This is a genomic window from Staphylococcus sp. MB377 (assembly GCF_001922505.1).
Lineage (GTDB): Bacteria > Bacillota > Bacilli > Staphylococcales > Staphylococcaceae > Staphylococcus > Staphylococcus haemolyticus.
Genome location: NZ_MAON01000022.1, coordinates 1 through 57,671 on the forward strand (window position 1 = coordinate 1; position 57,671 = coordinate 57,671).

51 protein-coding genes, 4 pseudogenes and 1 riboswitch are annotated in these 57,671 nt (G+C 34.1%); of the genes and pseudogenes, 38 read left to right on the forward strand and 17 right to left on the reverse strand.

Annotation, left to right across the window (positions count from 1 at the left end; all coding sequences use genetic code 11):
- A partial coding sequence (locus tag BB045_RS05185) for a transposase (RefSeq protein WP_142236929.1) occupies window positions 1–353 on the forward strand: 353 nt, incomplete at its 5' end.
- A 256-nt stretch (window positions 354–609) separates the two neighbouring features.
- A complete protein-coding gene (gene ptsG, locus BB045_RS05190; protein ID WP_053025316.1) occupies window positions 610–2,637 on the forward strand; it encodes a glucose-specific PTS transporter subunit IIBC in 2,028 nt (675 codons plus the stop codon).
- Window positions 2,638–2,811: 174 nt separating this feature from the next.
- Here ptsG and BB045_RS05195 read toward each other — a convergent pair.
- Window positions 2,812–3,862 (reverse strand): annotated as a pseudogene (locus BB045_RS05195) (zinc-dependent alcohol dehydrogenase family protein).
- Window positions 3,863–4,066: 204 nt separating this feature from the next.
- Here BB045_RS05195 and BB045_RS05200 point away from each other — a divergent pair.
- Together BB045_RS05200 and BB045_RS05205 are read left to right on the forward strand one after the other, a co-directional pair.
- Window positions 4,067–4,471 (forward strand): acyl-CoA thioesterase, encoded by a 405-nt coding sequence (locus BB045_RS05200; RefSeq protein WP_070581871.1) that lies wholly within the window; start codon window positions 4,067–4,069, stop codon window positions 4,469–4,471.
- Window positions 4,472–4,491: 20 nt separating this feature from the next.
- Window positions 4,492–4,824: a thioredoxin family protein gene (locus tag BB045_RS05205; protein WP_070581873.1), complete on the forward strand. Its 333-nt coding sequence runs from the start codon at window positions 4,492–4,494 to the stop codon at window positions 4,822–4,824.
- A 170-nt stretch (window positions 4,825–4,994) separates the two neighbouring features.
- Here the strand turns inward: BB045_RS05205 and BB045_RS05210 are convergent, their stop codons facing one another.
- Window positions 4,995–5,951 carry an L-lactate dehydrogenase gene (locus BB045_RS05210; RefSeq protein WP_070581875.1) on the reverse strand — a complete coding sequence of 319 codons (957 nt, stop codon included), beginning with the start codon at window positions 5,949–5,951 and terminating at the stop codon, window positions 4,995–4,997.
- A 163-nt stretch (window positions 5,952–6,114) separates the two neighbouring features.
- On the opposite strand from BB045_RS05210, the gene BB045_RS05215 reads away from it, so the two are divergent.
- Window positions 6,115–7,086, forward strand: a complete 972-nt coding sequence (locus BB045_RS05215; protein WP_075140570.1) for an alpha/beta hydrolase fold domain-containing protein — start codon at window positions 6,115–6,117, stop codon at window positions 7,084–7,086.
- Window positions 7,087–7,196: 110 nt separating this feature from the next.
- Here BB045_RS05215 and BB045_RS05220 read toward each other — a convergent pair whose 3' ends face one another.
- Window positions 7,197–8,111, reverse strand: coding sequence for a DMT family transporter (locus BB045_RS05220; protein ID WP_370863318.1), 915 nt, complete (start codon window positions 8,109–8,111; stop codon window positions 7,197–7,199).
- Window positions 8,112–8,225: 114 nt separating this feature from the next.
- Here BB045_RS05220 and BB045_RS05225 point away from each other — a divergent pair, with 114 nt between their 5' ends.
- Entirely contained in the window at window positions 8,226–9,110 is an 885-nt protein-coding gene (locus tag BB045_RS05225) for an AraC family transcriptional regulator (RefSeq protein ID WP_075140571.1), read from the forward strand.
- Between the two features lie 18 nt (window positions 9,111–9,128).
- On the opposite strand, the gene BB045_RS05230 is transcribed toward BB045_RS05225, so the two are convergent.
- Complete coding sequence (locus BB045_RS05230) at window positions 9,129–9,449, reverse strand: hypothetical protein (RefSeq protein ID WP_053025321.1); 321 nt, start codon at window positions 9,447–9,449, stop codon at window positions 9,129–9,131.
- A 427-nt stretch (window positions 9,450–9,876) separates the two neighbouring features.
- Here BB045_RS05230 and pgsB point away from each other — a divergent pair, with 427 nt between their 5' ends.
- The 10 genes and pseudogenes from pgsB to BB045_RS12400 form a co-directional block, all read left to right on the forward strand.
- On the forward strand, window positions 9,877–11,034 hold the full coding sequence (pgsB, locus tag BB045_RS05235; RefSeq protein ID WP_075140572.1) for a poly-gamma-glutamate synthase PgsB: 1,158 nt from the start codon (window positions 9,877–9,879) through the stop codon (window positions 11,032–11,034).
- Window position 11,035: 1 nt separating this feature from the next.
- The gene (gene pgsC / locus BB045_RS05240) at window positions 11,036–11,488 is read left to right on the forward strand and encodes a poly-gamma-glutamate biosynthesis protein PgsC (protein ID WP_016930802.1); all 453 of its coding nucleotides are present in this window, start codon (window positions 11,036–11,038) and stop codon (window positions 11,486–11,488) included.
- Window positions 11,489–11,511: 23 nt separating this feature from the next.
- Complete coding sequence (locus tag BB045_RS05245) at window positions 11,512–12,585, forward strand: CapA family protein (RefSeq protein WP_048667803.1); 1,074 nt, start codon at window positions 11,512–11,514, stop codon at window positions 12,583–12,585.
- The gene (locus BB045_RS12155; RefSeq protein WP_011274859.1) at window positions 12,560–12,736 is read left to right on the forward strand and encodes a hypothetical protein; all 177 of its coding nucleotides are present in this window, start codon (window positions 12,560–12,562) and stop codon (window positions 12,734–12,736) included. The genes BB045_RS05245 and BB045_RS12155 overlap by 26 nt, the downstream gene beginning before the upstream one ends.
- 1 nt (window position 12,737) lies before the next feature.
- Window positions 12,738–14,333: a gamma-glutamyltransferase gene (locus tag BB045_RS05250; protein WP_075140573.1), complete on the forward strand. Its 1,596-nt coding sequence runs from the start codon at window positions 12,738–12,740 to the stop codon at window positions 14,331–14,333.
- A gap of 386 nt (window positions 14,334–14,719) precedes the next feature.
- On the forward strand, window positions 14,720–16,207 hold the full coding sequence (gene xylB / locus BB045_RS05260; RefSeq protein ID WP_075140575.1) for a xylulokinase: 1,488 nt from the start codon (window positions 14,720–14,722) through the stop codon (window positions 16,205–16,207).
- Between the two features lie 411 nt (window positions 16,208–16,618).
- Window positions 16,619–17,665: a PTS sugar transporter subunit IIC gene (locus BB045_RS05265; protein ID WP_016930797.1), complete on the forward strand. Its 1,047-nt coding sequence runs from the start codon at window positions 16,619–16,621 to the stop codon at window positions 17,663–17,665.
- A gap of 2 nt (window positions 17,666–17,667) precedes the next feature.
- A complete protein-coding gene (locus BB045_RS05270) occupies window positions 17,668–18,354 on the forward strand; it encodes a serine dehydratase beta chain (protein ID WP_011274863.1) in 687 nt (228 codons plus the stop codon).
- Window positions 18,355–18,367: 13 nt separating this feature from the next.
- On the forward strand, window positions 18,368–19,264 hold the full coding sequence (gene sdaAA, locus BB045_RS05275; RefSeq protein WP_011274864.1) for an L-serine ammonia-lyase, iron-sulfur-dependent, subunit alpha: 897 nt from the start codon (window positions 18,368–18,370) through the stop codon (window positions 19,262–19,264).
- 502 nt (window positions 19,265–19,766) lie between these two features.
- Window positions 19,767–19,934: pseudogene (locus tag BB045_RS12400) on the forward strand (hypothetical protein); the annotation flags it as partial.
- Between the two features lie 113 nt (window positions 19,935–20,047).
- Here the strand turns inward: BB045_RS12400 and BB045_RS05290 are convergent.
- Window positions 20,048–20,542 (reverse strand): GNAT family N-acetyltransferase, encoded by a 495-nt coding sequence (locus BB045_RS05290; protein ID WP_070632524.1) that lies wholly within the window; start codon window positions 20,540–20,542, stop codon window positions 20,048–20,050.
- 158 nt (window positions 20,543–20,700) lie between these two features.
- On the opposite strand from BB045_RS05290, the gene srtA reads away from it, so the two are divergent.
- Window positions 20,701–21,303, forward strand: a complete 603-nt coding sequence (gene srtA, locus BB045_RS05295; RefSeq protein ID WP_053025326.1) for a class A sortase SrtA — start codon at window positions 20,701–20,703, stop codon at window positions 21,301–21,303.
- 240 nt (window positions 21,304–21,543) lie between these two features.
- Window positions 21,544–22,341: a Cof-type HAD-IIB family hydrolase gene (locus BB045_RS05300; protein ID WP_070632521.1), complete on the forward strand. Its 798-nt coding sequence runs from the start codon at window positions 21,544–21,546 to the stop codon at window positions 22,339–22,341.
- Between the two features lie 60 nt (window positions 22,342–22,401).
- Here BB045_RS05300 and BB045_RS05305 read toward each other — a convergent pair whose 3' ends face one another.
- Window positions 22,402–23,394, reverse strand: coding sequence for a D-lactate dehydrogenase (locus tag BB045_RS05305; protein WP_053025328.1), 993 nt, complete (start codon window positions 23,392–23,394; stop codon window positions 22,402–22,404).
- A 316-nt stretch (window positions 23,395–23,710) separates the two neighbouring features.
- On the opposite strand from BB045_RS05305, the gene BB045_RS05310 reads away from it, so the two are divergent.
- From BB045_RS05310 to BB045_RS05320, 3 genes are all read left to right on the forward strand, one after another.
- The gene (locus BB045_RS05310; protein ID WP_070632519.1) at window positions 23,711–24,367 is read left to right on the forward strand and encodes an NAD(P)H-dependent oxidoreductase; all 657 of its coding nucleotides are present in this window, start codon (window positions 23,711–23,713) and stop codon (window positions 24,365–24,367) included.
- Between the two features lie 240 nt (window positions 24,368–24,607).
- Window positions 24,608–26,101: an aldehyde dehydrogenase family protein gene (locus BB045_RS05315; RefSeq protein WP_037550324.1), complete on the forward strand. Its 1,494-nt coding sequence runs from the start codon at window positions 24,608–24,610 to the stop codon at window positions 26,099–26,101.
- Between the two features lie 240 nt (window positions 26,102–26,341).
- Complete coding sequence (locus tag BB045_RS05320) at window positions 26,342–27,250, forward strand: phosphate/phosphite/phosphonate ABC transporter substrate-binding protein (RefSeq protein ID WP_070632516.1); 909 nt, start codon at window positions 26,342–26,344, stop codon at window positions 27,248–27,250.
- 227 nt (window positions 27,251–27,477) lie between these two features.
- Here BB045_RS05320 and BB045_RS05325 read toward each other — a convergent pair whose 3' ends face one another.
- Both BB045_RS05325 and BB045_RS05330 read right to left on the reverse strand, forming a co-directional pair.
- The gene (locus tag BB045_RS05325; RefSeq protein ID WP_070632513.1) at window positions 27,478–28,284 is read right to left on the reverse strand and encodes a VOC family protein; all 807 of its coding nucleotides are present in this window, start codon (window positions 28,282–28,284) and stop codon (window positions 27,478–27,480) included.
- Between the two features lie 238 nt (window positions 28,285–28,522).
- Complete coding sequence (locus BB045_RS05330; RefSeq protein ID WP_037550318.1) at window positions 28,523–28,804, reverse strand: GNAT family N-acetyltransferase; 282 nt, start codon at window positions 28,802–28,804, stop codon at window positions 28,523–28,525.
- A gap of 173 nt (window positions 28,805–28,977) precedes the next feature.
- Here BB045_RS05330 and BB045_RS05335 point away from each other — a divergent pair, with 173 nt between their 5' ends.
- On the forward strand, window positions 28,978–29,940 hold the full coding sequence (locus BB045_RS05335) for a metal ABC transporter solute-binding protein, Zn/Mn family (RefSeq protein WP_070632506.1): 963 nt from the start codon (window positions 28,978–28,980) through the stop codon (window positions 29,938–29,940).
- A 49-nt stretch (window positions 29,941–29,989) separates the two neighbouring features.
- On the opposite strand, the gene aldA is transcribed toward BB045_RS05335, so the two are convergent.
- Window positions 29,990–31,417 (reverse strand): aldehyde dehydrogenase, encoded by a 1,428-nt coding sequence (gene aldA, locus BB045_RS05340; RefSeq protein ID WP_070632503.1) that lies wholly within the window; start codon window positions 31,415–31,417, stop codon window positions 29,990–29,992.
- 177 nt (window positions 31,418–31,594) lie between these two features.
- On the opposite strand from aldA, the gene mhqR reads away from it, so the two are divergent.
- From mhqR to mhqD, 4 genes and pseudogenes are all read left to right on the forward strand, one after another.
- The gene (gene mhqR / locus BB045_RS05345; protein ID WP_037550309.1) at window positions 31,595–32,029 is read left to right on the forward strand and encodes a MarR family transcriptional regulator MhqR; all 435 of its coding nucleotides are present in this window, start codon (window positions 31,595–31,597) and stop codon (window positions 32,027–32,029) included.
- Window positions 32,030–32,091: 62 nt separating this feature from the next.
- Window positions 32,092–33,060 carry a ring-cleaving dioxygenase MhqE gene (gene mhqE, locus BB045_RS05350; protein ID WP_075140576.1) on the forward strand — a complete coding sequence of 323 codons (969 nt, stop codon included), beginning with the start codon at window positions 32,092–32,094 and terminating at the stop codon, window positions 33,058–33,060.
- A gap of 14 nt (window positions 33,061–33,074) precedes the next feature.
- Window positions 33,075–33,979: pseudogene (locus BB045_RS05355) on the forward strand (VOC family protein).
- Between the two features lie 15 nt (window positions 33,980–33,994).
- Window positions 33,995–34,588, forward strand: coding sequence for a methylhydroquinone degradation carboxylesterase MhqD (mhqD, locus tag BB045_RS05360; protein WP_075140577.1), 594 nt, complete (start codon window positions 33,995–33,997; stop codon window positions 34,586–34,588).
- A 61-nt stretch (window positions 34,589–34,649) separates the two neighbouring features.
- On the opposite strand, the gene BB045_RS05365 is transcribed toward mhqD, so the two are convergent.
- Window positions 34,650–35,687: a YkvI family membrane protein gene (locus tag BB045_RS05365; RefSeq protein WP_371090241.1), complete on the reverse strand. Its 1,038-nt coding sequence runs from the start codon at window positions 35,685–35,687 to the stop codon at window positions 34,650–34,652.
- Window positions 35,688–35,940: 253 nt separating this feature from the next.
- Between BB045_RS05365 and BB045_RS05370 the strand changes: the two genes are divergently transcribed.
- Window positions 35,941–37,722, forward strand: a complete 1,782-nt coding sequence (locus BB045_RS05370; RefSeq protein ID WP_070632493.1) for a cation:proton antiporter — start codon at window positions 35,941–35,943, stop codon at window positions 37,720–37,722.
- Window positions 37,723–37,995: 273 nt separating this feature from the next.
- Here the strand turns inward: BB045_RS05370 and BB045_RS05375 are convergent, their stop codons facing one another.
- From BB045_RS05375 to BB045_RS05410, 7 genes and pseudogenes are all read right to left on the reverse strand, one after another.
- Window positions 37,996–39,960 carry a fructose-bisphosphatase class III gene (locus tag BB045_RS05375; protein ID WP_053025339.1) on the reverse strand — a complete coding sequence of 655 codons (1,965 nt, stop codon included), beginning with the start codon at window positions 39,958–39,960 and terminating at the stop codon, window positions 37,996–37,998.
- Window positions 39,961–40,279: 319 nt separating this feature from the next.
- Window positions 40,280–40,893, reverse strand: a pseudogene (gene uptA / locus BB045_RS05385) (undecaprenyl phosphate transporter UptA).
- Between the two features lie 113 nt (window positions 40,894–41,006).
- Window positions 41,007–42,005 (reverse strand): ThiF family adenylyltransferase, encoded by a 999-nt coding sequence (locus BB045_RS05390; protein WP_053025341.1) that lies wholly within the window; start codon window positions 42,003–42,005, stop codon window positions 41,007–41,009.
- Window positions 42,005–42,772, reverse strand: coding sequence for a thiazole synthase (locus tag BB045_RS05395; RefSeq protein ID WP_053025342.1), 768 nt, complete (start codon window positions 42,770–42,772; stop codon window positions 42,005–42,007). Before BB045_RS05395 ends, BB045_RS05390 begins: the two co-directional genes overlap by 1 nt.
- Before the next feature lies 1 nt (window position 42,773).
- A complete protein-coding gene (thiS, locus tag BB045_RS05400) occupies window positions 42,774–42,974 on the reverse strand; it encodes a sulfur carrier protein ThiS (protein WP_037550281.1) in 201 nt (66 codons plus the stop codon).
- Window positions 42,958–44,073, reverse strand: coding sequence for a glycine oxidase ThiO (gene thiO / locus BB045_RS05405; RefSeq protein ID WP_053025343.1), 1,116 nt, complete (start codon window positions 44,071–44,073; stop codon window positions 42,958–42,960). Before thiO ends, thiS begins: the two co-directional genes overlap by 17 nt.
- Entirely contained in the window at window positions 44,066–44,656 is a 591-nt protein-coding gene (locus BB045_RS05410; protein WP_070441687.1) for a thiamine phosphate synthase, read from the reverse strand. The genes thiO and BB045_RS05410 overlap by 8 nt, the downstream gene beginning before the upstream one ends.
- 63 nt (window positions 44,657–44,719) lie before the next feature.
- Window positions 44,720–44,829: riboswitch (TPP riboswitch) on the reverse strand.
- Window positions 44,830–45,168: 339 nt separating this feature from the next.
- Between BB045_RS05410 and BB045_RS05415 the strand changes: the two genes are divergently transcribed.
- From BB045_RS05415 to galU, 11 genes are all read left to right on the forward strand, one after another.
- The gene (locus BB045_RS05415; RefSeq protein WP_070441639.1) at window positions 45,169–46,449 is read left to right on the forward strand and encodes a pyruvate MFS transporter; all 1,281 of its coding nucleotides are present in this window, start codon (window positions 45,169–45,171) and stop codon (window positions 46,447–46,449) included.
- 241 nt (window positions 46,450–46,690) lie between these two features.
- On the forward strand, window positions 46,691–46,975 hold the full coding sequence (locus BB045_RS05420) for a putative quinol monooxygenase (protein ID WP_075140578.1): 285 nt from the start codon (window positions 46,691–46,693) through the stop codon (window positions 46,973–46,975).
- A 168-nt stretch (window positions 46,976–47,143) separates the two neighbouring features.
- The gene (locus BB045_RS05425) at window positions 47,144–49,081 is read left to right on the forward strand and encodes an FUSC family protein (RefSeq protein WP_070441642.1); all 1,938 of its coding nucleotides are present in this window, start codon (window positions 47,144–47,146) and stop codon (window positions 49,079–49,081) included.
- Window positions 49,082–49,152: 71 nt separating this feature from the next.
- Complete coding sequence (locus tag BB045_RS05430; protein ID WP_053025346.1) at window positions 49,153–49,572, forward strand: DUF2188 domain-containing protein; 420 nt, start codon at window positions 49,153–49,155, stop codon at window positions 49,570–49,572.
- A 164-nt stretch (window positions 49,573–49,736) separates the two neighbouring features.
- Window positions 49,737–50,435: a GTP pyrophosphokinase gene (locus BB045_RS05435; RefSeq protein WP_037538902.1), complete on the forward strand. Its 699-nt coding sequence runs from the start codon at window positions 49,737–49,739 to the stop codon at window positions 50,433–50,435.
- A 141-nt stretch (window positions 50,436–50,576) separates the two neighbouring features.
- A complete protein-coding gene (locus BB045_RS05440; protein WP_070441648.1) occupies window positions 50,577–51,452 on the forward strand; it encodes an alpha/beta fold hydrolase in 876 nt (291 codons plus the stop codon).
- Between the two features lie 92 nt (window positions 51,453–51,544).
- Complete coding sequence (locus BB045_RS05445; RefSeq protein ID WP_070441651.1) at window positions 51,545–52,267, forward strand: MerR family transcriptional regulator; 723 nt, start codon at window positions 51,545–51,547, stop codon at window positions 52,265–52,267.
- A 137-nt stretch (window positions 52,268–52,404) separates the two neighbouring features.
- Window positions 52,405–53,085: a GntR family transcriptional regulator gene (locus tag BB045_RS05450; RefSeq protein WP_070441654.1), complete on the forward strand. Its 681-nt coding sequence runs from the start codon at window positions 52,405–52,407 to the stop codon at window positions 53,083–53,085.
- A gap of 21 nt (window positions 53,086–53,106) precedes the next feature.
- Window positions 53,107–54,645, forward strand: coding sequence for a gluconokinase (gntK, locus tag BB045_RS05455; protein ID WP_070441657.1), 1,539 nt, complete (start codon window positions 53,107–53,109; stop codon window positions 54,643–54,645).
- Between the two features lie 40 nt (window positions 54,646–54,685).
- Window positions 54,686–56,044, forward strand: a complete 1,359-nt coding sequence (locus BB045_RS05460) for a gluconate:H+ symporter (protein ID WP_070581906.1) — start codon at window positions 54,686–54,688, stop codon at window positions 56,042–56,044.
- A gap of 253 nt (window positions 56,045–56,297) precedes the next feature.
- Window positions 56,298–57,164: a UTP--glucose-1-phosphate uridylyltransferase GalU gene (galU, locus tag BB045_RS05465; RefSeq protein WP_070581908.1), complete on the forward strand. Its 867-nt coding sequence runs from the start codon at window positions 56,298–56,300 to the stop codon at window positions 57,162–57,164.
- Window positions 57,165–57,671: the final 507 nt, after the last annotated feature.

A 57,671-nucleotide genomic window follows, 5' to 3' on the forward strand; every position in this document is an offset into this window, starting at 1 on the left:
TAGAATTATTTAATACATATCACTACGTTCATGAGCTAAGAAGATTATTAAAAGAAAATCAAATAGAGAAATTTAATCATAAACTCTTTTCTATTCATCTTTCAGATGTGTGTCCTAAATTACGCCCAGTCATTAGAACTTTAAGACGATTAGCAGCTTTCATTGAAAATACTATGACATATTCTAACCTGACCAACGGTCCGTTAGAAGGAATTAATAATAAAATCAAACTCATTAAAAGGTTATCTTTTGGTTATAGAAATTATGATAATTTGCGTAATCGAATTATTATAACTTCGCGACTATTTGCCTCAACAACAAAAAAAGAGATTAAACAACCTAAGGTTGCTTAATCTCAATATTTGGACTCATCAGTCCGATTTGACCTAGAGCCGAATATTTAAATTATAAAAAATGTAAGATATTAGCAAAAAAATATTGAAAACGCTTTATATTATAGGTATAATTAAATTGTTAAAAAAGAACTGCGTGTTACTATTCGATTAGGCATGAGCAGATAAGCTATCATTATTTTTGTCATAAATGATGAGCTTATTTGGTCATGCTTTTTTAATGCGTAAAAAGATACATTGAAAGGATTGAATCAAAATGTTTAAAAAGCTATTTGGACAATTGCAACGAATTGGTAAAGCATTAATGTTACCTGTGGCAATCTTGCCTGCAGCTGGATTATTACTAGCAATTGGAACAGCTTTTCAAGGTGAAGCATTACAGCAATATCTTCCATTTATTAAAAATGGAGTAATTCAAAATATTGCTAGCATGATGACAGGTGCTGGTGGTATTATTTTTGATAACTTACCTATCATTTTTGCACTCGGTGTAGCAATAGGACTAGCAGGTGGAGATGGTGTAGCAGCCATTGCAGCTTTTGTCGGATTTATTATTATGAATAAAACAATGGGAGCATTCTTAAATGTTACGCCAGCACAATTGGAAGACCCATCTAAAGGATTCGCAAATGTTTTAGGCATACCTACACTTCAAACTGGAGTGTTTGGTGGGATTATTATAGGGGCTCTAGCAGCTTGGTGTTATAACAAGTTTTATAATATTTCCTTACCATCGTATTTAGGATTCTTTGCGGGTAAACGTTTTGTGCCGATTATGATGGCAACGACATCGTTTATTTTAGCTTTCCCAATGGCTTGGATTTGGCCATTCATTCAAAATGGATTAAATGCATTTAGTACAGGTTTATTAGATTCTAATACTGGATTGGCAGTATTCTTATTTGGATTTATTAAACGATTACTTATTCCATTTGGTTTACATCATATTTTCCATGCGCCATTTTGGTTTGAATTTGGTTCTTGGAAAAATGCAGCTGGAGAAATTATTCGAGGAGATCAACGTATTTTTATTGAGCAAATACGTGAAGGTGTTCATTTAACTTCAGGTAAATTCATGCAAGGTGAATTTCCTGTTATGATGTTTGGATTACCAGCAGCAGCATTAGCAATTTATCAAACAGCTAAACCTGAGAATAAAAAGGTAGTTGGAGGCTTGATGTTATCAGCAGCTTTAACATCATTCTTAACTGGTATTACTGAACCATTAGAATTTTCATTCTTATTCGTAGCACCATTATTATTCTTTATTCATGCAGTACTTGATGGATTATCATTTTTAACGCTTTATCTACTAAATTTACATCTTGGATATACATTCTCTGGAGGATTCATAGATTTTGTTTTATTAGGTATTCTTCCAAATAAAACACCATGGTGGTTAGTGATTCCGGTAGGATTAGTTTACGCTGTCATTTATTATGTAGTATTTAGATTCTTAATTGTTAAATTCAACTTCAAAACGCCAGGTCGTGAAGATAAACAAGCCTCTGTAGCTAATACATCTGCAAGTAAATTACCATTTGATGTGTTAGATGCAATGGGCGGTAAAGAAAATATCAAGCATTTAGATGCTTGTATTACGCGTTTACGTGTTGAAGTCAATGATAAATCTAAAGTAGACGTTGAAGGACTAAAAGCGCTTGGTGCTTCAGGGGTGCTTGAAGTAGGAAATAATATGCAAGCGATTTTTGGACCTAAATCAGATCAAATTAAACATGATATGGCACGTATTATGAATGGAGACATCACAAAACCTAGTGAAACCACTGTGACTGAAGATACATCAGATGAGCCAGTACAGTTGGAAGAGGTAAAAGAAACTGATATCTATGCACCAGGTACGGGTCATATTATTCCATTATCTGAAGTGCCAGATAAAGTATTCTCAGAAAAAATGATGGGTGACGGTATTGGGTTTGTTCCTGAAAAAGGCGAAATTGTAGCACCATTTGATGGTACAGTTAAAACGATTTTCCCAACGAAACATGCCATCGGTTTAGAATCTGATACAGGAATTGAAGTATTAATTCATATTGGTATCGATACAGTGAAATTGAATGGTGAAGGCTTCGAAAGTTTAGTCGATGTCAATGAACCTGTCACACAAGGTCAACCATTAATGAAAATTAATTTAGCATACTTAAAAGAACATGCGCCAAGTGTTGTCACACCAGTGATTATTACAAATCAGGGTGATAAAACATTAACATTCGATGATGTTGATTCAGTAGATCCTGGTAAACGCATTATGACAATTAAATAATAAAACAAGCCTGGGACATCATATGTGTCTCAGGCTTGTTTTATGTGTTGGCAGTCGATGACTGAATTGAAAAGGTGTTGTCTCAAGGTTTTCAATTCTAATCCTCTTTGCCATGGCGGGGCGACGAATTCAGAAAGAATGCTGTCCCCCTTATTTTTTATTTAATAAACAACATTATTCAGTTATATCATTCTCAATTAATAATTTGATAGCTTTATGATCTGTAGCATTTCTGAATAAATCATAAGCATGTTCAATATCACTTAATTTACTATAATGTGTCATGAGTTGTTCAGGTTGAATGATTTTAGATTTGAGAGCTTCCAACAATTCTTCAGTAGTATTCGCCGAAACTAAACCTGTTGTCACATTGATATTCTTAATCCATAATTTATCGATATCAAATTGTACTGGTAATCCATGAACACCAAAATTAGCGATTGTCCGTCAACACCAATTAACTTTTGACATAAATCAAAGGTTTGTGGAGTACCAACATCTTCAATGGCTACGTCCGCACCACGATGGTTCAATGTTTTTACTTGAGCAACAGCATCTTCAACATTCGTTGAATTAATTGTATGTGTAGCACCTAATTCCTTGGCAGTTGCTAAACGATTATCATCCAAATCGAGCATAATAATTTTAGAAGATGAATAAAATTGTACTGTTGATAATGCAGCTAATCCAACTGGACCTGCACCTACTATCGCAACCGTACTACCTGGTTTAACTTTACCTTTTAAAACACCAATTTCATAACCCGTTGCTAAAATGTCAGAGAGCATAACGAGTGCTTCGTCTGGTAAAGATTCTGGTGCATGGTATAAAGAGTTGTCTGCGAAAGGTACTTTAAAATATTCTGCTTGTGTACCATCTATGAGGTGACCTAATATCCAACCGCCATCTTTTTCACAATGTGCATAAATACCTTTTTTACAGTAGTAACATTTACCACACGACGAGATACAAGAAACAATGACTTTATCTCCAACTTTGAAATTGTTTACACTTTAACCAACTGATTCAACGAAACCAATACCTTCATGGCCAAGTGTTGTGTTTGATGGTACTTCCGATGTATCGACTTTAATAATATGTAGATCAGTACCACAAATCGTGTTTTGACCATTCTAATAATTGCATCTGTACTTTCCGTAATGATTAGCTTCTCTTTATCAATCAGTTTTGCAAAGCCTGGCTTTTCATAAACATAAGCTTTCATATGAATTATTCTCATAAAATATGCGAATATTTTCACAAACACTATACTATGTAAATTTGGTTATGTATTTAATGAAAATAATATATAATAAAATAGACATGTATATAGTACGCTCATTAAATGTTGTATAGTTAAAGTAGATGAAAAATGCATGTAAACGTCGTAGAATATAATTGAATGATGACTTAAAGGAGATTATATTTTATGGAACATGAAGGCTTGTTAGTCGCCGAAAGAGAAATAGAAGTTAACAATTACGATATCGATGCAATGGGGATTGTAAGTAATATCGTCTATATACGCTGGTTTGAAGATTTACGTACAATATTTATTAATGAATATATGACATTTTCAGAAATGATGAAGCAACATATATCGCCAATATTAATGAAGACAGAAATAGAGTATAAAGTTCCAATTACGATACACGATAAACCTGTGGGGCGTTGCTGGTTTGTTAAAGATGGAAGAATGAAATGGGTATTTAAATTCGAAATTACCTCTGGAGATAAAGTGCATTGTATTGGACAGCAAACAGGTGGTTTCTTAGATTTAGAACGTCAAAGAGTAACTAAGATGCCAGAGGTATTTCAAAACTTATTAAAATAAGTGAAAGTATAGGTGAGGATATGGCAAAGCATTTGAGTAATATGGAAGCCTTCCATCAAATTATTAATAATAATCAGTTAGTAGTAGTTCACGTAATGCGGGATCATTGTTCAGTGTGCCATGCAGTATTACCACAAATTGAAGATATTGTAGCATCTTACCCTAATGCAGAACTCGCCGTCATAAATCAATCAGATGTCGAAACCATTGCAGGTGAATTATCTATATTTACTGTACCCGTTGATTTAATCTTTATGAATGGTAAAGAAATGCATCGCCAAGCTCGATTTATAGATATGCAACGATTCGAACATCAGTTGAAATTAATGTATGATAGTTGCTCTGAAACATAAAGTGAGAGCGGGGCCCCAGCAAAGAGAATTTCATAAAGAAATTCTACAAATAAAGCAAGGTGGGGTTTGGGGCCCCAGCAAAGAGAATTTCATAAAGAAATTCTACAAATAAAGCAAGCTGGGGTTACGAATTAATTTCTGTCCCGCTCCTTACGCACTTACTTTTAATATCAGCACATTTGATCAATGATAGCATCGGCTTGTCGCTGATAGTCTAAGATGATATCAGCAGAATGATGTAGCTGTGATAATTCTTCTTTTGAGAGAGCTAATTCAATAATTCGGTCAGCACCATTTCCGTTAATAACGGTAGGTACACCGATATATACATCACTCAATCCATATTCACCGCCAACGTAACTTGAAACATTCATAATGATATTTTTATTAAATAAGATGGCTTCTACGATTCTAACTAGACTTAGTGATATTCCGAAATTGGTTGTGCCTTTTCGAACATAAATATCGTAACCAATTTGAGTTGTACGGTTGGAAATGGAAGTCTTAAATGCTTCTATATTCGTATTAGAAGGTAATAAATCTAACACCGGCTCACCTGCAATTTGTGCGTGTGACCATACTGCGACTTGTGAATCACCATGTTCACCAATAATAGGTGCATAGACTTGATTCGGTGCTACATCGAATTCTCGACTTAAAAAGAATTGGAAACGCGCAGTATCTAAAGAAGTGCCTGAACCAATGATTTTATTTTTAGGAAAATTCGACACTCGTTTAACGACGTAACTCATAATGTCGACGGGATTGGAAGGTAATACAAAGTAGCCATCGAAACCACTATCTACAATACGTTGAATCATTGGTACAAAAATGTCTACATTATCTTCTAGTAGCTTAAGACGTGTTTCACCTTTAGCAAGTTTAGCACTTGCACAAATCACTATAATATCAGCGTCTTTACAGTCTTCATACTGTCCGACATGCACATTTACGAAGTTATCGCCAAATGGAGTCGCATGATTTAAATCCCACACATCTGCTTTAGCCTTATCCTCATCAATATCTATAATTGTCATCTCATCCACTAAACCTTTAGCTACGATTGCATGTGCAAACGCAGATCCTACATAGCCACTTCCAATAAGTACAATTTTATGACGTGCCATAAATCGTTGCCTCCTTTTATAATTTGAAAATTCGGATAATTTATATAAGGATAGCATGTTTTCCTTAAAATGAAAATATTGTTTAACGATAACAGTGTTAATTACTAAATGAATTGTCGTTTAAGGTTTATAATATAGACATGTATAGGAGGTCGTTTAAGCTATGAAAAAAAGTATGATAACCGTAGCAACATCTGCGATAATAGGAACGTTAGCATTTATTAAAGTTAAAGAGAAACGCAGTTACAAAAGTTTTATAACTGAAAAATATATACGAATGTCTGGCATGAAAAAAACGTTTGAAAATGAAGCGGACGCGAAAAAAGCATTGGAAGAAACGAAAGAAATTACAGCTGGAAAATATGGTGGCACTAGTTATGAATTTAAACATGACGTTCGAACAAAAAGTTGGAATGGGTGCGTCACATATATTGTGAATGACCAACGTAACCATCAACAAAAAGTTGTTTTATATATTCATGGTGGTGCATGGTTCCAAGATCCACTAGATAATCATTTTAATTTTATAGATGAACTCGCAGGACAACTTGATGCGAAGGTCATTATGCCGATATATCCTAAAGTACCTCATCGTGATTATCGTACTACATTCGAATTATTAAAACTTATTTATGATAAACAAGCTGCCAAAGTTGAAAGCAGTGAACAGCTTATTGTGATGGGAGATTCTGCAGGCGGACAAATTGCATTGTCATTTGCCGAATATTTAAAAGCAGAAACTACACTTCCACAACCTGGACATATTGTAATGCTATCTCCAGTGTTAGATGGTACGTTAAGCAATCCAGATGCTAAAACGTATGAACGCATTGATCCAATGTTAGGTATAGAAGGTAGTAAATACTTTATAAAATTATGGGCTGGCCAATTACCTATTGAGGACTATAGAATATCGCCAATTAACGGTGACTTAGAAGGATTAGGTCGATTATCCATTTTTATTGGTACAAAGGAAACGTTATACCCTGACGCTTTAAAATTATCCCAAATGCTTAATGATAAAGGTATTGAACATGATTTTATGCCAGGATATAATTTATTCCACATTTATCCTATCTTCCCATTACCAGAAAGACAGAAATTCTTTACACAACTTAAATCAATTATTCTATAAAAATTAAGCGCCGAGGACGAGATGATTACTAAAGTGACACGATGAATTCACGAAGAATTCTGTGCTATTCAGGCTAGTCATCTTTCAATTCCTTGGCGCTACATTATTGATTACATTTCTTCAGGTTGTTTCTTAAGTGACAACATTAAAATTAAAATAAGAATTAATACGATTCCAATGACTTGGACTGATTGGAAAGTAACACCAAGCCATAATGCACTTGTAACAACTGCTATCACTGGTTCAATCGTACCTAATAACGTTGTCTCCTTAGGTGATAAGTATTTAAGACTATCTATAAATAAATAAAATGCGAAAGCAGTCCCAGCGATAATCCCAAAAATTAAATAAATGATTGTAGATGCACTCATGTTGCTAAAGCTAACATCCCATATAGGATGTTTGAAACTCATTGCACAACCTGAAATAATCATTGCCCATCCTACGATTAGAATTGAAGGGAACTTTTCAAGTAAGCCTGTGGCATAAATCGTGTAAAACGCAAGTGCTAAGCCAGAGATAATTCCCCATAACAAACTCGTAGGTGATACGACTAAATGAGAGATAGATCCATTTGTTAAAAGTAGAAAAGTCCCAATTAACGTCATTGTAATGGCTAAAATATCAAAAGGACGAAATACGTCAAGACCACGTATGACGAACCAAATAATGATATAGACTGGTGCAATGTATTGGAGAAGTGTAGCTACTGCGACATTGCCGGTTGCGATGGATGCCATATAAGCGTATTGGACAAAAAGCATCCCGATTAAACTATATATAAACAAATTAACAATTGTTTTGGGCTTCTTAAAAACAATAAACATAGATTGCTTAGGATGTAATAGTTTGTACAGACTCAACAAGAAGATGCCACTTATTAGTAGGCGAGCAGTAACATACCAATCCACTTCAATATCTCGTTGATTAAAGAGTAAGTCGGAAACAGTCCCACCTAATCCCCATAAAGTAGCACCTATAATTGCAAATAATACTCCTTTTAATCTGTGTTGTGTGTGATTCATTGAATGCACCTCCATCTGTATTTTGTTTTATTATAAATCTCATAATATAATGTATATAAATTTGATAATACTCAAATAGTAATTAAAAGTATCAAGATATTGAGGTAGTGCGATATGGTTTCTAAAATTATTATTAATGAAGACTTAGAAGAAAAGATTAATTATCCTGATCGACGTTGGCCACATGTCATTCTACATACATCATTGAGTGAGACATTACTCGGATATATACCTTTACATTGGCATTATGCCTTGCAATTTATGTATGTCACAAACGGTGTGATTAAGGTAAAGTTAGCAGAAAATACATTGGAGATACATGAAGGGGAGGGATTATTTATTAATTCAAACGTTGTACATGAAATTCGTGACGCGAATGAAGGCGCGCGTTTCTATTGCTGGAACATTGGATTGCCCAATGTCACGGAATATATCAATTTTACTTATGTTAGTCGAATTGTTGATCAAGCGCAATCCATTCCATTTATTAAATTAATACCAAAAGATGAAGAAAATGTAAGTTTGTTACGGCGTATTGAGATAGTAGGACATATTTACTTATCACAAAGAGATTATTATCAACTGCAAATTCTTAGCGAATTTTATCAATGTCTAAATCATCTTTTAAATATTTTTAATCAATATGAACAAATCAATCAATATTTCTTTGATCCAAGAGTTAAACAATGTATTGAATACTTACAAAGTCATTATCATAAAAAGGTGCAACTGAGTGAGTTAAGTCATATGGTTCATATGAGCGAAGCGGAGACGATTAAGTTGTTTAAACGATTTGCAGGGGACACGCCATTCAATTTCTTACAAAATTATCGACTAGAGCAGAGTGCTAAGCAACTCATGTATCATCATAAAAATGTGACTGAAGTGGCAATGGATTGTGGATTCTCAACTACAAGTTACTTTATACAAAATTTTAAGCAGAAATATTCACTCACTCCTAAGCAATTTCAAATAAAATATGCAAAGTATTTAAAATAAAATAGGTGCATAGTGTCATCAATCAGATGAGCTTGCACCTACTTTTTCAGTATTTGTATTTGAAATTGTATCATTTGTATTTGAAACGGTTTCTTCTTTGGCAACATCATCACTTGTTGCTGAAGCTTTATTTAACTTTGTATCATTTATGCTTTCGTTAGAATCTTTAGTAACACTATTAATGTGTTGATGGTCTGTGTCTAAAACTGAACTACTCATATCATTGCCTTGTAAGCTACCCACAAGAATCAATACTAAATAGCTTGAACAAACTAATAATACCATTGCTAAATATATGCTAATTGCTATCTTAACAGGTTTAGTCAAAGGTTTACCCATCAGTATCCTCCTAAAGTTGTATCTTTAATTACCTCTAAATTAACATCAGTATTTTAATCTAATGTAAATGCGACGTAAATATTTGATGATTTTTCAAATAACTAGAACTAAATTTAAATTTTAGAAAAATATTTTTAAAATCATTCTTTATTTGTAAAAGTAAAATATTGAATATTTCTAAAAAAATTAATCTTTTTTAATATAATTTTACATTAGATTTACAATGTTAAAACTGACTAAATACGCACATGATAGCATATCCTTATTAGAAGTAATAATTTATTTATTATGTTCATATGAAGCAAGAGCGTTTGGATTTATTAGTCACTTCTATAGAAAATGTTTAAAGACATTTTTGATATACATAGCAATGAAATACGTATTTAGACAACTTAATATTAAAACAATTAAAGAGAGGTACTACACTGTGATTCTCATTATAATTTGTATCGCATTGATTTTATGGCTTGGTATTAAAGAGAAGAATCGCCATACTAATCGACTCAATAAGATTCCAATTAGAATCAACATAAATGGTATTCGTGGTAAATCAACGATTACGAGAATGATTTATAGCGTATTAAGAGAAGACCATTATCATGTTATTGGTAAAACCACAGGCACAGATGCTCGAATGTTGTATTGGTTTACTGACAAGGAATACCCCGTTATTAGAAAACCACAAGGTGCGAATATTGGTGAACAACGTGACATTGTGCGTAAAGTTGTTAAACAAAAAGCTGACTCTTTAGTTAATGAATGTATGGCAGTTAATCCAGACTATCAAATTACTTTTCAAAAAGATTTAGTTAAAGCCAATATAGGCGTTATCGTCAATGTCATGGAAGACCACATGGACGTGCTTGGACCTACACTTCAAGATGTTGCTCAAGCGTTTACTGCAACAATTCCTTACAAAGGGACTTTAATTGTTATGAAAGACGACTATACGAAATTCTTCGCAAAAGAAGCTAAGAAACGTAAAACAAAGTTAATTGTCGTAGATAAAGATGAAGTTCCAGAATCATATTTAAGAAAGTTTCCATATCTCGTCTTCCCAGATAATGTTGCTATTGCATTAGGCGTTGCAGAAGCTGTTGGCGTTGATAAGGAAACTGCATTGAGAGGCATGTTAAATGCACCACCTGATCCTGGTGCGGTTGAAATCAAATACTTTAATGCAAATCGCACACGAAATGTATTTGTTAATGCATTTGCTGCTAATGAACCTCAATCGACAAAAGCTATTTTAAACAAAGTTGAATCTTATAACTATCCATATACGAAAAAAGTAGTGATTTTAAATTGTCGTTCAGATAGGGTAGATAGAACGCGTCAATTTGTTGAAAACTTTATTGATGATGTAGACTTTGACACACTCATTTGTACAGGTAAAAGTACACAAATGGTGACAGACTTAATGCAACACTTACCTGATAAAAAATATCTTAATTTTGAAAACCGTGAGTTCCCAGAAATTGAGAAAGCTATTTTGCAAGAGTCACAAAACGCACTCATATTCTGTGTAGGAAATATTCATGGTCCAGGTGGTAGAATAGCAGAATTTATAGAAGGGATAGAATAAAATGATAGGTTCAGAATTATACTTCTCTCTATTTGTCGGTATTGTATTAAGTTTAATATTTGCCGAGAAATTTGGGATTAATCCAGCAGGACTCGTTGTACCGGGTTATTTAGCACTTATATTCGATCAACCCATCATGTTGTTATCTGTGTTAGTCATTAGTTGTTTAACATTTTTCATAGTTACATATGGTATTAGTAGATGGGTTATTTTGTACGGAAGAAGAAAATTTGCGGCGATGATTTTAACTGGGATGGTACTTAAATTCCTGTTCGACTTGATTTATCCATTGACGCCATTTGAAATGGTTGAAGTGTCTGGTATTGGTGTCGTTATTCCTGGAATCATTGCGAATACAATTCAAAAGCAAGGTGTCGTGATTACGTTATCATCAACGATGTTACTTACATGTATCACGTATGTCATCTTATTCTTATATAGCTTTATTAATTAATCGCGAGCAAGGAGCGCAGAGTAATGAAAAAGAAAAAACGGTTATCAGCGAGCGAATGGTTACTTAAGCAATCGAAACGTCACAAACGTTTCAATTTTAGCTATACACTTATCGTTTTAATTGTGGCACTTGTACTTCTAGTATTCGCTATTAGAGCTGTAAAAGTTGAGCCAGTCGAGGCAATGCCAAGCTCAGGTAATGATTATATTCGTAGTACATATTTAGGCAATATCACATTGAATAAACATTTTCGACAAATGGATCTTAACGAAGTGTTTAAAGGGTTAAAGCAACCACTTCAACAAAGTGACTTTTCAACTGCTTCACTTCTAGTGAGCCATTTCTCAAATGATCCTAAAACGAATATTAAGAAGAATATTGAGAATATTATGTTCTTGAAAAAAGAAAATGTTAAAAGTGTCAATTTAATTAATAATACGATTGATAACGTGCAAGCCCAAGATTTAAGTAAACAAGTGGAAGCACAAACGGATTATAACTTTATGACTGGTAATGGCTCTAACCCAATTAATAGTAAGACGGTGCAACAAACGGTTAAAGGTAAAAAAATAGCTAACGTGTCATTCACTGACGTAGGTTCAAACTATGAAGATCCACTTAAAAATACAACATCTATTAGTTTAGACCCAAAAATATTTGTTCCATTAATCAAAAACTTAAAAGAAAATAACGATTTAGTTGTCGTAAACGTGGATTGGGGTATTACCAATGAACGTAGTGTGACGGATCGTCAAAAAGAATACGCACATGCGCTAGTGAAATCCGGTGCAGATGTAATCATTGGTCATAACTCAGTTGTCCAAAAAGTTGAAAAATATAAAAATGCAAGTATCTTCTATAGTTTAGGTAATTTAACATCAGATTCATTCTTATCTAAAAACCAAAAAGGTATGGTAGTTCAGCACGATTGGAATGGGCAGCATAATAAATTTAGCATTACACCTGTACGTGGTGCAGATGGCAAAATAACGAAAGACAACATGAATAAGATGGAGGCACAACGTTATTACAATAATATAAATGATAAATCAATTCACCTTAAAGAGGAGAATGGAGGATATACCTTTGAATATTAAAAAACATTGGTTAGGTATTGTAACAACGCTCATTATAATTGCAATTCTATTGATGGTGACGTTTGCCAAAGCGAACGAAGGCCTTGATAACTATGAGAAAAATGAATTAAAAGATGCAACGGAGCAATATTTATCTAAAGGGGCCAGTTAGTATGAATATTTATAGTAAAGTGACATTATCAGTCATTTTAGTTATCACCATTTTAATATCATTTGTCTTTTACTACTTTAATAAAGAAGACAGACCTGATAAAGATACATTATTCGAAAATAAAATTGCAGATCATAAATCATCTGGCAGCAATAAAAAATATGGCGTAGCATCTAATAATGCGATTGCCACGCGTGTCGGTAATAAAATTATTGAAGATGGCGGTAATGCAGTAGACGCAGCTATGGGTGTTTCTTATGCGCTAGCGGTATCAGAACCGCATTCGTCAGGTTTAGGTGGCGGTGGTGCCACGCTTATATATAACGGTAATGAAGGCGAAGAACCAAAGATGTACGAATATAAAACGCTATCTTCTTATAATTATAAGAAAGGCGATGAAATTGGTACACCTGGATTTGTGCAAGGTATGCATGATATGCATCAACGAGAAGGTAAAATGGATGAGAAGAAAATTTTTAGTTACGTAGTGCCATTAGCCGAAGATGGCTTCGAAGTTGATTCAGAATTAGAGCGTAGTTTGAAAATCTACGGTTCTGATATCGATCGAAATTCACCTTTCTTCAAAGGAAAACGTACAGTACGTGAAGGCGATGTAGTTAAACAGCCCGCTTTAGCTAAAACACTTAAAGGTATTAGAGATAAGGGGCCTAAATATTTCTATAAGGATATTGCTAAGAGTGTATCTAAACAAATCGGTAGTGAATTAGTTGAGAAAGACTTTTCAACATTTAAAACTGAAGAAAAGAAGCCAGTATCAACTAAATATTTAAATAATACAATATACTCTGCATCAAATCCTTTAGGTGGGGTTTTAATGTTACAAGGTTTAAAAATTGATGAAAGTGCCAATTCAAATAATGATAGAACAGATTATATCAATGGCATTATTAAATCACGTGATGTAATGTACCGAAATAGAGATATTGTTAATGGTCAGGAAGCGAATAATGACTCACACTTATCGGAAAATTATTTATTAGACAATTTAAATAATGTAAATAGTGGCGGTAATGAAATGAATAGTGATTTTGATACATCATTAGATACGACGAGTACAACTCATTTTGTTGTCATTGATAAGAATGGTAAGCTTGCTAGTACTACAAATACATTATCTAGTTTCTTTGGTTCAGGTAAATTTGTTAAACAAGGTTTCTATATGAACAATTCTTTAACAAACTTCTCAAGTGATCCTAATAGTCCGAACTATGGTGGAAAACATAAAGCACCACGTTCTTATACATCACCATCCATTGTTGTTGGTCCGGATTTCTATATGGGTATTGGTACACCAGGTGGAAACAAAATTCCTACCATCTTAAATGAAGTGTTGATTGACTATTTAAGAGGTGACGGTTCCCTACAAGAATCTATTGATAAACCACGTTTTTATAACGATGGTGGTACAGTTTATTATGAGAATGCGACAAGTGATGAAGATATCAATACATTCAAGAGTATGGGATATGGTGTTAAAGAAAAACGTAATGACGCAAACTTTGGTAGTGTTCAAGGCGCAATATATAATAAAAATGATCAAACTGTTGAAATCGGTCAAGATGTTGGTAATAGATAATGGTTTGGTAAAAGCAAAATAATATTTTTGAGAGGCTGGGACAAAATAAAATGTCTCAGCCTACTTTATTATTTTGTCAGTAGATGACTGATTTGAAAATGTGCTTGAATCAACCTTTTTTCAAACCTAGTCATCTTTGACGGGGTAGGACAACGAAATAAATTTTGAGAAAATGTTATTTCTGTCCAACACCTTTTTCTAAATAGGAATAAAGGGAAAAGAATTGAAATCATAGTTTACTATTGAAATTATCATTAAAATCGATATGATAAATATATAGGTTATAGAATTTAATATTAAAATTATATAAAATAAATATATATTGAATTGTTTACATGATATGTAAGATGAGCGCCTCTTATAATGATGGACAAGGTGGAATGGTTATGGAAGATGTAGTATTAGGAATAGACTTAGGTACGAGTGCAGTTAAAATAATAGCTGTTAATCGACAAGGAGAAGTAATTGCTTCAACGAGTGAACCTTTAACATTGATACAAGATCGTGCCGGTTATAGTGAGCAAGATCCTGAAGAATGGTTTAAAGTGGTTAAGAAAGGTATTAAATATATTAATGAAGTGCCTATAATGGCGAATTATACTGTCAAAGGGATCTCGTTCTCAGGACAAATGCATGGTTTGGTGCCATTGAATAGCGAACATAAACCTGTACGTCATGCCATTCTATGGAATGATACCCGTAACTCTGAACAATGTGCGCAAATCAAAGAAGTATATGGTGAAAGATTGAATGGCAATCCTATTCTTGAAGGATTCACACTTCCAAAAATGCTTTGGATGAAACAAAATGAGCCATCACTTTGGGAACAAGTAAGTGTCTTCGTATTGCCTAAGGATTACGTACGCTATTGTTTAACAGGTCATATTCACATGGAATATTCTGATGCAGCCAGCACATTACTATTAAGTCCAAAAACACATGATTGGACTAGAGATGTAGGTGAACGATTAGACATCGGAGATATTTATCCACCTTTAGTACGTTCAACAGAGGAAGTTGGAGTAGTTCGTTCAGAATTAGAACAAGAGCTTGGTTTCAAAGCTCCTGTAAAGGTTTATGCTGGTGGTGGAGATAACGCATGTGGTGCCATTGGTGCAGGAATCATTAATGGTAACGATACGCTTTGTAGTATCGGGACATCAGGTGTCGTACTCAATGTTGAAAGCGAAGGCTACACTGAATACAAGAACAACATACATTTCTTTGATCATAGCGTTCCACAAACATTCTATGCTATGGGCGTAACCTTAGCAGCAGGTTACAGTTTAAATTGGCTTAAACAAACGTTCTTTGAACATGAAAGCTTTGACGATATCGTTAAACAAGCAAGTATCTCAACAATTGGTTCTAACCACTTATTATTCGCACCTTATTTATCAGGCGAACGTACTCCACATGGAGATGCTTTTATAAGAGGCAGTTTTATTGGTATTAGTGGTAGCCATAATAAGGCAGATTTTGCTAGAGCAGTATTAGAGGGTATTACCTTCTCTTTATATGACTCTATACAATTAATGCGAGAAGCTGGTAAAGAGATTACGCATATTACTTCAATTGGTGGAGGTGCGAAAAGTTCATTTTGGTTGCAGATGCAAGCAGATATCTTTAATGCTACAATAAGAAAGTTAAAACACGAAGAGGGTCCTAGTATGGGCGCTGCGATGATTGCAGCATATGGACTGCAATGGTTCGAAAGTTTCGATGAATGTGTAGATAAGTTTATAGATATTGCTCAAACATTTGAACCAGACGCTAAAAGACACGCACAATATGAAGCATATTATAAAGTATATAAAGATATTTATCGTCATACGCATCAATTAACTGAAGCATTATTAAAAATTGAAGATTAATTCAATGATAATAAACTGGAGCAGCAATGGTTGTTCCAGTTTATTATGTTAAAAACTAAATCATTTTAATTTTGCAACAATTTCAAATGTGAGCACTTTGTTATGTAAAGGTTAGTTGTCACGTTAAAGTGAAAATATCAACAAAGAAATGTATACAATTTACCCGAAATTTCAAATAATAAATACGCTGTTGAAAAGGTTTACAAAGTAGCTTTTATTAGTGTAAAATAACACATATTATTTATTTCTTTTCAAAAAATTTAAAACTAAAAATATTTTAACCTCAAAAAGTTTCTAAATGTGATTTATTTCACAATTTTATTTTATTGTCATTGAATATGTCTTGAAATCGTTTTCTTCACGTTGTAGTATGACTATGGTAGTTAAATAAATAGAAAGAGGTTTTGGGGAATGAATATCATTTTAGGAGTAGGAACACTCGTATTAGTGCTTATCGTTATGACGCTATTCTTAAACTTTGCGCCATACGGTAAACAAGGACTACAAGCTTTATCAGGAGCTGCTTGTGCAACTTTCTTACCACAAGCATTCCTAAGTTACGCTATTGGTGGCGTATTCCATATCGAGTTTTTACAAACAATAGGAGATTTGGCAGGAAGCCTTGCAGGTGTTGCAGTAGGTATCTTAACTGGCTTGAAAATGGGCATCTCACCTGTTTTTGCAGTAATCATAGGACTAGTATTACACGACTTTAAATTATTACCAGCATTTATAGCAGCGTATATTATTTCATTCGGTATTAAATTTATCGAGAAAAAAGTCCCAGAAGGGTTGGACTTAATTGCTGTGATTTTAATTGCTCCAGCACTTGTATTTGGCTTAGCTACAGTTATTAGCCCAGGGGTTATGGCTGTATTAACTCAAATCGGTGGTGCAGTTACATCAGTAGGAGACAGCAATCCATACGCATTAGCAATTATTTTAGGATTAGTAATTCCAGTAACGGGTATGACACCACTAAGTTCAATGGTATTAACTAGCTTATTAGGACTAACTGGTATACCAATGGCTATCGGTGCTTTAACATGTACTGGTTCATCATTTGTTAACTATGTATTATTTAGCAGACTTAATATTGGCGGAAGTAAATCAAAAGCATTCGCAGTATTTGTTGAACCATTAACACAAATCGATTTAATCGCAAAATACCCTCTACAATTATATGGTACGAACGCAATTATCGGTGTTGTAAACGCTTGTATCGTTACATTCAGCGGACTCGTAATCGGTGTTAAAGGTATGGCAACACCAATTGCAGGTGCAATCGTCTTATTCGGATTTAACGATGCTACAAAATCAATAATTACAATCATCGTCGTTGCAGTTGTAAGTGTGGTATTAGCATTTATCTTCAGTACGTTAATTAAAAAATTCAACCTAATGAATATGAGCATAAAATTGCCTAGCAAACAGAAACAACCTAAGGAGAGTGTTTAATTATGGCTACTAAAAAAAGCTACGATTATCAAAGTGCATTTGATATTATTGGCCCTGTAATGATGGGACCTTCAAGTTCTCATACAGCAGGTGCAGTTAAAATTGGCAACGCTGCTTATGCAGTATTAGGTGGTATGCAGCCAGATAAATTAACAATTCATTATTACGAATCCTTTGCTCAAACTCATCAAGGACACGGTACAGATTTAGCTATCGTTGGTGGTGCAATGGGCTATAGCACATTCGATAGTCGTATTAAGAGTTCATTAGCAATCGCTAAAGATCAAAACATTGAAGTAAATATTATCGAAGAAGAAGGCGACAGTATTGGTGAGCATCCTAACTGTGCGTATCTTGTTGCAGAAGGAAATGGTCGTCACATCGAAGTAATTGGTAACTCAATTGGTGGCGGTACGATTAAATTAAAACGCATCAGTGTAGAAGGACTAGACATTGATTTTAACTATGGTTTACCTATCTTAGAAATGGATGGAGCGGCAAATAAATCAGAAGTTAATCACTTTATCAATGATGTGAATGAACTTGGTGCAGACATTAAAGAGGAAATGACACAAACGGGCGATAATTTTAGTTTAGCAGTATTACCACTAAACAAAGCATTATCTGAATCAACGTTAGATCAAATTAAAGAAAAATATAGTCACTTAAATATATCCTATATTAAATAGAGGGGGATTAAAGATGTTTGATTCAATTAGAGAAACTATAGACTACGCAGTCGAAAATAAAATGTCTTTTGCAGATATTATGATTCAAGAAGAGATGGAACTTTCAGGCAAGACGCGTGACGAAGTTAGAGAAACAATGAAACAAAATTTAGACGTCATGAGAGATGCCGTAATTAAAGGATCAACTGGCGAAGGTGTTAAAAGTGTAACAGGTTATACTGGCCAAGATGCCATTAAACTTGCTAAATATAACGAGAATAATCATGCCTTATCAGGACATGAAATGGTTGAAGCAGTTAAAGGTGCGGTTGCTACTAATGAAGTAAACGCAGCTATGGGTATCATTTGTGCAACTCCAACAGCTGGATCCTCCGGAACGATTCCGGGCGTATTATTTAAATTAGAAAAAACACATGACCTTACAGAAGAACAAATGATTGATTTCTTATTCGTTTCATCATTATTTGGTCGCGTTGTTGCTAACAATGCAAGTGTTGCAGGTGCTACAGGAGGTTGCCAAGCAGAAGTAGGTTCAGCTTCAGCAATGGCAGCAGCAGCTGCAGTATCAATCTTCGGTGGCGAACCGGAAGCATCTGGACACGCTATGGCATTAGCGATTAGTAATTTACTTGGTCTAGTTTGTGACCCAGTAGCAGGTTTAGTAGAGATTCCATGTGTAATGCGTAATGCAATTGGTTCTGGTAATGCATTAATTTCTGCAGACTTAGCATTAGCTGGTGTTGAAAGTAGAATTCCAGTAGATGAAGTTATTGAAGCTATGGATAAAGTAGGACGTGGCTTACCAGCTGAATTAAGAGAAACAGGACTTGGTGGTTTAGCAGGTACACCAACAGGAGAAGCAATTAAACGTAAAATCTTTGGTGAAGCTGAAGTTAATAGCTTTTCATAATATAATTGAAATTAGAAGCCATTCTTGAATGTCAATATGACATTTAAGAATGGCTTTTTTAATACTTATGACAGATTTATCATTTTGGCAGTAGCTATCTGGTTTGAAAATGCACTTGAATCAAGTATTTTTAAATCTAGTCGGGGCCCCAGCAAAGAGAAATTCATAAAGAAATTCTACAAGCTAAGCAAGCTGGGGTTTGGGGCCCCAGCAAAGAGAATTTTATAAAGAAATTCTACAAGCTAAGCAAGTTGGGGTTTGGGGCCCCAGCAAAGAGAATTTTATAAAGAAATTCTACAAGCTAAGCAAGCTGGGGTTTGGGGCCCCAGCAAAGAGAAATTCATAAAGAAATTCTACAAGCTAAGATAGCTGGGGTTAAAACGAAATAAACTTTGAGAAAACATCAGATATGTTCTACTTCCATTTATTTATCAGAAAATTTAAAAAAGTTATTGCAAAATTTCACTAATACGTTTAAAATAGCCGAAAAGGGGATGATGATATGCTAAGGTTATGTATCATCTTTTTTATATTCGTGACTAACACAACCATTACACAGTTATGGACAGTTGAGGGAACATGGGAGAATCTCTTATTACAATCGATGTCACTAAGTATGATTATTGTATTCCTGTTTTATTATGTGGGTTTTGTAATTGCGGAGAAAAAGAGGAAACAAATAGAAACTTTATTTAAGAAAGAATTCTTTCATGAGAAGGAAGACTTTTTTGAAAAAGACGATAAAAGAAAAGTAAGTGAGTAAAAGGGGCTCACTTACTTTTTTTATTTGTCATGCAAATCATATTGGTAAAAAGCAAGATCTAACCAGCTATCAAATTTGTAGCCAACATTTTGAATGGTACCTGCATGTTTGAAGTTAAACTTTTCATGTAATTTGATGCTGCTATCATTGGAAGCATCGATACCAGCTACAATAGTACGATAATTTCTAGTTCTGGCATCTTCAATAAGATGTTGTAATAATTGAGAAGCAATGCCTTTGCCTCGATTTGATTTATCTACGTAAATCGAATGTTCAATAGAATATAAGTAAGCCGGCCAGTTTCTAAATTGACCGTAAGTTGCAAAACCAACAGCCTTGCCAGCTTGTTCAAATACAAATATAGGTTCATTTGCTTTATTCTTCATGTCGAACCAAGCTTTACGTTCATCTAAAGTTTGAATATCGTATGTGTAAACAGCTGTAGTATGCAATATTGCATCATTATAGATTGATAGTATTGCCGGTAAATCTTCAATTTTTGCTTCTCTAATCATTATGGCACCTACTTTTCTAAGTTTGTATCAGTTTAAAACGAGATTTCAATTGTTGCAACTATATGTAATTAAATATGACACGATAAATTAAATTAAACTTACGAAATAAACATGATATACTATGACCTAAGAAAGTCACGTTAAAGGAGTAATACATAATGAAGAATTGGATTAATCGATTGATGACGATACTTGGTGTCATACTCATCTTAGTAGCAGTGTATCTATTTGCTAAACCACATATCGATAATTATTTACATGAAAAAGATAACGACAACAAAATAGAACAATATGATAAACAGGATAAGTCTAGCAATAAACAAACACCAACCATTCCTAAGGATAAAACTAAAATGGCAGGGTATATATCAGTGCCAGATGCAGAGATTAAAGAACCCGTGTATCCTGGACCAGCGACACCAGAACAGTTAAATCGTGGTGTAAGTTTCGCTGAGAAAGATGAATCGCTAAGTGATCAAAATATATCAATTGCAGGTCATACATTTACCGATAGACCACATTACCAATTCACAAACTTAAAAGCAGCTAAAAAAGGTAGCAAAGTATACTTCAAGATAGGAAAAGAAACACGCGAATATAAAATGACTAGTATACGTGATGTTAATCCAGACGAAGTTGAAGTATTGGACGAACACAAAGGTGAAAAGAATCAATTAACATTAATTACTTGTGACGATTACAATGAGCAAACCGGTATTTGGGAAAAACGTAAAATCTTTGTGGCGAAACAAGTTAAATAAATAATAAACACCAATCGTTACATAAAACATAAATGCTAAGTCATTAGGAGTGATACAAGACATCCCATGTAGATCTTGTGTCACTCCTTTAAATTTAGCATTAGAAATAATCATGCTATTTTTATTAATTGTATTTAATTCCAGAATGTGAATATAGTTTCATCATGTTAGTGTGAACTTCAACCCTAATTAGATGACATATATAATAAATGTGAATACAACGGACTAGGGGGATTGCACATGGTTAAAGCTATTGCAGTAGATATGGATGGTACATTTTTAGATTCTAAGAAGAATTATGATAAAGACCGTTTTGAGAAGATATTTAAAGCATTGAAAGAACGCAATATAGAATTCATTGCTGCAAGTGGAAATCAATTTGCTAAATTACAATCTATATTCGGAGAAAGAGATATGTTCTTTATTTCTGAAAATGGTGCAGTTATTTACAGAGGTGAAGATTTATATAATTATCGTAGCTTCAATCAAACAGACTACAAAGAAGTTGTTGATTATTTAAATATTGATAGAAATATTAAAGAATTTATTGTTTGCGGATTAAAGAGTGCCTATATATTGAAAGACACGAGTGAAGCATTTAAGGAAGATGCGCATTTCTACTATCATCAGTTGGAGGAAATTGATTCTTTTCAACCATTACCGGATGATGAATATGTCAAGATTGCGTTAAATATTAATCGAGATATGCATTCAACACTTGATACTGATTTAGAGGAAAAGTTTAACAATACTATTAAACTCGTATCGAGTGGACATGATAGTATTGATATTATTATGCCTAATATGACAAAAGGGCAAGCACTTCAACGTTTATTGGATGAGTGGCATATGTCTGCTTCTGATTTGATGGCATTTGGAGATGCTAACAATGATAAGGACATGCTTGAATTAGCCGAGCACAGTTATGTAATGGCTAATAGTCATGATGAAACACTATTTGAAGTTGCCAAGGCAGTTGCTCCAAGTAATGATGAGCAAGGGGTATTACAGATTATCGAGCAAGAAGTATTGAAATAGCTTAAAAAAGGAGAACTCTCAATTTTGAGAATTCTCCTTTTTAATTATTAAACACATATCTTAGTTTAATTGAGTTTCACATTTACCAGTATTAATAACTGATAATGCTGCGTTTAATCCGCCTTCAACTAAATTTCTCACAGCTTCATCAGAGAAGAATGCGATATGTGGAGTGACCAAAATGTTTTCATGTTTAATTAATTCTAATAACGTTTCATCTTCGATCTCTTTACCTGTCCAGTCATATGTGAAGTAATCAGCTTCATTTTCATATGTGTCAATGGCAGCACCATATAAAGTACCATCATTTACAGCATTAATTAAAGCTGGTGTATCAATAACAGCACCACGAGCTGCGTTTACTAATACAGCGCCTTTTTTCACTTTGCTAAACATGTCAGCATTGAATAAGTGGAAGCTTTCTTTGTTAGCAGGTACATGTAAAGAAATGATATCAGCATCGGCAATTGCTTCTTCAACTGAATCTTTATATTCTAAGAAATCTAATGAGTTGTTTGGATATGCATCATAGCCTACTACTTTTGCACCAAAACCAGCATAAATTTTACCAGTTGCAGCACCAATACGACCTGTACCGATAATTGCAACAGTCATGTTTTTAACAGGTGTAGACATGATAGGTGCAGCCCATTTGAAATTATGTTCTTGAACACGTTTTTCAATCGCAGGGAAGCGACGAACTAATTGTAAAGCGATAGAAACTGAATATTCAGCAATAGTTTCTGGTGAATAACTAGGTACATTTGAAATGATAATGCCATGTTTTTTAGCTAACTCTAAATCGTACATGTCGAAACCAGCAGTACGTTGAGCAATTTGTTTAATACCATATTCTTCAAGTTTAGGATAAACAGAGTCTGCTAATTTACCAAATTGCATTGTAGTAACACCATCGAAACCTTTAGCTAAATCAACTGTGTCTTCACTTAAAATTTCTTCAGTTGTAACAACTTCAACATTGTTCGCTTTACCCCAGTTTAAAGCGTCATTTTTCTCGTAATCACGAGTTCCATAAAACATAATTTTTGTCATTTTAATAACCTCACTTCATTTTGTATGAATTTATAATTAATAAATAAGTTTTCTTAAGTTGTCTATAGAAATGTGAATATTAATAGGAATAATGATTTGAAACATCTCTATTACTTAACTTACAAATACATTATATTGTGAATTTATTCACAAATCAATAGGAAATACGAAATTTATTTTTCGATTGTTAAAAAATCACATAAAAATAGTAAATTTACATTTATTTTTTAATGATAACTTTTGTAAGCGTATAACTTTAGGCTAAAGGAAATGTACTTTATAATCAAATTAGTACTATCTAAGGAGGATATATTTCATGAGTTCAATGCAAGAGACAATAATCAATGCTTTTAATTTTAGACATGCAACAAAGGAATTTGATCCTAAAAAGAAAGTCAGTGACTCAGACTTCCACACAATATTAGAAACAGGTCGTTTATCACCTAGTTCACTGGGATTGGAACCTTGGCGTTTTGTTGTTATTGAGAATGAAGATTTAAAAGAAAAATTAAAACCATATAGTTGGGGAGCACAAAAGCAATTAAATACAGCAAGTCGTTTCGTTATTATTCTTGCACGCAAAAATGTCACTGCAGATTCAGAATACGTACAACATATAATTCGAGATATTAAAAAATACGAAGAAAGTACGATTCCAGCAGTTGAAGATAAATTTAATAATTTCCAAACGAATTTCCATATTAACGATACTGAGCGAACATTATTAGACTGGGCAAGTAAACAAACTTACATTTCATTAGCTAACATGATGACCACTGCAGCATTATTAGGAATTGATTCATGTCCTATGGAAGGATTTGATTTAGATAAAGTTACTGAAATCTTAGCTGAAGAAAATGTTATCGATACAGAACATTTCGCACCATCTGTTATGGTTGCATTTGGTTATCGAAAAGAAGAACCAAAAGATAAAGTTCGTCAACCCGCTGAAGATGTTATTGAATGGATTTAATATAGAATCAAAAAGGAGAGCAAAGACTCTCTTTTATATTATCCATAAGTGATAGATTCTATAACTAGAATTAATGATGTTTAAAGAGCTTAATACACGGAAAAATATTAAAAGCAAGTTAGTGTATTTAAAAATGTAAATAAGGTAAAATAATAGTAGTTTTAAGTAAACGCTTACATTTCGCTGTAAACACAACGCACATAAGGTTTTTCATAAATTTATATAAAGGGATGATGAAAAATGGCAAAAGTAAACGTTAGAGATTTCATAGAGGAACAGTACGGTTTATTTATCAACGGTGAATTTCAAGCAAGCGAAAGTGGAGACACATTAACTGTAACTAATCCTGCGAATAGTGAAGATTTAGCTAAAGTAGCTAAAGCAAGTAAATCTGATGTTGATAAAGCAGTACAAGCTGCGCAAGATGCTTTTGACAGTTGGAGTAAAACATCTAAAGAAGAACGTGCGGACTATTTATTAGAAATTAGTCGTCGAATTCATGAAAAAGTGGAACACTTCGCGACAATTGAATCGTTACAAAATGGCAAGCCTTATCGAGAAACGTCAACAATTGATGTGCCATTAACAGCAAATCAATTTAAATATTTTGCGAGTGTATTAACAACAGACGAAGGTTCAGTCAATGAAATTGATGAGAATACAATGAGTTTAGTTGTCAATGAACCAGTAGGTGTTGTTGGTGCTGTAGTTGCATGGAACTTCCCAATTTTATTAGCGTCATGGAAATTAGCACCAGCATTAGCTGCGGGTAATACAATTGTAATTCAGCCATCTTCTTCTACACCATTATCATTAATTGAACTTGCGAAGATCTTCCAAGAAGTATTACCTAAAGGTGTCGTAAATGTATTAACTGGTAAAGGTTCAGAATCAGGTGATGCAATCTTCAATCATGAAGGTGTAAACAAATTATCATTTACAGGATCAACAGACGTTGGTTACGGCGTTGCGAAAGCAGGTGCTGAACGTATCGTTCCAACTACATTAGAACTAGGTGGTAAAAGTGCTAATATCATCTTTGACGATGCAAACTTAGATCAAGTTGTTGAAGGTGCACAATTAGGTATTTTATTCAACCAAGGTGAAGTATGTAGTGCTGGTTCACGTTTATTAGTACAATCTTCAATCTATGATAAAGTAATGCCTAAATTAAAAGAAGCTTTCGAAAATATCAAAGTGGGCGACCCATTTGATGAAGACGTTAAAATGAGTGCTCAAACTGGCCCAGAACAACTTGAAAAAATTGAAAGCTACGTAAAAATTGCTGAAGAAGATTCAAATGCTAATATCTTAACAGGTGGTCATCGCTTAACAGATAATGGACGTGACAAAGGATACTTCTTCGAGCCCACAATCATCGAAATTAAAGATAATAGTCATCAATTAGCACAAGAAGAAATTTTCGGACCAGTTGTAGTAGTAGAAAAATTTGAAGATGAAGCTGAAGCAATTAAAATTGCGAATGATTCAGAATACGGCTTAGCTGGTGGTATCTTTACTACTAATATTAACCGTGCATTAAATGTTGCTAAAGCAATGAGAACTGGTCGTATTTGGATTAACACTTATAACCAATTCCCAGCTGGTGCGCCATTCGGTGGATATAAAAAATCTGGTATCGGTCGTGAAATTTATAAAGACGCTATTAAAAACTATCAACAAGTTAAAAATATCTTCATTGATACTAGCAATCAAACAAAAGGATTATACTAAGATAGCTAGTTTATAAATAAAAAATGAATATCATTTAAATTGAATGTGAGCTATCTGCAAAGCCGAGACTTTGCAGATAGCTCTTTTTATGAGTTTAAAAGATAAGCGCATATGATATAGTTACAAATTATATATTGTAGAAGTTTTATTTAGAAATTGATAGATTGAGACTTTTTTAAATTAAATAAGTTATAATACAATTTAAGTCTTTAAAATCTATATTTTGCAAAGGGAAAAATGATGAAAAAATTACAAGTAATATTAATTAGTTTTATAATATTAGTACTCACCCTGAGTGGTTGTTCTAAACATGATGAGAAACATTCGAATGACCATGAACCAAAAGAATTAAAAGTAGGATTTGTACCATCCCAAAATTCAAAAACGTTGAACGCTAAAGTGAAACCGTTACAGCAACAGTTGTCAAAGGAATTAGGCCTTCCAGTTAAAGTACATGTGGCAACTAACTATAATGCAATGGTAGAAGCTTTAAGATCAAAGAAAGTGGATGTTGCATTTATTTCACCAGTGTCTTATACCATCGCACATGATAAAGGTGTTGCAGATGTACTGTTGAAATCCAAAGGCTATTTAGTAGATGATAAAGGTAATACAACTAATAAATTAGTCGATTATTATCGCTCACAAATCGTAGTTCGTAAAGACAGTCATTTACATAAGTTAAAAGATTTAAAAGGGGCTAAAGTAGGATTACAAGACCCAGAATCTACTTCGGGATATATTTATCCAATGGCAAGCTTAAAAAAAGTTAATGTTAATCAGAGTGATATCAAAATTGCTCAAATTAAAGGGCATGATCAAGCATTGATAGCCTTGTTAAACGGTGATGTGGATGCTGTAGCTACATATCAAGATGCACGTGCTGATTTAAAGCAAGATTATCCCAAAATATATAAAGACACTAAAGCGATTTATCGCACGGATAAGATACCAAATGATACGATTTCTGTGCGTGGTGATATGAGTAAACAGTGGAAAACTAAAATCAGTAATGCTTTTTTAGATATTAGTAAATCTGAAAAAGGTAAGAAAATACTTACAGATATTTATGGGCATCATGGCTATGAAAAAGCAAAAGATAGTGACTTTGATACAGTAAGAAAATATAGAAAACTTGTCGAGGAATAAAAATTTAAGATTAAGCCTGGGACATAAATCAATGTCTCAGGCTACAAATATATATTGGCAGTAGTTGACTGAATTAAAAATACACTTGTAGCAAGCTTCTTTTTAATCCAAGACAAACTTGTTATTGGGGCGGGACAGAAATAAATTTTGGAAAAATATTATTTCTGTCCCGCCCCCAATCTATTTAAAATGACATGTTTTATAAACGATGCCAAATATTAATCATTCTATCCTGGAACGACACTTGTATCACTGTGAACTGTAATATCAAAGCCTTCAGGAGATGTAATATGTTCTTCTTTAGCATTTGGTTTATATATATCGAAATGAACTAAGCCATAAGTAGTCTCGTTATCTGTTCTAGCTTGGTTAGATTGCCATACATTAGCAGCGATATGATGATGGTATTTTTGAGTAGACATGAACAAAGCTTGTGGGAAATTAGAAATGTGTTCTAAACCTATTTGTTCCACATAAAAGTCACGTGCTTGTCCGATATCGTGTGTTTTAAGATGTAAATGGCCAATTTTGCCATCTGCTGGCCAACCGTTCCAACCTTCTTCAGTACGTTGTGCAATTAAATCGTCCGCATCTACTGCAAGTGTATCCATTTTTACAAAATTACCATCCCATTGCCAATCTTCAGATGGACGATCTTGATATACTTCAATGCCGTTACCTTCTGGATCATTAAAGTATAACGCTTCACTTACAAGGTGATCACCACCACCTACAGGCACATTCAAACGACTAGCATGGAATAAAAAGTTTGCTAAATCTGTGCGTGTTGGAAGTAAATAAGCGATATGGAATAAACCAGCTTCTCTAAATCCAGGACGGCGGCCATCTTCTAAATATTGTAGTGTTAATGTATGACCATTAGCACCAACATTAAAGATGACATGATTGTAGTCTTGTTCTTTAATTGAAAATCCTAGTATATTTTTATAGAAGTTTGTCATTTTATTTAAGTCTTCAACGTTTAATGTAATATTAGTAACTTGTGTTGCTTCAGTAGTGTGAAATTCATTCATAATGTAGTGCCTCCTAAGATGAATAAGTCATCTTTATTTATTATTTATATTAAGTATAATAAATATACTACTAATCGTTAAATTAATCAAGACAGTTGCTTTAATACTTTAAAAGCATACAAAAAAGCTTTTAGACTAATGTAATAAAGGTGATTAAAAACCTCATCCTAGCCTAAAAGCTAATTCTGTGAAACATTTCAGTTAACTTCAAATTGTATGACAACGATTATGAAATAGATTATCCTAAATAAACATCTTGATAATCATCATTTTTCTCTAGAACGTCTTTCGCAAATGGACAAGATGCGATGATTTTTAAGTTATTTTCACGTGCATAATTAACGACAGCTTCAACTAATTGTTTTCCTAGACCTTGTCCACCTAATTCATCAGCGACACCAGTATGGTCAATGTCGATTTCATTATTATCTACTTGTTTAAACGTAATGACAGCTTGAGCATTTTGTTCATCTTCGCCAACATAAAATTGTTGATGTCCTTGTTTAATTTCTTGTGTCATAAAACGTCACTCCTTTAATAATGTCATATTACTATCTATCACTTTTGAAGAAATCTAAAACATTTTATAATTAAATATTTAATCCTAAATAATATAATAAACATAGATATTGCATTATTACATTATTAAAGATATAGTTAAAAACGAATTTATTACGCTTTGGAGGGTTCTGTGTGAAGAGGATTGGCTATCTCATTATCGTCCTGTGCATTAGTATTGCTTTATCAGCTTGTAGCACAGGGCAATATTCGGATGCGAAAAAGAAAGATGTTTCAACTAATAATAAAATAAATATCTATACTACAGTATTTGCATTTGAAAGTTTTACCAAACAAATAGGTGGCAAATATGTCAATGTGGATACGATTTATCCTCCAGGTGCAGACACCCATACATATGAACCAACTCAAAGAGATATGATTAATATTGCTAAAAGTGATTTATTTATATATTCAAGTGACGACTTAGATCCAGTGGCTAAGACGATTACGCAATCAATGACCAACGATGATATGAAATTAGCAGTTGCAGCTGATTTAAATCATCATACATTGCTTGAAGAAGACCATGATCATGAAGATCACGACCACCATCATAGTCATGAAGAGGAAAGTCACGACCCACATGTTTGGCTTGACCCAGTCTTAGACAAGCATTTTGCAGAAAAAATAAAAAATGATTTAGTTAAAAGAGATCCTCAACACAAAGCATATTATGAACAAAATTTTAAGAAATTAAATCAGGATTTAACAGATTTAGACAATAATTTGAAAACAATTACTAAAAATCCTAAAAGACAAAAAGTAACTATCTCTCATGATTCATTAGGTTATTTAGCAGAGCGCTATCACCTTCAACAAGAAGGGGTCAGTGGTATGAATAACGAAGAGCCTAGTCAAAAGGATATTCTTGCGCTTATTAAACAAATCAATCAATCGAAGCAACCTTATATCCTTTACGAACAAAATATCACTTCAAAGATAACTGATGTTATTCGTGATGAAACCAATGCAGAACCTGTAAGTTTTAATAATTTGTCTGTTCTATCTAAAGAACAAGTTAACGACAAAGACTTAACTTTCCAATCAATCATGAAAAAGAATATTAAAGCGTTGGATAAAGCGTTGAATCAATAAAAAATATCCCCAATCCTTTCATTAGGAGATGGGGATATTTTATACCTATTTATTCATATCTAATATAGCTCACCGTTGTATTGTAGTATTCTTCGAAACCATGAATACCATCTGCACCACCTAAACCTGATTCTCTCCAACCAGCATGGTAACCATTAACAACTTCTTCTGCTTCGCAATTAGCGTAAACTTCACCGAATTTTAAACGTTCTGTAGCTTCCATCACTTCTTTTAAATTCTCTGAAAAGATATAAGAAGATAAACCTGCATTTGTATCGTTTGCGGAATCAATTGCTTCATCGAAATCATTATAAGTTGTAATTGCTAGAACAGGACCAAAAATTTCCTCTTTAAAGGCACTGTCATCTTTTTTAACATTATCAAGAATTGTAGGTTCATAGAAGAAACCAGCGCGATCTAATTTATGGCCACCTAAAACTAAGTCTGCACCATTCTTAACGGCTTCTTGCACTTTGTCATCAATACTGTCCAATTGTGTTTGATTGATAATAGCACCATAATCAGTGTTATCGTCTAATGGGTCACCGACTTGTAAGTCGCTCATACGTTGTTTAGCCTTGTTTACAAAGTCATCATGAACATCTTCGTGAACAAATATACGCTCTGGGCAAGTACATACTTGACCAGCATTATTAATTCTTGTTTTGACAATGTAGTCCACCGCTTTGTCCAGGTTAGCATGAGGTGTAACTAAGACAGGTGCGTTACCACCTAATTCAAGATTCACTTTTTTTACTGTATCTGCTGCATTCTTATAAACTGCTTTACCAGCACGCATACTTCCTGTTAAAGAAATGAGTTGTACATCTTTATGTGTGGCAAGCTGTGTACCCACAGCTTCTCCAGTGCCTGGTACAATTTGAATTAGACCGGCTGGAATTGTTGAAGCACGGAATAGCTCAGCCAATCTTAACGTTAATAATGTTGTTTCTTCACTTGGCTTAATGACGATTGAGCATCCCGTTACAAGTGCTGGAATCACTTTACGCATTAAGACCATAATTGGTGCATTCCATGGCACGATACCTGCAGTTACGCCAATTGGCTTTTTAATTAATTGAATCATTTCATTCGATACATTATTTTGTAGTACTTCGCCTTTATTACGCATACTTAAACTTGTCATATAATCAATAAATTGCACAGCTTTATCGATTTCACCTTCAGCTTGCGCTAATGTTTTACCTTGTTCTTTAACATACAATTTGGCAAGTTCATCTTTGTTTTGCTCTAATAAAGGAATTAATAATTTTACATGCTCTGCACGTGTTGGTGCTGGTACTTTTTCCCATTCAAGTTGTGCATGTTTAGATTTTTCGATTGCCTCGTTAACTTCTTCCTCAGTTGCGAAAGTAATGGTATCAAATGTTTCTCCTGTAGCAGGGTTGATGACTTCCATCGTGTCGCTAGATTTACTCTCTACAAATTCATTATTTATAAATAATTGATTGGTCATTTGAGACACCTCCAATGTTTGTATTCCCTGTAACAACCGTTTCCATGCTTATTTCATTTTGAAAAAAGATAGAAATAAATAGATATTGAAATTATAATAGAACTAACATATTGACGATTAATTGAAACGCGTGTACAATCTATCTCGAAATCGAAATAAATTAAAGGTGGTGAGTAAATGGATCGCACAGAACATTCATTAAAAGCATTTATTGGTCTAAATAGAGCATTAGATACATTAGAAAAAATCGTGCAACAAGATGTAAAGAATTACGGGCTCAACGTGACGGAATTTGCAGTGTTAGAATTACTCTATAGTAAAGGTCCACAACCTATTCAACGTATTAGAGATAGGGTGCTCATCGCGAGTAGTAGTATTTCATACGTTGTGAGCCAATTAGAAGACAAAGGTTGGATTACACGTGATAAAGATCCATCAGATAAGCGTGTATATAACGCCACACTTACTGACAAAGGTCAACAATTTATGTCAGATATATTTCCACAACATGCCACAACGTTAGAACAAGCATTTTCAGTTCTATCAGATGAAGAATTGATAACGATTCAGCAAGCATTCAAAAAATTAAGTGCACAATCTACTGAAGTGTAAATCGTGCACTTTTATTTATAACGAAAATTATCTCTAAATCGAAATAAATGGAGGTTTTTAATATGGTTAAACATGATTTATTAGGTATTCATCATGTAACTGCAATTACAGATGATGCTGAACGTAACTATAAATTTTTTACCGAAGTTCTAGGTATGAGACTAGTTAAAAAAACAGTAAACCAAGATGATATTCAAACGTATCATACATTTTTTGCAGATGATGAGGGGACAGCTGGTACAGATATGACATTCTTTGATTTTCCTGGCATTCCTCAAGGACGTAAAGGTACCAATTCGATTACTAAACCATCGTTTCGTGTTCCGAGTGATGAAGCATTGACATACTATATGAAGCGTTTTGATGCATTTGGTATAAAACATGATGGTATTCAAGATGTGCTAGGTAAGAAGGTATTGCCTTTTCAAGAGGAGGATGGACAAGACTATCAATTAGTATCTGATGAAGGCAATAGCGGTGTCTCACCAGGTAAACCATGGAAGAATGGTCCGGTTCCAGAGGATAAAGCAATTTATGGCTTAGGACCAATCGAAATTACGGTTAGTTACTTCGAGGATTTCAAACAATTGTTGGAAAATGTATATGGAATGCGAACAATTATGAATGAAGAAGATGTAGCATTGCTTGAAGTCGGTGAAGGTGGCAATGGTGGTCAAGTTATTTTAAGAAAGGATTCAGAGAGACCAGTTGCCGTACAAGGATATGGTGAAGTTCATCATGCATCATTTAAAGTGAAAGATCATGAGGCTATTGAACACTGGATACAGAAATATCAAGAACTAGGCATACCAAACTCTGGTTTAGTTGACCGTTTTTATTTTGAAGCATTGTATGCAAGAATCGGTCATATTTTGTTAGAAATTTCAACTGATGGACCTGGTTTTATGGGTGATGAACCCTATGAAACGCTAGGAGAGAAATTATCACTTCCACCATTTTTAGAGGAACAAAGAGAAGCGATTGAAGCGCAAGTTCGTCCGTTTGATACAACTGGAAAAAGTTATAAATAGGGAGGTATTGAATTATGGAACCAATTACACATATTCATCATATTTCAGCGATTGTAGGAGATGCTCAAGAAACGTATGATTTATATACAAATGTATTAAATTTAACTTTGATTAAACAGACAGTAAATTATGATGATACAAAAACATATCATTTATATTTCTCAAATGACAGAGCGCAACATGATATGGTACTTACTTTCTTTAATTGGCCAAATCAATATAGAGGTCGTATCGGTTCAGGTCAGGTTGGACGATTAGCGTTTAGAATACCGAAAGATAGCATGTCACATTGGGAAATGAAATTGAATACGAATGGGATTCAAACACGTCAAACTGAATCATTCAATCGAGCAACGTTAGAATTTGAGGACATTCATGGGTTAACACTAGCGATGGTTGAGAGTGATGACGAATGTGTTAACAATGACATCATAGGATTTCATGGCGTAACAATGCTATCAGCTAATCCTCGAGCTACGGAAGCATTGTTGCGAAATGATTTAGGGTTGGAATATATTCAAGAAACAGATGACAATGTGCACTATCAAACGAGTGGTAGTGTGCACATCAAATTATTGTGAAAAAGTTTGTAAACCCACAACCTGTACGTTGGGGTGGTGGCATCTTCCATCATATTGCATGGTCAGTACCAAATGACGAGGTACATGTACAATGGCGTGATTATCTTCTTAATAAAGGCTTGCAAGTAACAGATGTGAAAGAACGATTCTATTTTCATGCGATTTACATGAAAGAACCTGGCAATTTAATATTTGAATTTGCGACTGCTGGACCTGGCTTCACGATTGATGAAGATGTAAATGATTTAGGTAAACAACTACAATTACCTCCATTTTACGAGGGAAGAAGATATGAAATAGAAGGTCATTTAATGCCATTAAAATTAAAAGAGTACTAAGGAGAGGTGACGCAAATGGAACATATTTATAGACCAGGTAAGGATAACTCACCTACGTTAATTTTGTTACATGGTACTGGTGGGGATGAAACAGATCTTATTCCACTTGGAACAGCTTTAAATCCTAACTATAACTTGTTAAGTATTCGTGGAGAAGTCAATGAGAATGGTATGAATCGTTATTTCAAACGTCTTGCTGAAGGTGTATACGATGAGGAAGATTTAGAATATCGAGGTCAACGGCTGCTAGATTTTATTTATGAAGCGGCTGAACAGTATCAATTTAATTTGAATAAAACGGCTTTAGTTGGTTTCTCTAATGGATCAAATATTGCGATTAACTTAATGTTACGTGACAAAGCACCGTTTAAAAAAGCATTACTATTTGCGCCACTTTATCCAATAGACGCTTCAACAAGCAAAGATATGAGTGATGTAGACGTTCTATTATCAATGGGAAAAAATGATCCAATCGTATCTATTGAACAAAGTGAACATGTTATTAATTTATTTAAGCAACTGGGCACACAGGTTACAGAAGTATGGGTCAATAGTCATGAAATTACACAAGCTGGATTACAGAAAGGTCAAGAAATACTGAATTCATAATGGAAAAGGACTCAAAGATGTATGGTTCGCATCTTTGGGTCCATTTTAATGTATTCCTAAATTATTTAGAGAATATTAAGTGTTTAAACCCTTGGTATAAAATGGGGATAAGGAGTATGAAGCCAAATAATCCCATGATTGGGAAGACTTTTCCAATTAAAGAAATGAAACCGATAAATGTACATATAAACGTGATGATAGCCATTATAATGATGAGTACAAAGTACCCTTTGGAAAATGGTTCTGTAAATCTGGAAGCAAATGCATACATAAGACCTACAATCGTATTATAGATAACAAGAACCATTATAATCGACATGACTGTACCTAATAATGGTGAAATGTGACTTGCGAGTAATAGGGTAGGCAATGCGACAGATTGAATATGTTCAAATTCTGTAACAAGGCCAAAATTAATCATTAATAACAATAATGTGATAATGATGCCACCAATTAGGCCACCCCATAAGCCAGACTGACGATGATGCATTCGACCGCCCATAACACTTAAAAAACTAAATGCGGCTGCAATTTGTAGACTTGCATAATTTAACCCATCAAACCACCAACCAAGTGATAGAGATTGATGCTGTTTATTGAAATGATTGGCCGCACTAAAATTTAAATCTCCTGTTATAAAATAATAGATAGCTATAATAGAAACAACAATGACTAAGAACGGTGTAACCATACCTAATACCGTAATCAGACGTTCAAATTTAAGAAATAGCGTCATCAGAATGACTAACACTAGAATTAATGAACTTAACCAATAAGGTAATCCGAAACTTTCATGTATAGTTGACGCACCACCCGCAGTCATAATCATCGCTAAGGAGAATAAGAATAGAGTTAAGATAATATCAAAGATACGTGCAATGATTGGATGTAAATAATATCGAATAGACTCAGAATGATTATGAGATTGAATGACAAAGCCAGTGTTTAATACGAACACGCCTGCTAGCGTTATAATCAAACCGGTAACAATAATGCCAGAGATGCTATAGATACCGTTACTTGTGAAGAACTGAAATATTTCTTGACCAGTAGCAAAACCAGCACCAACGACAACACCAACAAATGCGAAAGCTACCATGATACTCTCTTTAAAAAGTTGCACAATTAAAATTTCCTTTCAAATCATTTCTAAATTCATATATTTAAACGCAATTACCTATTTTAGATGAAAAGATACTAGAAATAAATAGGAAAGTTTACTCGAAGTGAACATTGTATGTCCGAAAAAGGCATTAACAGGTTGTTTATAAAATAATAATGCAGGCTTAATCAAAGTTTGATAGTATTACACAGTATAAAAAAAGTTGAATCTTATTGAGGAAGGTGTAGGTATGTCATTAGATTTACCTGTCATGTTAATCATTGTCTTATTTTTAGCATTAGGCATATTTAGTCAATGGTTAGCGACACAGATTAAATGGCCATCAATTGTAGTTATGTCGATTGTGGGCTTATTGATTGGACCAATATTGGGACTAGTTAACCCTCAAGAAACATTGGGAGCCGAAGTATTTAGTCCCATTGTGTCTTTAGCTGTAGCTGTCATTTTATTCGAAGGAAGTAGTAATTTAGACTTTCGTGAATTAAGAGGCATTTCTAAAGCGGTCATACGAATTATTACCGTTGGCGCAGCTATATCATGGGTGCTCGGTGCGATTGCATTACATAAAATTTTAGATTTTCCAATCTCTGTTGCGGTTGTGATGGGCGGATTATTCTTAATTACAGGTCCAACCGTCATTCAGCCACTTCTTAAGCAAGCAAAGGTGCGTAAGAGTGTTGACTCTATTTTAAGATGGGAAAGTATCATATTAGATCCAATAGGACCGATACTCGCATTAACAGCGTTTTATATTTATCAAATATTTGAGCAAGGTTTTGGTGTCCAAGTTATTCTCATCTTTATTTTGAAAATGATTATAACAGCCATTATTGGCTTCGGAGCATCATTCGTTTTCAATTGGTTAATTCAACGTGATTTTATTCCGCAAAATTTGATGCCATCGATTCAGTTGGTCTTTATTTTATTAGTCTTTAGTATTTGTGACCAAATATTACAAGAATCAGGATTATTAGCCGTTACCATTTTCGGCTTAATGATGGCACGTTATAAGAGACATGATTTAATTTACAAGGAGTCAGATCATTTCATTGAAAATGCATCATCTATTCTTGTATCTACCGTCTTTATATTAATCACTTCGTCATTAACGTCATCTGTATTGATGGATGTCTTGTCATGGCAATTAGTGATTTTTGCGATTGCAATGATTGTATTGGTACGTCCAATCTCTGTTTTATTATCAACAATAGGTACAGAGATCACGAAAAGAGAACGCGCTATTGTTGCAATGATGGCACCTCGAGGGATTGTCGTTTTAACTGTGGCACAATTCTTTGGAGGATTATTCATGGATGATCATGTGAAAATGGCAAGTTATATCACGCCAGTGACGTTTGGACTAGTGTTTATTACAGTTGTCATTTATGGCTTTAGCTTTACGCCATTGAGTAAGTTGCTTGGACTTGCGAGTACAGAACCACCAGGCGTTATTATAGTAGGAGAGAGTGAATTTTCATTCCATCTAGGTATGAAATTGCATGAACATGATATTCCTATTATGGTATTTAATTTGTTTGAGAATACGTCGGAAAAGGCAGAAGAACTTGGTTTTGAAGTGTTTAAGGGGAATTTATTATCAAGTAGTGATCGAATATATGCGGATTTAATTCGTTATAATAAATGTCTATTAATGACTAAGTCGTTTATTTTTAATAGTTTAGCGTTTAATGAATTGGTACCGGAGTTTGGATTGAATAATGTAAGTATGATGCCAGTGTCATTTACTGATGAACAGGCACGTAATAACTTAAATGGTCCATTACGCAATCATATTTTATTTGATGAATCACACAGTCCAAGATGGTTTGATAATACGATAAGTAATAAGAATATTGTGGAGATACTTGCAGAGGAATACGACACAATTACTGATCATGATATGATTATTTATCACGTTGATGATAATAGTGTTGTCTCATTTAATAAAAGTACTAAACCTATACCACAATATGATCAAGGCACATACGGCATCTTAAGAGATGTGTATTGAAAATAGTTTAAGTTATGTTTAATTAGAGGATTGTAAAGTAGTTCTTTGATTTTAATCATTAGAACTACTTACGTAAGTGTGTGAACACTTACGTTCATTTACGCCACTGCTCCCTTAGGAGTCTTAGCAACTATGTTTCATAATCCATTTTAGAATTACTTACCTATTTGTGTGCTTTACTATCTGTTATTAAGAATAAACAAAATAAAGGGCAATTTCTATTTTGAATATATAGAAATTGCCCTTTATTTTATGGTGTCATAAATATTTGTATTAATTTAAGTATCTATCATGCATTAATAATTTTAAGATGCGGATTTGTTCTTGAAGTACTTTACCATCATTGGTATCTCTGATTTTTTGGCGTTGCAATTCTTCATCTACAACACGACGAACTGATAATTCATCTGCACCGTCTGATAGTACTTTATCTCTTGAATCAAAATGTTGATGTGCGACTAATTGCATGCCAAATGAATTGTAAAGTAATGTATAACCCGCAATACCTGTCGTTTTTTGATATGCTTTTGAGAATCCACCATCGATAACTAACATTTTACCATCTGCTTTGATAGGGTCTTCACCATCTATTTCTTTAACAGGTGTATGACCATTGATAATTCGACCTTCATCTGGATTGAGACCGAAGTCTTTTAACATTTTGCGAATCATATCAAGATCTTCTCTTAAATAATAATATGGATTCTTAGGTTCTTTATGAGAAGCCTTATCTTCAATAAAGTAACGTTCAAATGTTGTCATCGCTCTTTTTCCGAAAAGTGAACTATATTTACCAGTCCATAAATACCACACTAAATCTGTTGATAGATCATCAGTGATTTCTTTGTAGTCGTATGCATAGCGTACATGTCTTTCAAACACGTCTAAAAGGTCACGACCTTTATGTTGTTTACCTTCAATTTCGAATGATTCCATTTCTCCATTCTCATCAACAGGGATACAACCATGAATAAGAAGATTGCCATTATATGGAAGGTAAAGTTTTCCTTTCTTCATCAAGAACGACATGTGACGTTTCAATTTCTCAGATTGTTGGAAAGAAAGTAGCAGTTTATTCATAACTTCTTCTTCCTCAGGTAATAATTTACCAGGATCTTGTGGGTCCACAGTACTGAAACATGTATCTTTTAAAGGATATGTTTTACCGTAAATCGTGATTTCATTCGTATCATAGTTGACCTTTTCCAAGACTAAACGGTCTTCCATTTCAAAGGTAGGACGACGTTTGATAATTGGCATTTCTAGTTTGAATTGAATCATCGCAATGGCTTGATGAATCTTAGTGATTTGGCTTTCTTCAAGTTTAGATAGCCCAACTGGTTTATCAGGGCGTTTCTTAGGTTTAAATGCAGGATTATCACCACTATAATGTTCTTCAGCAAGCGTTAATAACGGACGTAAATTAATTCCATAAGCATCTTCAATAATATCTAAATTATCGTATCGTGCACATATTCGAAGTAGGTTGGCTAAACATACTTTAGAACCAGCATATGCACCTATCCATAAGACATCGTGGTTTCCCCATTGAATATCAACAGAGTGATAATTGATTAACGTGTCCATAATCTTATCTGGTTGAGGACCACGGTCGTAAATATCACCAACTACATGGAGATGATCAACTACTAGACGTTGGATACTATAAGATAAACCAATAATTAAGTCGTCAGATTGTTCTAACTCGATAATTTGATTTACTAGTGTTTCATAATATGATTTTTTATTGTTGAATTCATTATTCTTATAAAGTAGCTCTTCAACGATATATGTATATTCTTTCGGTAACGCTTTACGTAATTTTGAGCGTGTATATTTTGATGAACAATAAGTAATTAAATCAATTAATTGTTCAATTGTAGTAATATACCAAACATTCAATTTTCCCTTTGAATCGAAGTTATTTTTCACAAGTTTTAATTTTTCTTCAGGGTAATAGACGAGGGCAGCTAAGTCATCGATTTCTTTTTGGGATAATGTCTTTGCATAAAGGTCATTTATTTTTGAACGGACATTACCTGATCCATTACGCAATACATGTTGGAACGATTCGTATTCACCATGAAGGTCACTGACGAAGTGTTCAGTACCTTTTGGTAATTCTAGAATAGACTCTAAATTGACAATTTCTGTTGCTAACTTCTCAGGACTATCAAATTGTTGTGATAATAAATCTAAATATTTCTCTCGTAATTCACTTTCAGTCGTTTGTGTCATCTAATTTCACTCCTGTTTGGAATTGATATTCATATGGGTAGATATGTCATAAAATCGCTTACATTAATTATCTTTAAAAAGCACTACTTTTTCAATGGTGATGCTTAAAATGTCAGAATTAATTCTTAAAGTTTAAATATATGTAAGACAAAAGCCTGGGACATAATTTAATGACTCAGGCTACAAATATATATTGGCAGTAGTTGACTGATTTAAAAATGCACTTGTAACAAGCTTTTTTTAATTCTAGTCAACCTTGCCGGGGTGGGACAACGAAATAAATTTTGGAAATATTATTTCTGTCCCACTCCCTTAACTGTTATTTAACTCGGTTTCTGTTTTTAAAGAATATTCTATAAAGTAAGTAAAGTACTGCAAGAATAATAATGACATACATAATATATGAATAATTGTGTAAACCAGCCATTAGGGCATCGAAACTACCACTTAGCATACGGCCTAATAGGATTAGGGCAAGTTCCAAATTGTAGTACCTAGTAATGATAATACTGCGAACGTAACGACATTCATTTTATTGATACCTGCAGGAATTGTGATTAATACACGTAATACTGGAATAAAGCGACATAGTAATACTGCCCATGCACCATAACGCTTAAACCAGTCATTTGCGCGCCTTACATCTTTACCTTTAAGTTTAAACCATTTACCATGTTTATCTACAAAACGATAAATACTTTCTTCGTTAATTAAACGGCATAAATAATATAGGATTAATAATCCAATAAATGATGCGATTGTTGATATAAGGAATAAAATAGGTATTGATAAACCCGACTTTACTGACATTAAACCAGCAAAGGTAAGAATTATTTCAGAAGGGACAACAGGTAAAACATTCTCTAATAAGATGAGAATAAAGATTGCTGTATAACCCCACTTACTTATAAAATCAGTGATTAATTGTTCCATTTATATTCAAGAACTCCTTTTATTAAAAGCATTATTTGTGAAATTAAAAATTCATAGTAAATTTATTATAATAAAATTTACTATGAATTACTTGTATAAACCTATGTGTATTTTTATTTTAGCGCTTTTAAATAAGAATGATACAACTTAATTGCTTCTTCATCATCTTCGATGCCATAAACATTCATACGTCCATCTTTAAATAAGGTAATTTCATAATCGTCATCTTTAATTAATTTTGCGAAAGAAGTGGATTTCACAATTTCACAGGGAAGGTGGTGTGCGTGTTCAAATATACTTGGCTGATATCTAAAGAGATATGTACGTCCACATAAGCTTTCAATATGCTGCTGGTGTTTCGTTTCTAAGAGTGAGTAGTGTTGATTCGCACATACCTCACACGCGTGATCTTTCAATATATCGACCTTCATCGCTTTATAATCGATATGCCACGTATCAATAGTGATTAGTTTCTTTGAAAAACCTTCTCCAGATAGGTAACGAAGTACTTCTGCAACTTCATAACTTGCTACTTGCGTAATAATAGTTGGTAGTACGCCATTAATTGCACAACTTTCGCCACTTGATGGCATTTGTTTTAGGAGACATTTTAGACATGGTCCTTTGAAATCAATGCCATAAACTGTTCCTTTATTGCCGACAGCAGCACCATATACCCAAGGAATTTGATGTTTGTGACACACTTCATTGATGAGATAACGAATTTTAAAATGATCCATCCCATCGATAACGATATCTGGTTTAACTTCATTTAATATATCTTCAATATTGTTTGAAGTTATTTCTTGGTAATACGTTTGTACGTCTACATGATGATTGATATGTGCAATATGTTCTTTTATTGAGTGTACTTTTGGTACCATATTTTGAGCGTCATCTTCAGTATAAAGCGCTTGTCGATGTAGATTAGACGTTTCAACTATATCCATATCAACAATTGTGATGTGATGTGCCCCCATTCGAGCAAGAAGCTCGGCGACATGACTACCTAATGCGCCGGCACCTAGAATAAGTAACTGTGCATTAGAAAGGGCATGCTGTCCTTGTTCACCAAAAGGAGAGAATCTCATTTGACGATTGTAACGTTGCATTATAAGAAACCTAAACCTTCAGTTGGGCTTGATGCTTGGGCAGTATATTTTACTGGGATTCGTCCTGCTTCATAAGACAAGCGACCAGCATGAATACCTAATTTCATTGCTTCTGCCATCTTCACAGGATCTTTAGCACTTGATACTGCTGTATTGAGTAGAATACCGTCAGCCCCTAATTCCATCGCATGACATGCATCTTTCGGAGAACCAATACCAGCATCAACGATAACTGGCACATTTGAGTTTTTAATAATGTAACTTAAATTAAGTTGGTTGTTTATGCCACGGCCTGTTCCTATTGGAGATGCTAATGGCATAACGGCATGCACACCTAATTCTTCTAAACGTTTAGCTAAAACGACGTCATTAGAAATATATGGACATACAATGTAGCCACGCTCTAGCAATACTTTACAAGCTTCATATGTTTCAAATGGATCAGGTAATAACGTTTCATCATCACCAATAACTTCTACTTTAATCATGTCACATACACCTGCATGTTTAGCGATTTCTGCAATACGAATGGCTTCTTCAGCAGTTTTTGCGCCAGCAGTATTTGGAAAAGTTATAAAGTCTTTTAAATTAATGTTTGCTAGTGGATTAGGTAAATTCTTGTCATACAAATTCATACGTCTTACTGCGAAAGTAAGTACATTTGTTTCTGAAGCTTTAATCGCTTCTGTTTGTATGTCTTCATTTTCAAACTTTCCTGTACCTAGTAATAAACGAGATTGTAATTCTAAATTTCCAATTTTAAACATTTTATCCGCCTCCAACAAATTCTAATAATTCTAATTGGTCATCTTCACGTACCGTGTGTTGATGATAATCTTCTTGTTTAATTAATGTTTTATTATGTTCAACAATGACACGTTCTGGGTCTAATTCTAGAGAGATGAGCACTTGATGAATTGATTGCTCAGTGTCGAATGTGAATGCATCGCCATTAATAATGCATTTCATGATTTAACCTCCTTGAGACATTGAAAGATTCATAGCGAGATGGTTTGACTCCAGTTAATAGCCAATTTGCAATGTCACGACCAATAACAGGGGACAATAAAATACCGTTTCGATAATGACCGGTAATGACATATAATCCATCGTCAACTCGGTCCATAATTGGTAATTCGCCATTGGTATATGGACGTACGCCAGACCATTGCTTCATGATACGTGCGTTTGCAAGTTTAGGTATACGTTCTGTCGCATAGTGTTTTAACCATAAGACGCCTTGTTCCGTATTACCTACAGAATAATTATCAAATTCGCTAGTAGCACCAATTAAGTAACGATTAGGCGCTTTCGGAACTATATAGCATCCATTAGTCATAAATACCGTTTGCTGTAAGTTTAAATCGTCATGTTCCACTAGAAGCACTTCACCTTTAACGCCGACAACCTCACGAGGCAATTGATATTGTTTTAACAATTGAGATGACCATGCACCACCTGCGACAATGATTTTCTTCGCATATAAATCACCTTGAGATGAAACGATTTGATAGTAACCATTATGGCGAATAATATCTGTTACATTTGTATTGAAGTAGCGCGAAATACGACGCTGTTGTAAGGATTTAAATAATGCTTTCGTATAATGATTTGCATTGATTTGTCCATCATTTGGAATGTAGATTGCCATTTCAGATGCAACCACACTACCATCGGTTAAATCTGCTAATTCATCGTCTGATAGTTCAATTACATTGTCATCTAAGGCGTGTAAGAATTGAAATTGTGAGCGCAAATGCTCAACATCTTCAATTTGATTTGCGATTTTAATCAATCCAGATGATTGATATTGAATATCTATTCCAGTTTCATCTTGGAGTGTTTCGCATAATTCAGGAAAGCATTCACGTGATTCTAGAGCGAGACGAAATAAGTCACTGTCTTCTGTAAATTCATTTTGTGCACCTAACATGCCTCCAGCTTTATATGAAGCATGTTTACCAGGTATATCACGGTCGACAATTGCAATGTCGAGTTGCGTATGACTTAGGTGTCTCGCAATGGACATTCCGATAACACCAGAACCAACAATAAGTACGTCATGCATCTTTCAACCACTCCTTTCGTAGATGTTGAATTTGTTGTAAAGATGCGCTCATAAAATAAGAAATTGCACAAATTCCTGCAAAGCCATTTGGAAGCCGTTGTATCGTATCTTCAGTAATACCTCCTATGGCATAGACTGGAATCGGAACTTGTAACACGGCTTTGATTTCAGACATTGATCTAGGCTGCTGATTTGGCTTAGAAGCCGTGGTAAAGATATGACCATAAAAGACATAATCTAATTGATGTTTAAAAGCTTGTTTCACAGAGTTAATAGTGTGCGTCGACATGCTTACTTCAACATCAGGATGTTGTGCTTTATAATCGAACGCTAATGTGTCCATTTCACGACAGTGCAAGCGTTTAAGTTTTAAGGATTCTAATAAGTCAACATCACTATGGATAATAATTTTGTTTCTTGGAAAGCCAGCAGCGATTAATTTTTTTAAAAAGGAAAATAAATCATCACTAGACATAGGCGTACGAAAGAGTAAACCATCGATGCCTTTATTAATTTCAATGAAGTGTTGTAAGTCTGCTTCTGTTAAATGTTTATAAGTTGTTATCGCAATAAAGATGTCTATCACCCCTAATAAATGAAAAAACGCTATCTCCTTAGTAGGAAATAGCGTTAGTATCTATGTAACGATATGTGTAAGCCACTTTCCTACGCCAGTACAAACTGGATCAGGTTCCAGGAATTATAAAGTTCTTTCTTTACTCTCAGCCTTAAACAAAGGCACTTCCAGTGGATAAATTATCTATTTAATTTTAAATAATGATGAGTAGCGTTTCATTTCAAGTTCATTTTACAATTTTTTTAAATGGAGTTCAAATTTTAATGAATATTGAGATTACAAAGCGTAAATACGAATTTAGTGAATAAAGTAACCAACGATCTACAATTTAATAAAAGAACTTTTAAATAAGATGTTGAAAACGATTTCAAAAACTGGTAATATTATTAAAAATAAATGCTGAAACCTTATGATGGTAAGGGTTTTAAGGGAGTTATTTTTACAAATAGGGAGTCTCGTGATTATATTAGACAACATATTTAGAATCAACAAATTAAAGGAAGTAGGAAAAAGAGGATATGGTACAAAGACAAAAGAAAAGTAGTGTTCGTTGGTTTTTCGCATTAGCATTTTTTATCATAGGTGTTATTGCTTACATGGATAGATCTAACATCTCATATATTGCCCCACAAATGATGGAAGATTTACATATGACAAAGCAACAATTTGGTCTATTAGCTTCATTCTTCTCATTAGGTTACGCGTTAATGCAAGTACCTTCTGGTATGTTAGCTGAGAAATTTGGACCTCGTAAGATGATTACAATCGCTTTAGTATGGTGGAGTGCTTTCACTATCTTTACAGGTATGATTAAACATCACGGTTTATTATATTTAGTGCGTTTCTTATTCGGTGTTGGTGAAGCGCCAATGTATCCATCAAACGCTGTGTTTAATGCAAACTGGTTCTCTAAAGATGAGAAAGGTAGAGCATCTAGTATGTTACTCGCTGGTTCTTATTTTGGACCTGTATTAGCGCCTGTGATTACTATTGCTATTGTAAATGCATTTAATTGGCAAGCTGTATTTTACATCTTCGGTGCTGTAGGTATTTTAATTGCAATACTATGGGGAATCATTGCGAAAGACTTACCAGAGCAACACCGTATGGTTAATGACGCTGAGAAACATTTCATTATGGAGAATCGTGACCTTGTTCAAACAAGTAAATCACTACCACCTTGGAATCAATTCTTCCGTCGTGTAAGTTTCTATGCGATTGCAGGTCAATACTTTGTAGTACAATTCGTTATTTCATTATTCTTAATTTGGTTACCAACTTATTTAACTGAACAATATCATGTTGAATTTAAAGACATGACTATTAGTTCATTACCTTGGTTTATCATGTTTATTTTAATTTTGTCTGCTGGTGCGATTTCAGATAAAATTTTACGCAGCGGACAATCAAGATTCGTTTCAAGAGGTTTAATTGCCATTGTTGGTTTCATCGTATTTGCAATTTCAATTTTCTTTGCAGTACATACTGAGAATTTATACGTAACGATTTTCTGGTTATCACTTGGTTTAGGTGGTATGGGTATATCAATGGGTATGAGCTGGGCAGCAGCTAATGACATTGGTAGAAACTTTGCCGGTACAGTATCTGGTTGGATGAATTTATGGGGTAACATTGGTGCATTATTAAGTCCATTCTTAGCTGGTGCGTTGGTTGCATCACTTGGTTGGACAATGACTTTCCAATTATTAATTATTCCAGCAGTCATCGCAGCAATTTTATGGTTGTTTGTATCACCAGACAAACCATTGATTAAAGATGAAAGTCGTGAATTAAAATAATTTCATATAAGCTAGGAAATCATTCCTAGAATCTAGCCAGTAAGTGGATTTTAATTAATTCATTTACTGGCTTATTTAATTACATTACTTGCTAAGTGCTTTGGAACATAGATTCACTAAATGTCTATTTTGAGAAAATATAATAAAATGTGTTTAAAGCTTAAAGTCACATTATTGTTTTATGTATGAGTGAAAATGGTAAAATAGTATTAAATTAATCACAAAATTGAGGGTGAAATGTATGATTATTATTAATGCCAAACTTAAAGTAAGTGAAGAACATCGTGAAGCCTATTTAGATTTAATGACGAACTTAGTTAAACATGCACGTGAAGAGGAAGGAAATACATTTTATAGCCACTATGAAGATGGAACTGAACGAAATACATTCGTAGTCGTAGAGAACTATAAAGATCAAGATGCGGTTGAAGCACACAACCACTCAGACCATTTTAAAGTGTTCAGCGAAAATATCGGCAAATATATTACAGAAAAACCAGTCATCGATGTTGCGGAAGCCAAATAATTAAAGAAATTTTCATAATAATATACATTACTAAGGTAGGATTTGAAATCTATGTCACAGATATAATTTCAATCCTACCTTTTTTGTAAATTAGACAATGGTCATCATATAACTTAATAAAAAGTGTTACCATTAAATATGTATGTTTTATAGAAAGGAAAGATAACATTGGGAAATGTTTTAAACTCACTTATCACATTTGACACAAGTAAAGTTGATCTGATGAAGGGTGTCAGACAAGGCTTGTTATTAATTATCCCAGCACTATTAGGTTATTTCCTAGGCAATTTTGCATTAGGATTGCTTGTATCGACTGGGACGTTGGCGCATATCTATGTGTTCAAAAGTTCACCCCGCTCAATGATTAGAACTGTTATCGTATGCTCATTGTCATTTGCAGTATGTATGATACTGGGCACACTTACAGTTACTGAGCCGATATTATATGGCGTAACCTTATTATTAGTTACAGTCATCCCATATTACATCTTCAGTGCATTGAAGATTGCAGGACCATCTTCAACATTCTTTCTTGTAACGTTTTGTTTACCAAGTAACTTGCCAATAGCACCAAATGAAGCGTTATACCGTGGTTTAGCAATTCTTGTTGGTGGTGCGATTGCTACATTAGTAGTCATCTTGACAATACTTTTCCAAAAACAAAAAATCGAAAATAGAGCGATTAATTCGGACTTTAACATGATTAAAGAATTAATGCACAATTATAATGATGTCGATAAATTTAAAGAAAGTACAAAAACAGCGGTAACACAGTTTAAAAATTCAGATGAATTGTTAATCACTGCTACGGCTGGAGTGAACCAGAAATTGAGTCCGCGCTTTCAAAGACTGTTATTACTCCACACATCGGCACAGGGGTTATATTCAGAATTATTGGAACTACATGAAAAAGGTATACGCCCTATACCAAATGAATTAGTTGAAATGATGGATGTTGCGATACGAAATGCATATCGAACAACAGCCTCTCGTGAAAAGTGGGCAAAAGAAGTTCATGTAGATGAAGCATTTGATGATTTATTACAATATATCTTGAAAATTGATGAAATTACGAACTTAGATTCAAGTCAAATTGAACATGAAGCAAGTGTTCGTAAACCGTTATATAGTCAACGTATCATTCATAATTTAACATTAGATTCGATTGTATTTCGAAATACATTAATTTACGCCGTCATTATGGCAGTAGCAATCTTTATTTCATTAGCCTTTAATATCCAAAAATCTTACTGGATACCATTAACAGCACATACAGTCTTATTAGGCATGACAACTCGACGTATGTTAGACCGTTCTGTTGCTCGTGGACTAGGTACTATCTTAGGAACACTTGTCTTATCAGCTATATTGTATTTCAATCCACACTTAATCATTGCCGTTATCATAATGGGTATTGCAGCGATGGTCACTGAAACATTTGTAGGTTCAAACTATGCGTTCGCAGTTATATTTATCACGATCCAAGTTATATTATTAAATGGTTTAGCATCAGATAACCTTTCAATTTCAATTGCCTATACACGTATCTTTGATGTATTAATCGGTATAGCAATTGCAGTTGTCGGAATTCTTCTTATTAACCGTCAAACAGCGTCTGTCATGTTACCACGAACGATTGCAGAAGTGGTTCGTAAGGAAGCGGTAATCTTCCAATATTTATTCTCAGAGAATCACTACCAAGATGATTTACGTGAAAGAGATGAAAGTTTAGCACTTTCAGTGAAAATGAGTAACATGATTCAAATCAACAATTCAGCAAGTGATGAATTGTTCTCTAATCAAGAAGTAATTCGTTATTATTATCCAAGTATATTTGCCTTGGAAGAGATTAACTTTATGTTAATGCGTGCGATGCAAGATCATCAACGTCAACGTATTTCAGATCAGCAAATGGGAGAATACCTAGTTACTTTTGAAAATTTAGCGAAACATTTCGAACTTCAAAGCCGACTTGAAATTAATGAACTCTCCGATTTACCTCAATATAATTACATTAAATCGGCATTAATGAGACTACAAAATAATTGTGTGCATACACGTAAAGATATAGATGATGTTGAAAATGGTGTGGCGATTAAAGCATAGTCCAATAAGCAAGTTTCACTCTAAACGATAGTGGTAAAGCAAACTATCAAGTTAAAAAGGAGTTTGATAGGATGCCTTGGACGATGGATGATTATCCGAACACGTGGAAGAACTTCGATGAATTAGAACGTAAGAAAGCAATTGATATTGGTAATGCTATGTTAAAAGATGGTTATAAAGAAGGGGATGTTATACCGATTGCTACACAGCAAGCTAAAGATTGGTATAAAGATGCGACGAAAGATGAGCTAGATGAATTAAAACATAAACACATTACCCAACACAAAAAAGATCAATCTGCAAATCCAAAACTAAATGACGAAAATGTACATGTCTATTTCGAAGATGATGAATGGAAAGTGAAAACAGAAGGTGCGAAACAAGCGTCTGATACGTTTGAGATGAAAGCAGAGGCCACTAAACGCGCACAAGACATCGCTGATAATCGTGGTACAAAAGTCATCGAACATAATAAGAATGAATCATCATAATTAATAGTTGCAAACCTTTATGTCTAGACGCATTGTTCAATATAAAGGTTTGCATTTTTAATTATAAATTTAATTGTTAAAAATAATGTGAAATCAAAGAGTATTATTTTTAGTTCATTTTGCAATTCGCTATAATATACAGTGATGATTAAGGAGGAAATACTATGTATGTAGAAAGAAAACCATCATTGTATATAGAAGAATTACGAAGTGAATTTAAAGATAACTTACATCATTTTAAAGATGGAGACGAAGCCTTTGATAGACTTATTGGCTTCGTAGAACTGGACCACTTATACTCCTCAGCCTTAAAAGAAATCAGTACAAAATTAGATATTCTAGATGACAACTTCAATCACGTTTATAAACACAACCCTATTCACCATATGGAACGCCGTGTGAAAGAAATGAACAGCTTAATTAAAAAGTTGCACCGCAAACAACTAGATATTAGTGCAGAAAGTGCTCGTGAACATATATTAGATATTGCAGGTATTCGCGTTGTTTGTAACTATTTAGAGGATATTTATGTCATTGAAAAGATGCTATTAAAACAAGAGGATGTCAAACTTCTAAAACGTAAAGACTATATTAAAAATCCAAAAGACAACGGCTATCGAAGCTTACATATTGTTGTGTCTATCCCAGTATTCTTATCAAATAAAGTTGAAAAGCTTCCAGTGGAGATTCAAATTAGAACCATTGGTATGGATATGTGGGCAAGTCTAGAGCATAAAATTCGCTATAAAAATAATGCGAGTACGGATGATTATAGTGATATGTTAAAAGACTGTGCACTTGAAATTGCAGATGTAGAATCTAAAATGCAATCGATTCATTCTGCTATTTCAGATAATAACTAAAACGATTAGTTTATAGTATAACTTGATGAATTGTACGTAACTTGCAACAATTCTATAAGTTATACTTTTTAATTTGCCTCTGTTTTGATAATTTTGTGATAAAATAATAATTTAGTAATATAGCAATTTTTGAGGTTGATTATGAACAGAAAATATTTCAAAACACAAATTTATCAATTGAAAAATTATCATAACGAACAAGTCGAAGTGGCATTTGCCGGGAATCAAACTTCAAATAGGGCAATTGTCTTCTTACATGGGGCAATCATGACCTACCGCATTATGACGATGTTTGAACCGTACTTTAGAGAATATAAGATGATCTATATTAACTGTCCAAGCCGTGGCAAAAGCTCAAGTATCGATCGCAATAATCACACATTAGATGATTACTCTGAACGAATTGAAGACGTTTTGGAACAAATTGTTTCGTCACAACAACTTGAAAAGGTCATGGTCATTGGTTACTCGATGGGTGGTATGATTGGCACACGTTTGTTGAAATTTAATACATTGCCTATATCGCACCTTGTTTATTTAAGCAGCGCAGCTAAAATTACACCAAACACAAGTATGCTAGCACGTTTGTTCTCTACAGATAGTAAACGTGATCACTTTAAAGATGAAATTACTGCAATTAAAAATTTGCCACAATATATTTTAAAAAAGACGGTCTACGCACGAAAAGAAAACGGACTAGATATCTTATCATTCGTCGCCCCAATTAAAACAATCATTACAGACTTAATTTATACAATTAAAGCTGATTATCTTCCAGATATTGAAGAAATTGAACAATTTCCTAAGTTATTATTTATCTCTGGCAAAGATGATGAAATCATTCCGTATACTGATTCACAAGCGACAATGGAGCAGTATAAACGCTATGGAGGAGAAACGAAAGAAATCGTCTATCCAGGTATCGGCCATATGGACTTTCCTTCTGTCCTTGAACAATTACCAAATGGTACGGTAGGCATTGTCGATCATATTAAAGATTGGATAGAAGACAAATAAGACATCCTTCAGACTTACTTTAAGCTATGTGTAAAAATCTCTTGCTCGTGACGTAGCGTCATGAGGTAGATTCAATGTAGGAGGTGGACACTATGTCACATTATACAGTTGGAGAGCTAGCCAATCATTTAGGAGTTACAGTTCGAACACTACAATATTATGATCGTAAAGGCTTATTGACAGCTGAACGTGCATCAGAATCAAATCGTAGACATTACAATGATGATCATATACAACAACTACAGTTGATAGTTTTGTTAAAGCAATTTGGTTGTACATTGGATGAAATTAAAACGCTACTTTACGAGGATAGCGATATGCAGACGCTTAAAGCAATGTTGCAACTGAATAAGAAAGAATTAGAGACAAGTATATATAATCAAACAAAAGCACTAAAACATTTGAACAACGTTGACCAATATATTTCAAGTCAATCAAGCGCTCCAATAAATCATTTATCTGACATAGATAAAGCAATGAAACAATCTACTACATTGAAATCGTTTAAAAGTAAAGTATGGATTAGCGCAGGTGTCATTGGCATTATTCAATACACAGTGTTAATCGCAAGTTTATTGAGAAGTTCGAGTAAACCTTTTATTGCGATAGTGCCTATCTTAGTAACCTATGCCGTTGGATTAACAACATATTATTATAAAAATATTTCATATCTGTGTCCCAATTGCCAATATACGTTTAAGCCATCATTGAAACAGTTTATTTTGGCACGACATACTATGCAGACACGTAAATTAGAATGCCCTAAGTGTCACGAAACACATTACTGCATCGAAGTTTCTGAAGAGAAGAAATAGAATTTTAATCATGGTTTTCCCGGTCCATCTGTGGCCGGGTTTTTTAAATTTATAAAAAGAAAGCGTTTGCAAAAACGAAACGTATATATTAATATACTTGTATACAAGTTGTAATTGAGTCAATAGGAGTGAAAGATGTGAAAGAAGGTTATCCAGAACAATGGCTTGGTGGCATGTCTAAAGGAGAAGGTGTCGCAGCAGAAATACGATTGCAAATTGTGAGTGGGGAAATCGAAGTAGATACGCTACTTACTGAGAATCAAGTCGCAAAACAATTTGATGTTAGTCGTTCCCCTGTTAGAGATGCATTCAAATTATTACAGACGGATCAACTTATTCAATTAGAACGCATGGGAGCTAAAGTTTTACTGTTTGGTGATCAAGAGAAGAAAGAACTCTATGATTTACGTTTAATGTTAGAGTCATTTGCCTTCTCTAAGATCAAACACACTGATAGAGCACCTATAACTAAAGAGATGCGTAAGCACCTTGAAATGATGAAAGTAGCAGTTAAATTCGAAGATGCTGAAGCATTTACACAACATGACATTCAATTTCATGAAGCCATGATTATCGCATCCAACCATCAATATTTACAAGCATTTTGGAATCATTTGAAACCCGTAATCGAAACACTCGTATTACTATCTATGAGACATCGCATGGAGCAAGATAAAGAAGATTTTGAACGCATTCATAGTAACCATGAGGTGTTTATTGAAGCGGTAGAACACTATGACTCTACAAAATTAAGAGAAGCCTTTCACTTAAATTTTGATGATGTTGGCGAAGACATTGAAAGTTTCTGGCTAAGATAAATAGAAGAAAGAAGGAATAATATGAAATACATGATTGGTGTTGACATAGGGACAACAAGTACGAAATCAGTATTATATGATGAAAATGGACAATTCATAATGAAACACAACATTGGTTACCCCTTACATACCCCAAATGTAGATGTTTCTGAAGAGAACCCTGACGAATTGTTTGATGCAGTACTAATGACTGTGAAATATGTTGTTAGAGAAGCAAATATAAAAAAAGAAGACATCAAACTAATTTCATTTAGTGCACAAATGCATAGTCTGATTGCACTCGATGCACAACATCATCGTTTGACTGAAAGTATTACATGGGCAGACAATCGCGCGAGTAAATACGCAAAACTAATTAATAAGGAATATTATGGCTCAGACATATATCAACGTACAGGAACTCCAATTCATCCGATGTCACCATTATCTAAGATATTCTGGATGAAGCATGAACAATCAGATATTTATAAACAAACTGCCATGTTCGCAGATATAAAAACTTACATATTCTACCAACTATTTGAAAAATATGTCATCGATTACTCAATGGCGTCAGCTACTGGCATGTTCAATCTTGAAAAACTTGACTGGGATAAAGAGGCACTTGAATTGTTGGGTATCACTGAAGCACAATTACCACAATTGGTACCTACGACACATATTCTTAAAGGTATGAAGAAACGCTATGCAACTTTAATGGGCATTGATGAGAATACACCTATTATTGTAGGTGCAAGTGATGGTGTTCTTTCTAACTTAGGAGTGAATAGTTATAAAAAAGGCGAAGTCGCTGTCACAATCGGTACATCTGGCGCGATTCGAACAGTCATTAATAAACCTCGCACCGATTATAAAGGACGTATCTTCTGTTACGTACTAGACGAAGAACATTATGTCATTGGCGGACCAGTAAACAACGGTGGAGTTGTTCTGAGATGGCTAAGAGATGAACTCCTTGCAAGTGAAGTTGAAACTGCCAAACGTTTAGGCGTTGATCCATATGATGTACTGACTAAAATCGCAAGTCGGGTTAAGCCAGGTGCAGAAGGTCTCATCTTCCATCCGTACCTTGCAGGTGAACGTGCACCATTATGGAACGCCGATGCACGTGGTTCATTCTTCGGTCTTACACTCTCGCATCAAAAGGAACATATGATTCGTGCTGCTTTAGAAGGTGTACTCTATAATCTTTATACAGTTTATCTTGCGCTTATAGAAGTAATGAACGAAACACCAAGCACAATCAAAGCGACAGGAGGATTTGCTAAGAGTGAAGTGTGGCGTCAAATGATGGCAGATATCTTCGACACAGACCTTATCGTGCCTGAAAGCTATGAAAGTTCTTGTTTAGGCGCTTGTGTATTAGGTTTGAAATCATTAGGGGAAATTGATGACTTCTCAATTATTGAAGAAATGGTCGGGACAACGAATGCACATCAACCTGATTCAGAAACCGTTCTAGTGTATCAACAGTTAGTATCAATCTTTATTAATTTAAGTCGCTCATTAGAAGAACGTTATGCAGAAATTGCAGATTTTCAACGTAAGCACATGAAGTAAATCAATTAATTAAAAAAAGAAAACATTGGGAGGATTCACTATGCTTGGAGATATTTGGCCACTTATCAGTGTTGTTATCGGGATTTTATTACTACTATCATTAATTATATTCTTGAAATTGAATACATTTATTTCATTAATCGTCACTTCTGTCGTGACTGCTATACTACTAGGTATGCCATTAAATAAAATAATGGAAACTATAGAAGCGGGAATGGGAAGTACGCTTGGCCACATTGCATTAATCTTTGGATTAGGGGCAATGCTTGGTAAATTACTTGCAGATGGTGGCGGTGCCAATCGAATTGCTGACACATTGATTGTTAAATTTGGACCTAAACACGTGCAATGGGCAATGTTGATTGCAGCATTTATCGTAGGTATCGCATTATTCTTCGAAGTAGGTTTAGTCTTATTAATTCCGTTAGTGTTTACGATTGCTAAACGTGCAAGAGTATCACCTTTAAAACTTGGTTTACCAATGGTGACAGCTTTATCAGTAACACATGGTTTCTTACCGCCACACCCTGGACCGGTCGTTATCGCTAAAGAACTAAAAGCGAATGTGGGAGAAGTATTGCTATTTGGAATCATCATTGCAATTCCAGTAACGATTATTGCTGGACCTGTATTTAATAAAATTGCACAAAAAATTATACCTTCAGCATACACTCGTGAAGGTGATATCTCAGCATTGGGTTCTCAAAAAGAATTTAAAGAATCTGAAATGCCAGGTTTTGGATTAAGTTTATTTACAGCAATATTGCCAGTGATCTTAATGTTAATTTCGACTATTGTTCAATTAATCACTGGTCACGAGGAAGCTAAAAATTTATTTGAACAAATTGTTTACTTCATAGGTACGGCTGGTACTGCGATGTTAATTTCAGTTATCTTCGCTATCTTCTCAATGGGCTTGAACCGTGGCAGAAAGATGGACGACATTATGAAGTCAGTTACAAATGCCATCTATCCAATTGGTATGATGATCTTAATCATTGGCGGTGGTGGCACATTCAAGCAAGTATTAATTGGTGGTGGCGTGGGTGATACAATCGCAAAAATGTTCGAAGGTTCTACAATGTCACCTATCTTACTTGCTTGGATAGTAGCAGCAGTATTACGTATTGCATTAGGTTCAGCTACAGTAGCTGCCATCTCTACAACAGGTATCGTTTTACCATTATTACAACACTCAGATGTTAATGTCGCACTCGTTGTACTTGCAATAGGAGCAGGAAGCGTTATTCTATCTCACGTAAATGATGCAGGATTCTGGATGTTTAAAGAATACTTCGGATTAACCGTCAAAGAAACATTCCTAACTTGGTCACTACTTGAGACAATCATCTCTGTATCAGGTATCATCTTTATATTATTTATTAGCTTGTTTGTATAAGAATCTTTTATAAAAGCACTCACTGCAAAATGGTGAGTGTTTTTTAGTTCAACAAATAGGTTTTCTACTAACAATTTTCAACAGTTTGAAAATGAATATATTAATAAAAATTTGCATACTTAAATGGCACCACAAGTGTAGTGCCTGTACCTCCCATAGTTAAATTAATAAGCTATTGCTAGGAAAGAAATCAAAAGAGTGATAAACTAACAAATGATATAAAAGACAGAATGTGCAAAGGAGTTACTTGAGTTTGAAACAGATAAAAAAAGCAATCATACCTGCTGCTGGTTTAGGGACGCGATTCTTACCAGCTACTAAAGCGATGCCAAAAGAAATGCTTCCTATTCTAGACAAACCTACAATTCAATACATAGTGGAAGAGGCTTCTCGTGCAGGAATTGAAGATATTATCATCGTAACTGGTAAACATAAACGCGCAATTGAAGATCATTTTGATAATCAAAAAGAATTAGAAATGGTTCTAGAAGAAAAAGGAAAAGATGACCTACTTGAGAAAGTACAATATTCTACGGACTTAGCAAACATCTTCTACGTTCGACAAAAAGAACAAAAAGGATTAGGACATGCGATACATACAGCTCGTCAATTTATTGGAAATGAACCATTTGCAGTCTTGTTAGGTGATGACATCGTTGAATCAGAGACACCAGCTATCAAACAATTGATGAACATTTACGAAGAAACAGGTCATTCAGTCATTGGTGTTCAAGAAGTACCAGAGAGCGTTACTCATAGATATGGTATTATTGATCCATTAGAAAAAGAAGGCCGTCGTTACGAGGTAAAACAATTTGTTGAGAAACCGAAACAAGGTACAGCACCTTCAAATCTAGCCATCATGGGACGTTACATCTTAACACCTGAGATATTTGACTACCTTGAAACACAAAAAGAAGGCGCTGGAAATGAAATTCAGCTCACTGATGCGATTGAACGTATGAATAGTGATATTCCAGTTTATGCATACGACTTTGATGGTGATCGTTACGATGTTGGAGAAAAATTAGGCTTCGTTAAAACAACGATTGAATATGCACTTAAAGATCCAAAGATGAAAGATGAACTCATTAAGTTTATTAAAGAATTAGGATTTTAATATAATGATACAAAAGAAGACCCCATAGACACTTAAGTGATCAGCTTAAATGTTTATGGGGTTCATCTTTGATGTGAAAAACATCGCACCTATACTTCTTTAGAGACATTTCGACTTAATTAATACTTAGTTAAAGCATCAGAGAGTAAGTATTAATTAAAAATTTTGTAATAGCTTTTTTCCTAAAAATATAGTTCATAATACACTTGACATATGGTAAAGAATTATGGGTTCTTCTTTGGATTACGTAATCTTGGCTGTTTGATTCATGTTGCGTTGACTGACTTGTCACGAGCATTATGAACATATATTTCAAGAAGTATAAATTCCACTCATCTCAGTTTCCGCTAGGATGAGCTTTTTGGGAAATATAATATGTAATGGTTATACTTCCCAACCTCCTCTAAAACTCTATGTATTAGATGTATATCTAATACACTTAAATTGTACAATATATTATTCAGATAGAATACCTGTCGTAATATCAAATCTTTAGCTAAAAATATC

Bases quoted from the DNA above. Each gene is read 5' to 3' on its own strand.
- BB045_RS05330 (WP_037550318.1), bottom strand. From the start codon at position 28,804: ATGACACAAGAAATTAAACAAGGACATCAACAATTTTATGTTGGCGAA.
- aldA (WP_070632503.1), bottom strand. From the start codon at position 31,417: ATGACCAATCAATTATTTATAAATAATGAATTTGTAGAGAGTAAATCT.
- BB045_RS05230 (WP_053025321.1), bottom strand. From the start codon at position 9,449: ATGGGTAAACCTTTGACTAAACCTGTTAAGATAGCAATTAGCATATAT.
- gntK (WP_070441657.1), top strand. From the start codon at position 53,107: ATGAAATACATGATTGGTGTTGACATAGGGACAACAAGTACGAAATCA.
- BB045_RS05365 (WP_371090241.1), bottom strand. From the start codon at position 35,687: ATGGTAGCTTTCGCATTTGTTGGTGTTGTCGTTGGTGCTGGTTTTGCT.
- ptsG (WP_053025316.1), top strand. From the start codon at position 610: ATGTTTAAAAAGCTATTTGGACAATTGCAACGAATTGGTAAAGCATTA.
- mhqD (WP_075140577.1), top strand. From the start codon at position 33,995: ATGGAACATATTTATAGACCAGGTAAGGATAACTCACCTACGTTAATT.
- BB045_RS05415 (WP_070441639.1), top strand. From the start codon at position 45,169: ATGGTACAAAGACAAAAGAAAAGTAGTGTTCGTTGGTTTTTCGCATTA.
- BB045_RS05215 (WP_075140570.1), top strand. From the start codon at position 6,115: ATGAAAAAAAGTATGATAACCGTAGCAACATCTGCGATAATAGGAACG.
- BB045_RS05210 (WP_070581875.1), bottom strand. From the start codon at position 5,951: ATGGCACGTCATAAAATTGTACTTATTGGAAGTGGCTATGTAGGATCT.
- BB045_RS05370 (WP_070632493.1), top strand. From the start codon at position 35,941: ATGTCATTAGATTTACCTGTCATGTTAATCATTGTCTTATTTTTAGCA.
- thiS (WP_037550281.1), bottom strand. From the start codon at position 42,974: ATGAAATGCATTATTAATGGCGATGCATTCACATTCGACACTGAGCAA.
- BB045_RS05205 (WP_070581873.1), top strand. From the start codon at position 4,492: ATGGCAAAGCATTTGAGTAATATGGAAGCCTTCCATCAAATTATTAAT.
- BB045_RS05225 (WP_075140571.1), top strand. From the start codon at position 8,226: ATGGTTTCTAAAATTATTATTAATGAAGACTTAGAAGAAAAGATTAAT.
- BB045_RS05445 (WP_070441651.1), top strand. From the start codon at position 51,545: ATGTCACATTATACAGTTGGAGAGCTAGCCAATCATTTAGGAGTTACA.
- BB045_RS05325 (WP_070632513.1), bottom strand. From the start codon at position 28,284: ATGAATGAATTTCACACTACTGAAGCAACACAAGTTACTAATATTACA.
- mhqR (WP_037550309.1), top strand. From the start codon at position 31,595: ATGGATCGCACAGAACATTCATTAAAAGCATTTATTGGTCTAAATAGA.
- BB045_RS05420 (WP_075140578.1), top strand. From the start codon at position 46,691: ATGATTATTATTAATGCCAAACTTAAAGTAAGTGAAGAACATCGTGAA.
- BB045_RS05250 (WP_075140573.1), top strand. From the start codon at position 12,738: ATGAATATTTATAGTAAAGTGACATTATCAGTCATTTTAGTTATCACC.
- BB045_RS05435 (WP_037538902.1), top strand. From the start codon at position 49,737: ATGTATGTAGAAAGAAAACCATCATTGTATATAGAAGAATTACGAAGT.
- BB045_RS05375 (WP_053025339.1), bottom strand. From the start codon at position 39,960: ATGACACAAACGACTGAAAGTGAATTACGAGAGAAATATTTAGATTTA.
- BB045_RS05320 (WP_070632516.1), top strand. From the start codon at position 26,342: ATGAAAAAATTACAAGTAATATTAATTAGTTTTATAATATTAGTACTC.
- BB045_RS05245 (WP_048667803.1), top strand. From the start codon at position 11,512: ATGAAAAAGAAAAAACGGTTATCAGCGAGCGAATGGTTACTTAAGCAA.
- BB045_RS05430 (WP_053025346.1), top strand. From the start codon at position 49,153: ATGCCTTGGACGATGGATGATTATCCGAACACGTGGAAGAACTTCGAT.
- BB045_RS05265 (WP_016930797.1), top strand. From the start codon at position 16,619: ATGAATATCATTTTAGGAGTAGGAACACTCGTATTAGTGCTTATCGTT.
- mhqE (WP_075140576.1), top strand. From the start codon at position 32,092: ATGGTTAAACATGATTTATTAGGTATTCATCATGTAACTGCAATTACA.
- BB045_RS05270 (WP_011274863.1), top strand. From the start codon at position 17,668: ATGGCTACTAAAAAAAGCTACGATTATCAAAGTGCATTTGATATTATT.
- BB045_RS05200 (WP_070581871.1), top strand. From the start codon at position 4,067: ATGGAACATGAAGGCTTGTTAGTCGCCGAAAGAGAAATAGAAGTTAAC.
- BB045_RS05390 (WP_053025341.1), bottom strand. From the start codon at position 42,005: ATGCAACGTTACAATCGTCAAATGAGATTCTCTCCTTTTGGTGAACAA.
- BB045_RS05290 (WP_070632524.1), bottom strand. From the start codon at position 20,542: ATGATTAGAGAAGCAAAAATTGAAGATTTACCGGCAATACTATCAATC.
- thiO (WP_053025343.1), bottom strand. From the start codon at position 44,073: ATGCATGACGTACTTATTGTTGGTTCTGGTGTTATCGGAATGTCCATT.
- BB045_RS05220 (WP_370863318.1), bottom strand. From the start codon at position 8,111: ATGAATCACACACAACACAGATTAAAAGGAGTATTATTTGCAATTATA.
- sdaAA (WP_011274864.1), top strand. From the start codon at position 18,368: ATGTTTGATTCAATTAGAGAAACTATAGACTACGCAGTCGAAAATAAA.
- BB045_RS05305 (WP_053025328.1), bottom strand. From the start codon at position 23,394: ATGACAAAAATTATGTTTTATGGAACTCGTGATTACGAGAAAAATGAC.
- BB045_RS05440 (WP_070441648.1), top strand. From the start codon at position 50,577: ATGAACAGAAAATATTTCAAAACACAAATTTATCAATTGAAAAATTAT.
- BB045_RS05395 (WP_053025342.1), bottom strand. From the start codon at position 42,772: ATGTTTAAAATTGGAAATTTAGAATTACAATCTCGTTTATTACTAGGT.
- BB045_RS12155 (WP_011274859.1), top strand. From the start codon at position 12,560: ATGGAGGATATACCTTTGAATATTAAAAAACATTGGTTAGGTATTGTA.
- BB045_RS05300 (WP_070632521.1), top strand. From the start codon at position 21,544: ATGGTTAAAGCTATTGCAGTAGATATGGATGGTACATTTTTAGATTCT.
- BB045_RS05460 (WP_070581906.1), top strand. From the start codon at position 54,686: ATGCTTGGAGATATTTGGCCACTTATCAGTGTTGTTATCGGGATTTTA.
- xylB (WP_075140575.1), top strand. From the start codon at position 14,720: ATGGAAGATGTAGTATTAGGAATAGACTTAGGTACGAGTGCAGTTAAA.
- BB045_RS05310 (WP_070632519.1), top strand. From the start codon at position 23,711: ATGAGTTCAATGCAAGAGACAATAATCAATGCTTTTAATTTTAGACAT.
- srtA (WP_053025326.1), top strand. From the start codon at position 20,701: ATGAAGAATTGGATTAATCGATTGATGACGATACTTGGTGTCATACTC.
- pgsC (WP_016930802.1), top strand. From the start codon at position 11,036: ATGATAGGTTCAGAATTATACTTCTCTCTATTTGTCGGTATTGTATTA.
- BB045_RS05315 (WP_037550324.1), top strand. From the start codon at position 24,608: ATGGCAAAAGTAAACGTTAGAGATTTCATAGAGGAACAGTACGGTTTA.